Annotated in this window: 57 protein-coding genes, 2 tRNA genes and 1 CRISPR repeat array (2 of these 60 running past the window's edge); of the genes, 13 read left to right on the top strand and 46 right to left on the bottom strand. The window is 53.2% G+C overall.

Annotated features, from left to right (window positions below):
- The 11 genes from truD to hxlAB form a co-directional block, all read right to left on the bottom strand.
- A protein-coding gene (gene truD / locus ACZ5ER_RS06050) for a tRNA pseudouridine(13) synthase TruD (protein WP_050003042.1) crosses the window boundary here: on the bottom strand, nt 1–888 show its 5' portion. Its footprint begins 363 nt before the window's first position; only the first 888 of its 1,251 coding nucleotides appear in the window; it begins with the start codon at nt 886–888; its stop codon lies beyond the left edge, outside the window.
- Nucleotides 889–891: 3 nt separating this feature from the next.
- Nucleotides 892–1,254, bottom strand: a complete 363-nt coding sequence (pth2, locus tag ACZ5ER_RS06045) for a peptidyl-tRNA hydrolase Pth2 (protein WP_050003041.1) — start codon at nt 1,252–1,254, stop codon at nt 892–894.
- A 35-nt stretch (nt 1,255–1,289) separates the two neighbouring features.
- Nucleotides 1,290–3,338 (bottom strand): BatD family protein, encoded by a 2,049-nt coding sequence (locus ACZ5ER_RS06040; RefSeq protein WP_464934016.1) that lies wholly within the window; start codon nt 3,336–3,338, stop codon nt 1,290–1,292.
- A 67-nt stretch (nt 3,339–3,405) separates the two neighbouring features.
- Nucleotides 3,406–4,722 carry an aspartate--tRNA(Asn) ligase gene (aspS, locus tag ACZ5ER_RS06035; RefSeq protein ID WP_464935125.1) on the bottom strand — a complete coding sequence of 439 codons (1,317 nt, stop codon included), beginning with the start codon at nt 4,720–4,722 and terminating at the stop codon, nt 3,406–3,408.
- Nucleotides 4,723–4,802: 80 nt separating this feature from the next.
- Nucleotides 4,803–5,315 (bottom strand): KH domain-containing protein, encoded by a 513-nt coding sequence (locus tag ACZ5ER_RS06030; protein ID WP_050003038.1) that lies wholly within the window; start codon nt 5,313–5,315, stop codon nt 4,803–4,805.
- Nucleotides 5,316–5,407: 92 nt separating this feature from the next.
- Nucleotides 5,408–6,028 (bottom strand): HD domain-containing protein, encoded by a 621-nt coding sequence (locus ACZ5ER_RS06025; RefSeq protein ID WP_464934015.1) that lies wholly within the window; start codon nt 6,026–6,028, stop codon nt 5,408–5,410.
- Between the two features lie 39 nt (nt 6,029–6,067).
- Nucleotides 6,068–6,889, bottom strand: coding sequence for a glutamate cyclase domain-containing protein (locus ACZ5ER_RS06020; protein ID WP_050003036.1), 822 nt, complete (start codon nt 6,887–6,889; stop codon nt 6,068–6,070).
- A complete protein-coding gene (locus ACZ5ER_RS06015; protein ID WP_050003035.1) occupies nt 6,886–7,065 on the bottom strand; it encodes a hypothetical protein in 180 nt (59 codons plus the stop codon). The genes ACZ5ER_RS06020 and ACZ5ER_RS06015 overlap by 4 nt, the downstream gene beginning before the upstream one ends.
- A gap of 5 nt (nt 7,066–7,070) precedes the next feature.
- Nucleotides 7,071–7,706: a TIGR02253 family HAD-type hydrolase gene (locus ACZ5ER_RS06010; protein ID WP_050003034.1), complete on the bottom strand. Its 636-nt coding sequence runs from the start codon at nt 7,704–7,706 to the stop codon at nt 7,071–7,073.
- Entirely contained in the window at nt 7,687–8,451 is a 765-nt protein-coding gene (locus ACZ5ER_RS06005) for a hypothetical protein (RefSeq protein WP_464935124.1), read from the bottom strand. Before ACZ5ER_RS06005 ends, ACZ5ER_RS06010 begins: the two co-directional genes overlap by 20 nt.
- A gap of 8 nt (nt 8,452–8,459) precedes the next feature.
- Nucleotides 8,460–9,680, bottom strand: coding sequence for a bifunctional 3-hexulose-6-phosphate synthase/6-phospho-3-hexuloisomerase (gene hxlAB, locus ACZ5ER_RS06000; protein ID WP_050003032.1), 1,221 nt, complete (start codon nt 9,678–9,680; stop codon nt 8,460–8,462).
- Between the two features lie 138 nt (nt 9,681–9,818).
- Between hxlAB and ACZ5ER_RS05995 the strand changes: the two genes are divergently transcribed.
- Genes ACZ5ER_RS05995 through ACZ5ER_RS05985 form a run of 3 tightly spaced genes read left to right on the top strand, consistent with a single transcriptional unit; the run spans nt 9,819 to nt 11,081 of the window.
- A complete protein-coding gene (locus tag ACZ5ER_RS05995; protein ID WP_464934014.1) occupies nt 9,819–10,544 on the top strand; it encodes an arginase family protein in 726 nt (241 codons plus the stop codon).
- Between the two features lie 4 nt (nt 10,545–10,548).
- Nucleotides 10,549–10,872, top strand: coding sequence for an Sjogren's syndrome/scleroderma autoantigen 1 family protein (locus ACZ5ER_RS05990; protein ID WP_464934013.1), 324 nt, complete (start codon nt 10,549–10,551; stop codon nt 10,870–10,872).
- The gene (locus ACZ5ER_RS05985) at nt 10,869–11,081 is read left to right on the top strand and encodes an ArsR family transcriptional regulator (RefSeq protein ID WP_464934012.1); all 213 of its coding nucleotides are present in this window, start codon (nt 10,869–10,871) and stop codon (nt 11,079–11,081) included. The genes ACZ5ER_RS05990 and ACZ5ER_RS05985 overlap by 4 nt, the downstream gene beginning before the upstream one ends.
- A 140-nt stretch (nt 11,082–11,221) precedes the next feature.
- Here the strand turns inward: ACZ5ER_RS05985 and trmBL2 are convergent, their stop codons facing one another.
- The 3 genes from trmBL2 to ACZ5ER_RS05970 form a co-directional block, all read right to left on the bottom strand.
- Nucleotides 11,222–12,019, bottom strand: coding sequence for an HTH-type transcriptional regulator TrmBL2 (gene trmBL2, locus ACZ5ER_RS05980; RefSeq protein WP_050003024.1), 798 nt, complete (start codon nt 12,017–12,019; stop codon nt 11,222–11,224).
- A 289-nt stretch (nt 12,020–12,308) separates the two neighbouring features.
- The gene (gene rgy / locus ACZ5ER_RS05975) at nt 12,309–15,983 is read right to left on the bottom strand and encodes a reverse gyrase (RefSeq protein ID WP_464935123.1); all 3,675 of its coding nucleotides are present in this window, start codon (nt 15,981–15,983) and stop codon (nt 12,309–12,311) included.
- Nucleotides 15,984–16,023: 40 nt separating this feature from the next.
- Nucleotides 16,024–16,524, bottom strand: a complete 501-nt coding sequence (locus ACZ5ER_RS05970) for a hypothetical protein (protein WP_050003022.1) — start codon at nt 16,522–16,524, stop codon at nt 16,024–16,026.
- 94 nt (nt 16,525–16,618) lie between these two features.
- On the opposite strand from ACZ5ER_RS05970, the gene ACZ5ER_RS05965 reads away from it, so the two are divergent.
- Nucleotides 16,619–16,852 carry a hypothetical protein gene (locus ACZ5ER_RS05965; RefSeq protein WP_464935122.1) on the top strand — a complete coding sequence of 78 codons (234 nt, stop codon included), beginning with the start codon at nt 16,619–16,621 and terminating at the stop codon, nt 16,850–16,852.
- On the opposite strand, the gene ACZ5ER_RS05960 is transcribed toward ACZ5ER_RS05965, so the two are convergent.
- On the bottom strand, nt 16,849–18,114 hold the full coding sequence (locus ACZ5ER_RS05960; RefSeq protein ID WP_464934011.1) for a DUF4139 domain-containing protein: 1,266 nt from the start codon (nt 18,112–18,114) through the stop codon (nt 16,849–16,851). The genes ACZ5ER_RS05965 and ACZ5ER_RS05960 overlap by 4 nt on opposite strands.
- A 142-nt stretch (nt 18,115–18,256) precedes the next feature.
- Between ACZ5ER_RS05960 and ACZ5ER_RS05955 the strand changes: the two genes are divergently transcribed.
- Together ACZ5ER_RS05955 and cas2 are read left to right on the top strand one after the other, a co-directional pair.
- Nucleotides 18,257–18,955, top strand: a complete 699-nt coding sequence (locus ACZ5ER_RS05955) for an acetate--CoA ligase family protein (RefSeq protein WP_050003019.1) — start codon at nt 18,257–18,259, stop codon at nt 18,953–18,955.
- 58 nt (nt 18,956–19,013) lie between these two features.
- Nucleotides 19,014–20,524: direct repeats of the CRISPR family, unit length 30 nt; unit sequence CTTTCAATTCTCCTAGAGTCTTATTGCAAC.
- A gap of 514 nt (nt 20,525–21,038) precedes the next feature.
- Nucleotides 21,039–21,296: a CRISPR-associated endonuclease Cas2 gene (gene cas2 / locus ACZ5ER_RS05950; RefSeq protein ID WP_050003018.1), complete on the top strand. Its 258-nt coding sequence runs from the start codon at nt 21,039–21,041 to the stop codon at nt 21,294–21,296.
- Here the strand turns inward: cas2 and ACZ5ER_RS05945 are convergent.
- From ACZ5ER_RS05945 to aor, 22 genes are all read right to left on the bottom strand, one after another.
- Nucleotides 21,289–21,978 carry a CRISPR-associated protein Cas4 gene (locus ACZ5ER_RS05945; RefSeq protein WP_464934010.1) on the bottom strand — a complete coding sequence of 230 codons (690 nt, stop codon included), beginning with the start codon at nt 21,976–21,978 and terminating at the stop codon, nt 21,289–21,291. The genes cas2 and ACZ5ER_RS05945 overlap by 8 nt on opposite strands.
- Nucleotides 21,979–22,053, bottom strand: a complete 75-nt coding sequence (locus tag ACZ5ER_RS05940) for a CRISPR-associated endoribonuclease Cas6 (protein ID WP_265100838.1) — start codon at nt 22,051–22,053, stop codon at nt 21,979–21,981.
- A gap of 159 nt (nt 22,054–22,212) precedes the next feature.
- Nucleotides 22,213–22,890, bottom strand: coding sequence for a CRISPR-associated CARF protein Csa3 (gene csa3 / locus ACZ5ER_RS05935; RefSeq protein WP_050003016.1), 678 nt, complete (start codon nt 22,888–22,890; stop codon nt 22,213–22,215).
- Entirely contained in the window at nt 22,862–23,524 is a 663-nt protein-coding gene (locus ACZ5ER_RS05930; RefSeq protein WP_050003015.1) for a CRISPR-associated endonuclease Cas3'', read from the bottom strand. The genes csa3 and ACZ5ER_RS05930 overlap by 29 nt, the downstream gene beginning before the upstream one ends.
- Nucleotides 23,521–25,086 (bottom strand): CRISPR-associated helicase Cas3', encoded by a 1,566-nt coding sequence (gene cas3 / locus ACZ5ER_RS05925; protein ID WP_050003014.1) that lies wholly within the window; start codon nt 25,084–25,086, stop codon nt 23,521–23,523. Before cas3 (ACZ5ER_RS05925) ends, ACZ5ER_RS05930 begins: the two co-directional genes overlap by 4 nt.
- A complete protein-coding gene (gene cas8a2, locus ACZ5ER_RS05920) occupies nt 25,083–26,330 on the bottom strand; it encodes a type I-A CRISPR-associated protein Cas8a2/Csx9 (protein WP_464934009.1) in 1,248 nt (415 codons plus the stop codon). The genes cas3 (ACZ5ER_RS05925) and cas8a2 overlap by 4 nt, the downstream gene beginning before the upstream one ends.
- Nucleotides 26,314–27,057 (bottom strand): type I-A CRISPR-associated protein Cas5a, encoded by a 744-nt coding sequence (gene cas5a / locus ACZ5ER_RS05915; RefSeq protein ID WP_464934008.1) that lies wholly within the window; start codon nt 27,055–27,057, stop codon nt 26,314–26,316. Before cas5a ends, cas8a2 begins: the two co-directional genes overlap by 17 nt.
- 1 nt (nt 27,058) lies before the next feature.
- Nucleotides 27,059–28,006: a type I-A CRISPR-associated protein Cas7/Csa2 gene (gene cas7a, locus ACZ5ER_RS05910; RefSeq protein ID WP_050003011.1), complete on the bottom strand. Its 948-nt coding sequence runs from the start codon at nt 28,004–28,006 to the stop codon at nt 27,059–27,061.
- Nucleotides 28,006–28,353, bottom strand: a complete 348-nt coding sequence (gene csa5 / locus ACZ5ER_RS05905) for a type I-A CRISPR-associated protein Csa5 (RefSeq protein ID WP_050003010.1) — start codon at nt 28,351–28,353, stop codon at nt 28,006–28,008. The genes cas7a and csa5 overlap by 1 nt, the downstream gene beginning before the upstream one ends.
- 198 nt (nt 28,354–28,551) lie before the next feature.
- Complete coding sequence (gene cas1b / locus ACZ5ER_RS05900) at nt 28,552–29,532, bottom strand: type I-B CRISPR-associated endonuclease Cas1b (RefSeq protein WP_464934007.1); 981 nt, start codon at nt 29,530–29,532, stop codon at nt 28,552–28,554.
- A gap of 9 nt (nt 29,533–29,541) precedes the next feature.
- Complete coding sequence (cas4, locus tag ACZ5ER_RS05895) at nt 29,542–30,054, bottom strand: CRISPR-associated protein Cas4 (RefSeq protein WP_464934006.1); 513 nt, start codon at nt 30,052–30,054, stop codon at nt 29,542–29,544.
- 24 nt (nt 30,055–30,078) lie between these two features.
- A complete protein-coding gene (gene cas5, locus ACZ5ER_RS05890; RefSeq protein ID WP_464934005.1) occupies nt 30,079–30,750 on the bottom strand; it encodes a CRISPR-associated protein Cas5 in 672 nt (223 codons plus the stop codon).
- Complete coding sequence (locus ACZ5ER_RS05885; protein WP_464934004.1) at nt 30,751–31,707, bottom strand: DevR family CRISPR-associated autoregulator; 957 nt, start codon at nt 31,705–31,707, stop codon at nt 30,751–30,753.
- Complete coding sequence (locus ACZ5ER_RS05880; RefSeq protein ID WP_464934003.1) at nt 31,700–32,050, bottom strand: hypothetical protein; 351 nt, start codon at nt 32,048–32,050, stop codon at nt 31,700–31,702. The genes ACZ5ER_RS05885 and ACZ5ER_RS05880 overlap by 8 nt, the downstream gene beginning before the upstream one ends.
- On the bottom strand, nt 32,034–33,137 hold the full coding sequence (locus ACZ5ER_RS05875; RefSeq protein ID WP_464934002.1) for a hypothetical protein: 1,104 nt from the start codon (nt 33,135–33,137) through the stop codon (nt 32,034–32,036). Before ACZ5ER_RS05875 ends, ACZ5ER_RS05880 begins: the two co-directional genes overlap by 17 nt.
- Nucleotides 33,103–35,415: a CRISPR-associated helicase Cas3' gene (cas3, locus tag ACZ5ER_RS05870; RefSeq protein ID WP_464934001.1), complete on the bottom strand. Its 2,313-nt coding sequence runs from the start codon at nt 35,413–35,415 to the stop codon at nt 33,103–33,105. Before cas3 (ACZ5ER_RS05870) ends, ACZ5ER_RS05875 begins: the two co-directional genes overlap by 35 nt.
- Complete coding sequence (gene cas6, locus ACZ5ER_RS05865; RefSeq protein WP_464934000.1) at nt 35,375–36,172, bottom strand: CRISPR-associated endoribonuclease Cas6; 798 nt, start codon at nt 36,170–36,172, stop codon at nt 35,375–35,377. The genes cas3 (ACZ5ER_RS05870) and cas6 overlap by 41 nt, the downstream gene beginning before the upstream one ends.
- Before the next feature lie 91 nt (nt 36,173–36,263).
- Nucleotides 36,264–36,338: transfer RNA gene (locus tag ACZ5ER_RS05860), tRNA-Cys, on the bottom strand.
- A 20-nt stretch (nt 36,339–36,358) separates the two neighbouring features.
- Nucleotides 36,359–36,444 (bottom strand) — tRNA-Ser (locus tag ACZ5ER_RS05855).
- 49 nt (nt 36,445–36,493) lie between these two features.
- Nucleotides 36,494–37,639, bottom strand: a complete 1,146-nt coding sequence (locus tag ACZ5ER_RS05850; RefSeq protein ID WP_464935121.1) for a tungsten cofactor oxidoreductase radical SAM maturase — start codon at nt 37,637–37,639, stop codon at nt 36,494–36,496.
- A 1-nt stretch (nt 37,640) separates the two neighbouring features.
- Nucleotides 37,641–37,892, bottom strand: coding sequence for a MoaD/ThiS family protein (locus ACZ5ER_RS05845; RefSeq protein WP_050003000.1), 252 nt, complete (start codon nt 37,890–37,892; stop codon nt 37,641–37,643).
- 72 nt (nt 37,893–37,964) lie between these two features.
- Nucleotides 37,965–39,782, bottom strand: coding sequence for an aldehyde ferredoxin oxidoreductase (gene aor / locus ACZ5ER_RS05840; protein WP_050002999.1), 1,818 nt, complete (start codon nt 39,780–39,782; stop codon nt 37,965–37,967).
- A gap of 189 nt (nt 39,783–39,971) precedes the next feature.
- Between aor and ACZ5ER_RS05835 the strand changes: the two genes are divergently transcribed.
- The 4 genes from ACZ5ER_RS05835 (at nt 39,972) to ACZ5ER_RS05820 (ending at nt 42,950) form a co-directional block, all read left to right on the top strand.
- Nucleotides 39,972–41,237, top strand: a complete 1,266-nt coding sequence (locus ACZ5ER_RS05835) for an Nre family DNA repair protein (protein WP_464933999.1) — start codon at nt 39,972–39,974, stop codon at nt 41,235–41,237.
- A gap of 65 nt (nt 41,238–41,302) precedes the next feature.
- Nucleotides 41,303–41,500 (top strand): hypothetical protein, encoded by a 198-nt coding sequence (locus tag ACZ5ER_RS05830; protein ID WP_050002997.1) that lies wholly within the window; start codon nt 41,303–41,305, stop codon nt 41,498–41,500.
- Nucleotides 41,497–41,832, top strand: a complete 336-nt coding sequence (locus tag ACZ5ER_RS05825) for a type II toxin-antitoxin system PemK/MazF family toxin (RefSeq protein ID WP_050002996.1) — start codon at nt 41,497–41,499, stop codon at nt 41,830–41,832. Before ACZ5ER_RS05830 ends, ACZ5ER_RS05825 begins: the two co-directional genes overlap by 4 nt.
- Complete coding sequence (locus ACZ5ER_RS05820; protein WP_464933998.1) at nt 41,829–42,950, top strand: alkaline phosphatase family protein; 1,122 nt, start codon at nt 41,829–41,831, stop codon at nt 42,948–42,950. The genes ACZ5ER_RS05825 and ACZ5ER_RS05820 overlap by 4 nt, the downstream gene beginning before the upstream one ends.
- Nucleotides 42,951–43,066: 116 nt before the next feature.
- Here ACZ5ER_RS05820 and rpsG read toward each other — a convergent pair whose 3' ends face one another.
- From rpsG to pdo, 9 genes are all read right to left on the bottom strand, one after another.
- On the bottom strand, nt 43,067–43,714 hold the full coding sequence (rpsG, locus tag ACZ5ER_RS05815; RefSeq protein ID WP_050002994.1) for a 30S ribosomal protein S7: 648 nt from the start codon (nt 43,712–43,714) through the stop codon (nt 43,067–43,069).
- A gap of 5 nt (nt 43,715–43,719) precedes the next feature.
- Complete coding sequence (locus ACZ5ER_RS05810) at nt 43,720–44,163, bottom strand: 30S ribosomal protein S12 (RefSeq protein ID WP_011250029.1); 444 nt, start codon at nt 44,161–44,163, stop codon at nt 43,720–43,722.
- A gap of 10 nt (nt 44,164–44,173) precedes the next feature.
- Nucleotides 44,174–44,611, bottom strand: coding sequence for a NusA-like transcription termination signal-binding factor (locus ACZ5ER_RS05805; RefSeq protein ID WP_050002993.1), 438 nt, complete (start codon nt 44,609–44,611; stop codon nt 44,174–44,176).
- On the bottom strand, nt 44,611–44,919 hold the full coding sequence (locus ACZ5ER_RS05800) for a 50S ribosomal protein L30e (protein WP_050002992.1): 309 nt from the start codon (nt 44,917–44,919) through the stop codon (nt 44,611–44,613). Before ACZ5ER_RS05800 ends, ACZ5ER_RS05805 begins: the two co-directional genes overlap by 1 nt.
- A gap of 13 nt (nt 44,920–44,932) precedes the next feature.
- A complete protein-coding gene (gene rpoA2, locus ACZ5ER_RS05795; RefSeq protein ID WP_050002991.1) occupies nt 44,933–46,108 on the bottom strand; it encodes a DNA-directed RNA polymerase subunit A'' in 1,176 nt (391 codons plus the stop codon).
- Nucleotides 46,109–46,113: 5 nt separating this feature from the next.
- On the bottom strand, nt 46,114–48,831 hold the full coding sequence (locus ACZ5ER_RS05790) for a DNA-directed RNA polymerase subunit A' (RefSeq protein ID WP_050002990.1): 2,718 nt from the start codon (nt 48,829–48,831) through the stop codon (nt 46,114–46,116).
- Nucleotides 48,832–48,836: 5 nt separating this feature from the next.
- Nucleotides 48,837–52,208 carry a DNA-directed RNA polymerase subunit B gene (locus tag ACZ5ER_RS05785; protein ID WP_464935032.1) on the bottom strand — a complete coding sequence of 1,124 codons (3,372 nt, stop codon included), beginning with the start codon at nt 52,206–52,208 and terminating at the stop codon, nt 48,837–48,839.
- 19 nt (nt 52,209–52,227) lie between these two features.
- Complete coding sequence (locus ACZ5ER_RS05780) at nt 52,228–52,476, bottom strand: DNA-directed RNA polymerase subunit H (RefSeq protein WP_050002988.1); 249 nt, start codon at nt 52,474–52,476, stop codon at nt 52,228–52,230.
- Between the two features lie 242 nt (nt 52,477–52,718).
- Nucleotides 52,719–53,399: a protein disulfide oxidoreductase gene (pdo, locus tag ACZ5ER_RS05775; RefSeq protein WP_050002987.1), complete on the bottom strand. Its 681-nt coding sequence runs from the start codon at nt 53,397–53,399 to the stop codon at nt 52,719–52,721.
- Between the two features lie 138 nt (nt 53,400–53,537).
- On the opposite strand from pdo, the gene surR reads away from it, so the two are divergent.
- The 3 genes in view from surR to ACZ5ER_RS05760 are tightly spaced (each overlapping or abutting the next) and all read left to right on the top strand, a layout consistent with a single transcriptional unit that may run on beyond the window.
- Nucleotides 53,538–54,239, top strand: coding sequence for a sulfur metabolism transcriptional regulator SurR (surR, locus tag ACZ5ER_RS05770; RefSeq protein ID WP_050002986.1), 702 nt, complete (start codon nt 53,538–53,540; stop codon nt 54,237–54,239).
- Nucleotides 54,232–54,435, top strand: a complete 204-nt coding sequence (locus ACZ5ER_RS05765; RefSeq protein ID WP_050002985.1) for a DUF362 domain-containing protein — start codon at nt 54,232–54,234, stop codon at nt 54,433–54,435. The genes surR and ACZ5ER_RS05765 overlap by 8 nt, the downstream gene beginning before the upstream one ends.
- A protein-coding gene (locus ACZ5ER_RS05760; protein ID WP_050002984.1) for a geranylgeranyl reductase family protein crosses the window boundary here: on the top strand, nt 54,432–55,335 show its 5' portion. 284 nt of this gene lie beyond the right edge of the window; 904 of the gene's 1,188 nt are visible here — the first part of the coding sequence; the start codon lies at nt 54,432–54,434; its stop codon lies off the right edge, out of view. The genes ACZ5ER_RS05765 and ACZ5ER_RS05760 overlap by 4 nt, the downstream gene beginning before the upstream one ends.

Genomic DNA, 55,335 nt, shown 5'->3' with positions numbered 1-55,335 from the left:
CCCCTTAACCTGGACGACGATATCGCCGACGAGGGGTTCATTTAGTGGGAGCCCCTCTTCAATCCTCCTCGAGAGGTAGAGGTTGAAGAGGTAGCTCTGGTAGGCGTGAATGAAGATGCGCATTATTGGAAGGGGCAGGGAAAGGAAGGCCCTCTTCCAGCTCCCTGTCTTCTTGTAGGTGTAGAGAAGCGTCCTCTCATAGCGGAGAAAACCTGGGAACTCCTCAAGGGCCCTTTCGACGTCGCCCGTCTCCCAGAAGGCCCTGCGCGCCTCGTCGCCCTCCATGCTCCCATCCGCGTAGCCCAAAAAGAGCCTCGCGGCTTCATCGAACTTCCCCTGGAGGAGGAGCTTCCCTATCAGGTGGTTCACGACGCGCCTCTCCCCAAAGCGCTGGTAGCCGAAGTAGTTGGGGAAGCCACCCTTCTCTCGGAGCTCCCTCACAATAGCCTTTGTCTTTTCAAACGCATCTTCCCCAACGTCCCTGACGATTATCCTAAACCGGTTGCCAAGCAGGTGGCCGAGTTTGATGAAGCGCCCGTATGAGACGAACTTGAGCTCGATGTCGCGGATCTGGACTGCTTCGACTTTCTCCTTCGCATCGGCGGGGACGCTTATGTACTGGTAGGTGACTGCGTGCCTGTCCTTAGTCCCTGCGAAGCCTATATCTCTGTGTCTTATCCCCGCCCGCTTGGCTATCTCCTTGACGGCCGCCATCGTGTCCCAGTTGCGCTTCTTGAGGAGGAAGATTGCGTGCTTTCTCCCCTCGAAGATTTGTGGGAGGGGCTCCTCGATGACAACGAAGTCCTCGGGAAAGACCTTGATTCTGCCCCCTATCCCGGGCTTCTCGCTGAGGTAGGGGAACTGGGAAAAGAACTCGCGGTAGTCCATGCTTCACACCAGCTTTAGGTGCCCTGTGACCTTGTCAACGAGCTCCTCCGGCCCGGGCCCTACGGCGAGGACTGTAACAGTTCCAGGAGGAATCTCAGTCAGTCCAGCGTCCCGGATCAGGGCCGTCGGCAGTCCGAGCTTCTCGGCTTTCTCCTTGAGCTGGAACAGTTCCTCAAGGTTCTCGGCCTTGACAACGACCTTCTTCTGGCCCTCGTGGAACCAGGCCTTGAACCACTCCGGCTTCTCCTTCTGGGCTTTTATTGCCGCCGTCACTGCCCCGTGTGCGACCTGGACTGCGAACTTGCCCTTGCTGAGCTTTAAGTCCTTCCTGGAGACTATAACCTGCTTGTACTTAAAGGCGCTCATGGGAGAAAAGAGAGGGAAGGAATTTAAAAACTTGACTAAAGCTGCTCTTCCTCTTTTTCTTCCTCCTCGTCCTTCTTCGGAAGTCCTCCTGGGCGCCTCTGCTTCTTCTTTTCAAGCTTCTCCCTGAGCTTCTCCGCCTCGTCCCAGTACTTGTAGGCAACTCCTCCGAGCACCGCCGCCGCCAGGAGGAACACTATTGCAAGGGGCTTCCAGGGGTTGCTCTCCGGCGGGAGGTAGCCAGCGGTGATGTTGGCGAGCTCTTCTGCCAGCGGCGTCGGGTCGTCCAGCTCAGAGAGGGTCTTGTTGACGTAAGTCGGAAGCTCCTCCGGAGCCGGCCACACCTTAACCTCCTTGGTGATTACCCTCGGCGGGATGCTGTTTATAGTGACGAGGTTGCCGAGCTCAATCCTGTGCTTCCCTCCGAGCGGGTCGAGGTACACCAGGGTTGCCCTTACGTTGGACAGGCTCTCTTTAAGCACGTTGAGTTTCACCTGGAGGGTCTTGGTCTCGCCGGCCTTTACTGTCCCGACCGGAACCACGGCTTCGCCGCTGATGCTATCGGGCATGTCGAGTATCAGGGTAGCGTTCCTGACGAACTCGTAGTCGGGGTTGCCCTCGGAGGCGCGGAGGGTGAACTTGACGCTAACGGCTTCTCCGGCTTTGGCGGTTACATACTCGCCCCAGACGGTGCCGTTGTAAGCCTGAGCCGCAACCTTTATTGAGGGAATGTTGTAGACTTTAATTCCGGTGAGCGACTTGGAGTATACAGTCTTCTTCTGGCCGGTTTCCAGGCTCTTGTCGTCGTAGAACGTTACCGTCACCTTTCCGATGTCAAATTCACCGACCTTAGTGGGCTTAAGGACGTAGATTAAGGCGGGCATCTTGGTGAAAGCCGGGAAAGTCTTGAAAGTCCACGACTTGGTCAGGCTCACCAGTTCGAAGTTATCGGGCACGGGCGCCGCTACGGCAACGTCGTAGGCGTCTCCCTTACCCTGGTTCTCAACGGAGACGACGACAACAAGGCTGTCTCCCAGCATTATCTCCTTGGGCATTGCGTCAATTTCTGCCACTATGTCCGCCGGACGGAGTATTGGGGTAACCTGCGTGCCGTCCGGCGCGTACACGAGCATTGTGGCGCGGCTGTACTGGGGCTCGGTCTTCTGGATTGAGACCTTCAGCGGGGTGTCCGGTATCGGCTTAACCTCTCCCACATTGACGAAGTACGTACCGACTTTCGCTGAACCTTTATAGACTTCAACGCTGGCTTTGGTGGAGACAACCGAGATTAGCTTCACGTAATAAGTGGTGTTCTCTACCTTGAGAGGTAGCCTCTCCCCGGCGTACATGAGGCCGTTGTACACGAGGAGAACCTCGCTCTGGGTAGTAGTTTCATCACTCTCTTCATTCTGGCCGGACCTTATAATCTTGAGATTCACTGAGGCCACTGTAGGAACGTATACATCAAATGTCACTCCATCTTCCGAGATTTTACTCACGTTGAGATATATGTAGTTGCTGTATACAAAGTCTCCAGGAAGTCTATAGTTGGAACCCTTCCCGCTACCCTCGTATATGGTTACGTAGTCTGTACTTCCGTAGGGATAGACTATCTTGAACGTTGCTTTTTTTGTATCTTTCGAGAACGACGAAAGATATATTTTGACTTGGGGGAAGTCATCGGGAAGTTTCACATATTCGTCCTTTTTTAGCACTTGGTCTGAGAGCAGTTTCTTGAGTGGGGACTTTAAAGTAACAAGCACTGATCCAGTATCTTTCTTAATCCAGACCAGAGAGACCACTAAATACGGGTTGCTTTCTGAGGGATAGTAGAACTCATCTCCAGAGCTACCCACGAAAATTTTTGAGCCGCTAGGACCATTAACCTCGAGACTAACCCTACTCCAGTCGGGGAGTACATCAGAAAACTCCACTGAAAAACTTCCAAGCGTCACTTTATCTTTGAGCCCCAGGGATATTCCAGATATCGCCGCGTACTTCCCAGTGTCCGCTCCAAGAACATGCCCTGCTGGAACTAAAGAAACAACAAAGAGAAATACCACCATTATAGCCAGCTGCTTTTCCATACCTCCGGCCTCCGTTGTTTTCTCCTTCTTGCTCTTTTAGTATCAAAGAGAAAAAGGTATAAAGGCCTTACGGTATCAGCCTCTTCCTGTCCCTCGGGAACAAGATAACCTCTCTGATGTTCGGCAGGTCGAGCATCTGCTTTATAAGCCTCTCTGCGCCAAGGCCAAAGCCTCCGTGGGGCGGCATACCGTAGCGGAAGGCCTTGAGGTAGAACTCGAAGCTCTCCGGGTTGAGGCCCTTCTCCTTTATCTGCTCAACGAGGACGTCGTAGCGGTGCTCCCTCTGGCCGCCGGAGGTTATCTCCACGCCCCTGTACTCGAGGTCGAAGGCCCTGCAGATTTCAGGCTTATCATCGTATTTCATTATGTAGAAGGGCTTCGCCTCGCTCGGATACTTGTATATGAAGTAAAGCGGGGCGTTTTCGTTCTCCATCATGTACTTTCCAAGGAGCCTTTCACCCTCGGTGTCTATGTCCTCGCCCCACGGGATTTCCTTTCCGAGGTCGGTGAGAATTTCAAGGGCCCTGTCATAGCTGAGCCTCGGGAACGGCAGCTTCGGCTCCTCCAGCTCGAAGTTGAGGGTCTCAAGCTCCTTTGCGTTGTGCTCGCGGACGTAGTTTATTGCGTAGGCGACGAGCCTCTCAAGGAGCCCCATGACTTCCTCCTCGTTCTCGATGAAGGCCATCTCTGCATCAACGCTCCACGCCTCGTTGAGGTGTCTGGTCGTGTTGTGCTCCTCGGCGCGGAATATCGGGGCAATCTCATAGACCCTGTCGAGGCCGCTCGCCATCATTATCTGCTTGTAGAGCTGGGGGCTCTGGGCGAGGAATGCATCTTTCTCGAAGTACTTCATCGGGAAGAGCTCTGTTCCGCCTTCGGTCGCGGTGGCGATGATCTTTGGGGTGTGTATCTCTATGAAGCCGTTCTCGTGGAAGAAGTCGCGTATTGCCTTGAAGACGCTTGAGCGTATCTTGAATATGGCCATTACCTCGGGCCTTCTAACGTCCATGAAGCGGTTGTCGAGGCGCGTGTCGAGCTCTGCCTTCACCTTTCCGGTCGGGTCAAGTGGGAGCGGGCTCTCTGCCCTGCTGAGTATTTCAAGCTTCTCTGGAAGAATTTCGAAGCCGAGTTTTGCCTTCGGGGTGAAGTTTACTATTCCCTCAACAGCCACAACGTCCTCCGCGTTGAGCTTCGGAATGAGCTTGAACAGCTCGGGGTCAACCTTCTTCTTCGGGGCGGTGACCTGGACTATCCCCTCTCTGTCTCTAATCCACAGAAACTTTATTCCTCCGAGGTCTTTGACCTCCCACACCCAGCCGGCAACCCTGACACGCTGGCCGTTCAGCTCCTCAGTTATCTCGCTTGAGTAATGCGTCCTGTACATGGGCATCCCCAGAAGGAGTAGTGGTGGGCTTTTAAAGGTATTCGATTCGCACGGGAGGTAGAAATAGAGAACCAGAGACGTCAGACGAACGAAATCTTAACGTCCTTTCCGACTATCTGGCTCAGGACGCTCTCAAGTATCTCCGGCTTCTCTGGGAGCTTCTTCCTGTCCCTGCCGAAGACGAGAACCTTGTAGTAGGTGTCCCCCCCAGGCCTGTAGACGACGTTGACGCCGAAGACCCCCGCCGGGTAGAGGAGGTCAGATGCAAGCTTCTTGAGCTCGTCAGCAGTCTCGGCCTTCATGCCCTCTATAACCCTGACGCGCTTTCCGAGCTCCCTTATGAGGGTCTTTATGTTCTTTCCGCCCTTGCCGATGGTAATCGGGACGTCACCTTCACCAACAACTATGACAATGAGGTCTCCCGCCTCGACGGCCTTCTTGAACTCGATATCAACGTCACCGAGAAGCTTGTAGAGTAGACGCGCAACCTTGACGTCCAGCTCGGAGATCACACCGTCCTGAAGCTTTTTCTCGTCAGCGGGGCACAGAATGTCGTCGGTCTTGAGACAAACCTCACAGATTGGCGCCTTCACGTTCTCACCTCCTTAGAATGACCTTGATGGCTAACCCTTAATTCAGGAAGCCCTTTAAAAAGGTTATTATGGGCGCCAGAAAAGGGAAGAACTCACAGTTCCCCCTCGATTTCCCGGCGTATCCTCTCGATGAACTCGACCGTAAAGCGGTGCCTCTCCTCCGCCATGCGCTTTGCGGTCTCGGTGTACATCAAGTCCTTGAGCTTGAGAATCTTCTCCTCGAAGTGCTTAAGCGAGGCCTCTATGTCCCTGCCGTGCTCGCCAGAGTACATGAAGACGCGCGCAACCCCTATGGCTCCTATAGCGTCCAGCTTGTCGGCGTCGCTCAGGATTTTTGCCTCCAGTGTTTGGGGCTCCGGACCGCGGGAGAAGCGGTGCGCCTCTATTGCATGGGCAACGGCCTCGGCCTTCTCAGGCGGGTAGCCAAGGCCCAGCAGGAAGCGTTTGGCAATCCTTGCCCCCTCTGCGGCGTGATCCTCAACTTTGCCCACGTCTTCAAGGGGCCTCGCTATGTCGTGGAGGAGTGCGGCCAGAGCGAGAATTTCGAGGTCAGCTCCCTCCTCCCTCCCTATGTGCAGGCAGAGGTTGAAGACCCTCTCCACGTGGCTGAAGCCGTGCGTCCCTTCCCTCTCAAAGAAGTGCATGGCAAAGTCTCTCGTCTTCTCTATGAGCGCCCGGGTTTTAGGATCCGGTATGAACTCCTCAAGGTTCATGACCTCACCGCTTGGAGAAACAGGAAGAGGTTTAAAAGGTTAGTCCAGCCGGTTATCAACGATTTTCTTCAGGAGCTCCACCAGGGCAACGTGCACATCAACGGGAATGCCGTCCACGCTGGCTTCCCGCCTCTTGCTCACACCGTCTATGAGGCCGTTTTCTGCGAGAAGCCCAACGACAAGGGCCTCGTCCCAGCCCGAAAGGAGGTTTTTTCCAAACTCAACCGAGGCCTGGGCCACGAGCCCGTAGGCTCCCCAGTTGGAGACCGCGGAGAGAACGAGCTCGTCGGTCTCAACGGTGCTGGCTATCTTCTCCCCGTGCGGAATGTGCCTGACGACAAGATCAAGAATCTTCCCCATTCCAATCTCGTTGCCACCGTCGCCAATCCCAATCGTGGGGACTCCATAGTCCTTAGCATTCTCGGCGACCCAGTCAAAGGTCTCTCCCTCTATCTTCAGGCCGGACATGGAATAGTGGTTCCCATCTCTGGCCCTTCCGGGAGTCTCAACGAAGACCACCAGCTCGTAGTTGGACACATCGGGCCTTTCGGTGAAACTCAGAGAAAAGGTTCTCCCGAGGGGAGCCATTGCCCTGACAACTTCTTTTTGCGTGAGGATTTCAGCGCTCCCTCCGAGCTCTGTAACCGCCCTGGATATTGCTAGAGCACCGGGCGGGCCGTCCGTTTCGGGGACGTTTGCCGGGGGAATCGGAAACCCAGTGATTACCAACACTTTTCCATAATTGTCTAAAAACAGCTTTGCAGAATTATGTAAAAAATTAAAGTTTTTCCGCCTAAAGTCTAAGTATAACTTACCACTCCCCCTGTTGCCCGCGTCCGTGTTTATCAGGTGGGCGATCATTCTTCCACCTCGTAGACTACCACCCGAACTTTCTTGCCCTTGACTGCTTCCTTGAGCTTCCACCAGAGCTCCGTTGGCGTTTCGCTCCTGTGGACAAGCTTGTCGCCGGGCCTTATCTCTACCTCCTTCTCGGAGTACTCGATAAAAACTCCCTCCGCACTAAAGAGCTCCTTCATTTTCATCACCCCAGTATTTTTCTGAGCTCGTGGAGGGTTCTAATCTCGTAGTCGGCCATATGGTAGCCGTCTAAACCGTCGCGGTTAATCCACACGGCCTTCATTCCCACGTGCTTTGCCCCGTAAACGTCCTGGGTGAGGGAGTCACCGACGTAGAGCGCATCGGAAGGCTCAACGCCGAGCTCCTTGAGGGCGTACAGAAAAATCTTTGGCTCCGGCTTTATCGCCTTCACGTCTTCCCTCGTAACTATTGCCTCGAAGTACTTGCTGAGCCCCGTAAGGTCGAGCTTAAGCCTCTGGTACTCGGGCCCGCTCGTGACGACACCGAGGAGATAGCCTTCCTCCTCCAGCCATTCCAGCGTCGGTATGACGTCGGGATAAACGTGGAGCTTGTGGGGGTACTTCCTCAGGAGTTCCTCGTAGTTGAGGTCGAGGTTAAAGAGCCTGAAGAAGAAGTTCCAGTCGTGCCAGTCGTAGGTGTCCCTTCTAACCATAATCTCATGCAGGAACCTGTTTCGCGCCTCTTCCTTCGTGATGCCGAGCCTCTTTGACAGCTCATCGTAGACCCAGGGGAGAAAGAGCTGGATTAGAGGCATCTCAGTTAACAGAGTCCCGTCGATGTCAAAGAGCACCGCCTTCATTCTCCCACCCCTTCACGAGCAGGGCGAGTATTTCAACGCCCCTGATGTCCTCATCGGTCACAATGCCCCAGATTATATCCTTTTTGGCCAGCAGCTCCTGGAAGCGCGAAAGTATCTCGTGGGCGTCCTTTAGAGGGAAGTCGTTGCCAACGAGGATTCCTATGAGGCCGCGCTCCCAAATCCCCCAGTGCCAGCTGAAGTCCACCCTGTCCAGGAGGCGCATTATGCCCACGTTCCCCCCGCGCACCATGTTGAAGAAGTCAGCGTAGTCTATGTTCACGAGCATCTGGTTTTCCAGGTAGTAGTAGAGCCTTGAGAACAGCTCGGCTATCGAGACTGAAGCCCTCTCAAAGGCTATTCCCAGGGGGATGTCGTCCTTCAGGAAGTCCCACAGGGAGTCGTAGAAGACGGTCTCAAAGTTATCGGCCCAGGGGGGCTTTTCGTGAATCAGCTCCCTCTGGGGAGTGAGGGTATAGGCTATCCTTATTGCACCGGAGGGGCTGTATTCGAGGATTAAGTCCACGAGCTCAAGGTTCACGGGCTTGTCCTCGAACACAAGCCACAGGAATGTGTCCTTCGGAAGCCTTGAGAAGAACTCCCTTATCCTTTCCTCATAGTGTCCTCTGCGGAGTAAGTAGTGGCCGGGATTGATTGTTACCCTAACCACGCCGTCAGCGCTTATCCTGTCTACGATTCTAGCACCTGCGTTGCCAATCCCGACAAAAAGATGGGTGAAAGAGCGCATCGCAACCCTCACTCAAGGGTCGCGTGCTTCTTCTTCATATCCTTTTCGGTCTTCTGGAAGGTCGCCATGAGGAGCGCTATTATGCCATCGAGGAATATCATGGTCGAGTCCTCGAAGAGGGTGCCCATCGGGGCTATCCACTTGTACTTGGTGAGCATCTGCCTCGCTATGTAGTCCGTTGGGATGTCCGTCTTAGTTCTTCCCGGTATCTCGACCACGACGTCGGCGAGCTTTCCGAGCGTCGAGTTTGCGTAGGAGGTTATGGCGGCGACCTTTCCGCCCTGGTCTTTGGCTATCTTGGCGGCCTCGACTATGCTCTGGGTCTCGCCCGAACCGCTTATTGCTATCAGGAGGTCTCCCTGTTCAAAGGCCGGCGTTATGGTCTCGCCGACGACGTAGACGTTGAAGTCGAGGTGCATGAGCCTCATGGCGAAGGCCTTTCCGACGAGGCCGCTCCTTCCGGCGCCGTAGATGAATATCTTGTTGGCGCCTATCATCGCATCGACGAAGCCCCTGACCTGCTCCAGCTTGAGGCTGTCGGCGACGTTGTGGATGTGGTCGAGTATGTCGTTCATAGCCTTCCTTATCGTCATCATGTACTCGCCCCAGAAGAGGTCTATTATCTGTCTCGTCACTTTCTCCGGATCCTTTGCCTTTGTTATGGCACCGCCTACGATGATAATCGTTGCACCAAGCTCAATGACCTTTGGAATGGTCTCAAGGTTCAGTCCACCGGCAACGGCCACCGGGACGTTGACGGCCTTGACTACCTTTTCAAGGTCTTCGAGGGGGTTCTTGCCCTGGGCCTGCTCGTCAATGCCCGTGTGGACGAGGATGTAGTGCACGCCCATCTTTTCGAGTTCCTTGGCGCGCTTGACCTTGTCCTTGACACCGATGAGGTCTACCATCACCCTGATTCCGTAGCGCCTTGCGACCTCAACTGCGTCCTTTATGGTCTTGTCGTCTGCGACACCGAGGATAGAAACGACGTCTGCCCCGTGGCGGGCCGCCATCTCGACTTCTAGTGCACCGGTGTCCATGGTCTTGAGGTCAGCGACGATCTTCCTGTCAGGGAAGCGCCTCTTGAGGATTTCAACAGCGCGCATGCCCTCCTTCTTGATTAAAGGAGTTCCAACCTCAAGCCAGTGAGCACCCCCGCGGGCGGCCTTCTCCGCGATAGAAATGGCCTGCTCAATGTCAGTTAAGTCAAGGGCAACCTGGAGTATCATGGCGAGACCTCCGGAAAGTTTTCGGTTTATACTTTCGGGTCGACTTTTTAAAGTTTGGCTTTAAAAATTTACACGGAAGTGCCAAAGGTTTTCACCAAGATTTAAAAAAGGAGCACATAACCCCATCTGGTGGGCTGAATGGTAACGTTCATTCCCTTCGGTGAGAGGCCAAACAGGGACGGTGTAATCTACGCGCTCCAGCTTTTGAAGCGGAACAAGCTGATCGATGACTACATTATCGTTGAAGCCAGTAGGGTCGAACTCCTTCCCGAAAGAGTACCCAGAGATAGGGCATACATCATAGGTGAACACCTCGCCACTTACGGCATAGTCGAGAAGCTCAGACCGCCAGCGCTAATAAGCGTCGATGCCCACACAGACCTGATGCACGACTACCTCGACCACGGCTCATGGCTCGCCTATGCCCTTGAAAAGAGGCTCGTGGAGAGGGCCGCCGTGATGGCACCGGTTCTCATGATTCCCACTACGGAGAGAACCCAGCTCTGGACGAGGCGTGTCAAGGTCTTCCCGGCCACGCTAAGGAGCAGGAAAGTAAGGGGGAAGTGGAGGGCCTACAAGAACTTTCAGACCAACTCAATTGAGGAGATAATGGGTGAGGCGAAGAGGTACCTCGGCAAAGACGTTTACCTTACCGTGGACATGGACGTCTTAAGGCCAGAGTACAAGATAGCCCGCTTCCAGCACGGCGAGCTGACGCTTGAGGAGCTCCTTCAAATCCTCGAGGCGATAAAGGAGAACTTCAACATCGTCGCATTCGACATTGCAGAGGTCTCGGACAGGCTGAGGCGCTCCCGGCTCGGAAAGAAGGCGTTTTTCGAGGTCTTCCAGCTCCTGATGGGGTGATTCGATGCCGACGATCAGCGACGAGGAGATAAGGAAGATAATCATGCCGCTCATGCTGTCCGGGGCGAAGATGCTCGACAAACACTGCCCCAAGTGTGGCTCCCCCCTCTTCGAGAAGGACGGGAGGGTCTTCTGCCCCGTGTGCGAGCACAGGAGGAAGCAGATAGCGGGCGAGATGAAAGGAGTTGAGGAGAGGCTGATGGAAAAGCTGACACAGCTTGCCAACTCAATGCCCGACGACCTCGACGAGCTTGAGAAACACTTAAGGGTGATGGGGCTGATAATTGACCTGTTGGAAAGATACAGGTCTCTGGAGGGGGGAGAATGAAGAACGTGAGAGTCCTCAAGGCACTTGAGAGCGGCCCAAAAACCGTTGAGGAGATAGCCAAAGAAACCGGTCTCAAGCAGATGGAAGTGAGGCGCTACCTTCTCCGCTTCGCCGAGAACGGAAAGGTCGAGGCCTTTGAAAAGGAAGGCAAGCTCTACTGGAAGCTGAAGGAGAGGGACGAGCTCGAAGAGGAGTTCAAGTACGTTTGATTTCTGTTTTTTAACTCTTTGATTTTGGGAACTAGGGATAAGGAGGTTCTGATTCTGCGGACAACATCAGCACCGACAGGAGGAGCTGTAAAACTGCGGAAGCAATAGACAACAAGGGGTAAGCAAAAGAGAAAGGGGAATCAGACCTTCTTGGCATTTTCCCAGTACTCGTTGAACTTGGCCTCGAAGAGGGCCTTGATCCTGAAGTCCTTGATCCAGACCTGGGTCTCGTAGTTGAAGTAGCGAGCGGCCATGTCCTCGAGGGCGAAGAAGACCTCGTCGTCGCAGATGAGCATCGGAAGCTCGAACTTGTCGAGAACCCTGAGCTCGAGCTTGCCCTTCTTGGCGTAGTCGAGTATCTTCGAGGAGGCCTCAAGCCTCTTGAGGACGGGCTCGGTAACGATTATCTTGGCCTTGGCACCGTTGTCGATGGCCTTGAGAAGGTCGCTCTCAAGGTTGATTGCTATGTAGCCATCGTCGGCGAGGAGTATCTGCTCCTTGACTTCCTCAAACATCTCCTTGGTCTTGAGGGTAGCGTTCCTTATTCCCCTGACAACCCAGACGCGCTCGACGCCGTACTTCGGAATCTCGGTCTCGATGAGAGGCCTCATGAGCTCAAGGAGCTCCTCTTTGGCCTTCTTCTTGGCCTCAAGCTCCTCCTTGACGCGCTCCTGCCACTCCTCGATGAACTTCTCGAGGATGTTCTCCGGGTGAACGGGCCTGTACTTGTTGACCTTGCCCGGCTGGCTAATGGCAAAGCCCTTCTTCTCAAGGCTTCTGAGGACGTCGTAGGTTCTCGGCGCGGGAACCTCCGAGACGCTGGCGAGCTCGGCAGGGGTGAGAACGCCGAAGCCAACGAGGGCAACGTACGCCCTTGCCTCGTAGAGGTTCAACTCGAAGTGCTCCTGGAGGAGTTCCACCATCCTGTCCTTAACCATCCTTACCACCACCTAATTTTCTACATACTATTTCTGACGTAACCCATTATAAACTTTTTCCACACATTGGGAATGGTCGGGGTAAATACCCCGTGATTGCAACAGGTGACTAACATGGATAAAATTCAATTTGCATGGGCACGCAAGGGGATTACTCCAAGAAGGGTTTTAAGGTTTTTGGTTTTACCTCCAAATAAAACAACAACCGTAAACTAAGGTTCTAATATCTGGTTATCAATGGGTGAAAATTGCCAAAAAAGTGTCACATAAAGTAAAGGAAAACACGCCCTTAACCTTCCCCATACACGTAACGTCTCAGTTCAGAATAGAGGTCGTTTAGCACCTCAATGTAGTCAGCCTTTCCTTCTTCAATCTGGTCCATGAGCTTTTCAAGCTCCCTCGTGCGCTCCTCACTGACGAGGTCGCGGTACTTGCTGACGAGGTAGTGGTAGACCTTTATGCCCTTCTCAGTCGGAACGAGCTTCTTCCTGCCCCTCGTCTCGACAACGTAGCCACGCCGTATGAGAGTCTCAACGATTTTCGCGTACGTTGAAGGCCTTCCAATACCGCGCTCCTTCATCAGGGCTATTATGTCGCCCTGCGTGTAGAGTGAAACCTTCGGGGCCTTCCACTTCTTGGACTCGACGACCTTGAGTTTTGCTCCCTGCTCAAGCTTCGGCAGCTGCCTCATCGGCGGTGAGCGAAGCCTTGTCCAGCCGTCCTTGAGGATTTCGACGTAGCCCTCGAGCTCAACCTTCCCGACACCCGCGTTTATAACGGCCCTTTCGTAGAGAACCTTCGCTGGAACCATCTGGCTCGTCATGAAGCGCCTGAATATCATGTCGTAGAGCCTGTAGTGGTTGCGCGTAAGGTTCCTCGGGAGCTGGATTACGCCGTCGCGGATGAGCTGCATCAACCTGCCGGTGTCGATGGGCCTCGTGGGCCTTATGGCCTCGTGCGTGCCCTCTTCACCCCAGGGCCTCGGCTTGAAGTACTCCTCGCCGAGCTCGCTCGTTATGTACTCCCTGGCGATTTCTATTCCCGCGTTGCTCACGTGGGTTGAGTCAGTGCGGTGATAAGAGATTAGGCCCATCTCGAAGAGGTCCTGCGCCAAGCGCATCGTTTCCGGCGCGGACAGCTTGAGAAAGGTCGAGGCGTCCTTGAGCATTGCGTCAGTCGTGTAGGGCGGTGCGGGGTTGAGCTCCCTCTCCTCAAGCTGGACTTCCTCAACGGTTACGTACTCGGGTGGCTCGACGTCCTTACCGCCCTTCCCGAGCTCAACCGTGACCTGGAGGCCGTTCTCAAGGGTCAGGCCGAGGAAGTAGACCTCGCTTTCGCTGAACTCCTTATACCTTTCAATAATCCAGCCGAGAACAGGGGTCTGAACCCTTCCGGCGGAGAGGTTCCTGTTCTCGAAGACCCTCTGAAGCTCACCGCTCAGCTCGAAGCCTATCCACCTGTCCTCTATGCGCCTAACAATCTGGGCCCCGACGCGGTTCTCGTTCACGTCCCTTGCCTCTTCAATGGCCTTCAGTATGGCCGGTCTCGTGACCTCGTGGAATTCTGTCCTCTTGATGTTCGGCGTGTAGGGGCTCAGAATGTTCCTTATGTCCCAGGCTATCTTCTCACCCTCAGTATCAGGGTCGGTCGCGATGAGTATCTCGTCGACCTCTTGAGCAATCTCGCGCATCGCGATGACGTTCTCAAGGGCGTCGCGAACGTTCGTTGAGCCACAGCGCGGACAAACTCCTTTCTTCTCCCAGTCAACGAACTGGTAGCCACAGTCACGGCACCGCTTTATGGTGTCATAGACGGGAATAAACCTGAGCATATCTTCATTGCGCTCGATTAGGACGCCGTGGTAGCCCTCATCGGTGACGAGGTCGAACATGTGTCCCCCGCTCGCGAGAATCGTCAGCTGTCTGTTGCCTATGCTCACCTCGTAGGCGACCAAATCACCGATGCGCCTCTTGCTCGGCCTGCCGAAGAAGTTGGCTATCGTCCTGGCCTTGTTGGGGCTCTCGACGATCATAAGAGCTGATTTAACGAGGTCCTTGACCTTCGAGCTTATCTTGCCCTCCATCACGAGGCGGACTTTCTCCCTGTCCTCGTCTATCTCCCTCAGGAGTTCCTCAAGGTCGAGCTCCTCGAAGGGCACCATCTTGAACTCCGTGAAGCGCCAGCGCATCTGCCTGACCAAACCGTTGAAGACCTTCTCGTTGTCCACTATGAGGACGCTGAGACCCTTGGTGATTCCGCCCGCGAACAGCCTGCTCGTCCTTCCGGTTGCCTGGATGTAAGTCCTGACGTCGGGAATTTCGATGAACCACTTGCCCTCTTCCTTCACGAGGCTGACGAACGGGTCTTCAGCGAGCCTCTGGAGAACGTCTTCCTTCTTCAAAACCCTGCGCAGGAACTCCACCAGCTCCCTGAAAACGTTGAGGACGGTCTTGTGGAAGTCGTTCTCGAGGGGGAGCCCTTCAGCCAGGGCCTCCTCTATCTTCATCAGTTCGAACTGGGGGATGTTCCGTATCAGCCTTCTAAGTCTTGCGTGAAGCTTCTCGGCCTGCTTTCTGTCCTCCTCGTCCAGGAAGTCCATTATCTCGCTCAGCAGACCGAGGGCGCGGTAGATTGTGGGCCTCTCAAGGTCAATCGAGAAGCGGAACTTCGGAACGCCGGTGAAGACCGCGTAGCGGATGAGGTGCGGCAGGTCAAGACCCCTAACGATTGAGCCGTAGTAGGTCGCAACGCCGACGAGGTAGTCTGCTTCGCCGTTCTCGAACTTCTCAACGGCCTTCTTGTTCTTCGAGCTCGCGAGCTCTACCGCGAAGCCCTTCTCCTTGAGATAGTTGACAAGCTCCTCCGCGTAGCTCAGCCCCTGGTCAATGGGGACGAAGACGAGACCGCCCTTTCCAAGTCTCCTGAGGAGCTCCCCCACGTGCTCCTTAACGTCTTTGGTCGGCTTTAGGTAGCTGTCCACGACGTTCCTCAGCGCGCTCCTTCCCGAGCCAACTTCAAAGCCGAGGAGCTCGCGGTAGAGCTTTATCCTGTCGCCCCTCGCGCTCCCAGTGGCGGAAGCGATAATCATTACTCCGACCTTGTTCTTCCTCTTGAACTCCTCAATCTCGCGCTGGAGCTTCCCTATGTCTCCGTTGAGCTCGTTGAGCTTTTCTTCCCTATCCTCGGCGTTGCCGTTGAGGTACTTGCTCATCTGCTTCTTGAGCCTTATAATCTCCCACGCCTTGTCTATAATCCCCTCGGTGAAGCCGAGCAGGAGGAGGGAGCGGTCTATGTTCTTGCTCGCCTTGAGGAACGCATCGACGTCGTCAACGAATATGAAGTCGAAGCGCTTGCCCCTCAGCTTCTCGTCAAAGTTCCTCGCAAGCCACTGGGCGCTCGTTATGAGGATGTCAAAGTCCCCAGACTCGATTTTAGCGAGCATCTCTTCCTTCTCTTTCTTCTTGAGGTTGCCGTGGTAGTAGGCCAGCTTGACGTCCAGTCCCGTTCTCTCGATTATCGCCTGAACTTTTTTGACCGTTTGAACGACGAGGGGCGTCGTGGGGACGACAATGTAGCTCTTCTTGCCCTGCACGGCGTAGTAGACAGACATGAAGGCCCCAAAGGTGCTCTTGCCCATTCCCGTTGGGGCTATGATGGAGAAGCTCCTGCCCTTGAGTAGCCTCTTGACCCAGGTTCTCTGGGCGCTCCAGAATGTGAAGCCCGTGGCCTTCTCAAAGAACTCTTCAATCTCCCGGAGGCCCTTTTCAAGGGAGTAAATGTCCTCCCAGGCCTTGAGCTTCCCTCTCGACTTCAGGGCCTCTCTAACGGCATTTACGAGCTCGAAATAGCTTTCAGCGGTGACGGGGTTATCGATACAGTCATCGCACGGGTTCTTCATTACTAGCCTTTCGTCAGAAATTCTACCTGAGCAGTTTGGGCACATCTCCCTGTACAGGGCCTTCATTATTCCCACCCTCTAAGTTGGTGTTTCGGGATTTAAGCTCTTATAAGGGTTCCTTTTCGAGGGCCCTTCGGGTGTGCTCGTACCCCTCGCGCAGTTTTTCAACAAGGGGGTAGTCATGAAAAACAGCAGACAGCTCGTCGAGGGCCTCACCGAGCACGTGGAGGTATTCCTCCGCTCCCGTTTCGCGGACGAGCCTTAAGGCGCGGAGAAAGAGCATAGCACTCTCGCTCCCGCTTTCGTCCCTCTTGAGGGAGTTGAAGAGCTCGGCCACAGCAACGTCCAGCGCCAGCCTCGGGACTTCCGAGAGGTACGACCACGCAAGTGCCTCGGGGTTCAGAGGTTCCGAGCCCCCGGCGTCGAAGTAGATGCCCTTCTCGTAAGCCTCTTTCACTGCCGAAACGTGGGGGCAGTCGCCTCCCCTAGGGCAGGTGCAGATGTGTTCTCCCGTTGAGACGTTCAGCTCGACGTAGTAGGGGTACTCGTCCAGAACCTTGGAGTAGAGCCTGTCTCCCGCCTTGAGAACCCAGAGAACCCTTGCCATTTTTACCACTAACGTGGGTTAGACTCGGTGGATTTAAGCCTTTCGGCGAAAGGGTTTTTAAGGCCGGAGAATACTATTGTTGGTGGTCATTATGGTGGACGTTTTTGAGCTGGCACGGAGGTATCACGACGAGCTTGGAATAAAGGAGCCGAGCCTGGCCACAATGGCGGCGGAGCTCTTCGACGACCTCGGACTTAAGATGGCGAACTTCCTGAAGGACGAGGGTTACAGCCTCGTGAGCACGAAGTTCATAGACTACGACAAGAGCCTTGTCATAGAAGTAAGAAAAGGAGACAAGAGCTTCGAGGTTACCCTGCGGAAGAGCTAACTCCCGTACTCGAAGGTTATTTCCTTCTTTTCGCCGGGCCCCACGGTCACGAGGAACTCAACGTAGTCCGCCGTTTCCGCCGTGGGCTGGACGCTGGCGAGGGACACCTCTCCCCTCTTGTAGTGCCTTACAACCACGGTTTTTGCCTCGTCGCCGAAGTTCTGCAGGGTTATCCTAATCTTGTAGTGCCTGCCTTCGCTGTCCCTTTCGAGGACCGTTGTGGTGCCCTTGACGTCGTAGTCCCTGCCTATGCCTATCCTAACCGTGTCGCCCTTTGGCGTGTGCTCGATTCTCGACTCGCCTATGAAGAGCCTCCCGTCATCAGTGTCCTTGAAAATCTCAACAACTCCCGCGGGGAGAACCATATCGGTCTTGAATGAAACGGACTCGTAGACGGGCCTCTCACCGTTGTATGGCCAGCTCTCGTAGAGATACTCCCTTGTGAATGGGGTGTTCAGCTCAACGTAGGGGTAGACCATCGTGCTCCCTGAGGTTATGTCGGCCACTCCGAGACGGTAGACGTAAAAGGCCTCGGCCCGCTCCGGAGAGCTCACGACAACTCCGCTAGCCTCTTCCACCCGTTCGTAGAGCGTCTTCGGCCGGGGCTGGGAGTAGAAGCTCACGTCCCCCGCAACAAGCAGGACTTCCGCGTCCCTAAAATCCTTATCTGTAGGGTTCTTGATGACGACGTAACCCCTCAGTTCGGCCTCATCACCCAGGTAAAGCCTGTACCTGCTCTCCCAGTTTATCCCCTGAACCCGGTAGGTAACGCTCACCCTGAACTTTCCCGCTTCCTCCGACCTGAGCGAGACGTAGGGTTTGGACTCGTCAAGGTCTTTCACCTTGAAATACACGACCTCTTCTGGGTTTATCAGGTAGTAGCCGTCGCTCTCTACGGCAATCTTGCCATCGCGGGTTCCGAGGTACGTTCCGGCTATCACGTTACCACCTTTAAGGCCTATCTCAACTTCGCTCCCGGTTCTGCTCTCATCTCTCCCAAAGATGCCCAGCACGGAGACGCCGTCGTCAAGCGGCCTGACGCTGACCTCCGCCAGGTCAAAGCCCGAAAGCCCCTCAAGGGACACCTCATTGATGCCCTCCTCAAGCTCGACCTCAAAGGTCTCCTCAACAACGCCAACGCTGGCGGAGTTGTAAAGGGCGATGGTAACATCACTGGTAGAGGCCTTCTCAGTCTGGAAAGACACCGCGACGAGAAGAACTACAAAAAACGAGACCAACAATGGAAAGAACTTTTTATTCATGTTGCTCACCACTTGTTATTGTTATTTGGTCTATTTATAACTTCCTACCGCTTCAACTGGATTTGAACCAAAACTTTGCAAATGGAAACCCTTTTAACTGCCCGGTCGGATTGAACACTGTCAAGCTGATGAGGTGATTGGTATGGACAGGATTGCTAAGGCTAGGGAAATAATCGAGAAGGCCAAGGCCGAGAACAGGCCGCTCGTCGAGCCTGAGGCGAAGGAGATACTCAAGCTTTACGGCGTCCCGGTTCCGGACTTCAAGGTCGCCACAAACGAGGAAGAGGCCGTTCAGTTCGCCAGGGAGATTGGCTACCCGGTCGTTATGAAGATTGTTTCTCCGCAGATCATCCACAAGAGCGACGCCGGCGGCGTTAAGGTCAACATCAAGAACGATGAGGAGGCCAGGCAGGCCTTCAGGACCATCATGGAGAACGCCAAGAACTACAAGCCGGACGCCGACCTCTGGGGTGTCATAATCTACAAGATGCTCCCGCTCGGCAAGGAGGTCATCGTCGGTATGATCCGCGACCCGCAGTTCGGCCCTGCCATCATGTTCGGTCTCGGTGGTATCTTCGTTGAAATCCTCAAGGACGTCAGCTTCCGCGTTGCCCCGATAACCAAGGACGAGGCCCTCGACATGATCAAGGAGATCAAGGCCTACCCGATTTTAGCAGGAGCCCGCGGTGAGAAGCCGGTAGACATAGACGCCTTAGCGGACATCATAGTCAAGGTCGGCGAGCTCGCCCTCGAGCTTCCGGAGATTAAGGAGCTCGACATCAACCCGATCTTCGCCTACGAAGACGGCGCTGTCGCCGTCGACGCGAGGATGCTTCTCTGAGGGCTTTTGCCCTTTTCTCTCTGCCCAGATTTTAGAACTTAGCTCAAAGGGCACGGAGCTTTTGATTCTCTTCAAGTCTTATTGCAACACCGAGTGAATTCGCCGAGGTTCTGGAAAACCTCAATCCTTTCAATTCTCCTAGAGTCTTATTGCAACGTTCTGATCGAGTACGGCTTGATTGACGACGACGAGGCTTTCAATTCTCCTAGAGTCTTATTGCAACTTCCCGCTTGCCCCTCACACGTAACATTTATTTTTGCTTTCAATTCTCCTAGAGTCTTATTGCAACATATCCGGACGCCAACCTATACGTTGACTACGTAACGCTTTCAATTCTCCTAGAGCCTTATTGCAACTTCCTGGCTCCGCAGATAGAGCGCTCGACGCAGTTCCCTTTCAATTCTCCTAGAGTCTTATTGCAACCCGGGGTTGTGGGGCTGTAAGCGGTGCCCTGTCTGGTCCTTTCAATTCTCCTAGAGTCTTATTGCAACCCGCCGAGATACATAACGTCGCCAGCCCAGAAGAGAACTTTCAATTCTCCTAGAGTCTTATTGCAACTGTAGGCGATGGTGTTGTCTGTGTCGGCCTTGGTAATCTCTTTCAATTCTCCTAGAGTCTTATTGCAACGCCTGTTTCTGACCTCGACGCGCTGGCTATGAAGTACTTTCAATTCTCCTAGAGTCTTATTGCAACTGGCCGTTGAACTCCGACTCGACCCGGACTTCGAGCCTTTCAATTCTCCTAGAGTCTTATTGCAACGGCTCGGGCTATGGTTACTCTACGAAAGTGGCGATCTCCTTTCAATTCTCCTAGAGTCTTATTGCAACGCAGTCGTGGTCATGAGCCACGTCCCCACTGTTCAGGCTTTCAATTCTCCTAGAGTCTTATTGCAACCCTTATAATCATGCTGAACCCAACAGCCAGGATTATTTCACTTTCAATTCTCCTAGAGTCTTATTGCAACGGCATCTTAGCCCTTATGTCACTGTCTATATGAGTCAAGCTTTCAATTCTCCTAGAGTCTTATTGCAACCTCCTGAGGGCCTTAAACATCATTGCCACATCTGCCGCTTTCAATTCTCCTAGAGTCTTATTGCAACGCGAGCAGAATGAAAAGGTTCTGCTCGTGGTGGCCTGCTTTCAATTCTCCTAGAGTCTTATTGCAACAAAACACACACCTTGATGAGACTAATTATGCACCTAATGCTTTCAATTCTCCTAGAGTCTTATTGCAACTTCAACACGCTCTATAGAAACTTTTAGTTCTGAAATCTTTCAATTCTCCTAGAGTCTTATTGCAACGAAGGGAAAGGTTAAGCGCCTCTACGCTCTCCTTTTCTTTCAATTCTCCTAGAGTCTTATTGCAACGGCACACATAGACAAGCGTCTGAAGTACTGCAATGCGCTTTCAATTCTCCTAGAGTCTTATTGCAACTCATCAAAGAACAACTGGAGAAACTTCTATATAATAACTTTCAATTCTCCTAGAGTCTTATTGCAACAATTATCAACTTCTTGATCCATTATCAAAAACAGTTACTTTCAATTCTCCTAGAGTCTTATTGCAACAGGGCGGATTTTCTGTCCGTTCGCCCAACAGGGAGTTGTACGTTCTTATATATTTAAGCTTTTCTGGAAACCCCTCAAGAAAGAATGCACAGACCCCCTCCAATCGGGATTATTATATGTCTTCAAATCTCCCAAAATGAAGGCTAAGAGGCTGTCTCTACAGTACCGGTGAAACGGTTTGAGAAATGCAAATCCGTTTGATGCCGTTAAACTCCAAAATCGAAGGTTAAAGAGGTTGAATCTAAAATAACATCATTTTCCACAGGCTATGGCGTTATTCAGGGGATTGACGAGCTCTGTTTTAATTCCCAAAGAAAATTCGTTACAGTTCAAGCGAGAGCATATAACAATAAGTAATAATTTTGAAACAACAAAAATTGATTTCCTGCCGCATTCGAGAAGAGATTTTTACTTTTCCTCCTCTCAAACAGCCCTTTTTGGAAATTGAGGCACTTTTAGCGTGATAGGCCAGAAAAGGTTAAATTCAGGACTTCCTAACCCTTACGGTGGTTCCATGTACATCATCGTGGTCTATGATGTGAACGTGAAGCGCGTCAACCACGTCAAGAAGTTCCTCCGCCAGCACCTCCACTGGGTCCAGAACAGCGTCTTCGAGGGAGAAGTCACGGGGGCAGAGTACGAGCGCATCAAGGCAGGGCTGAAGGAGATAATAGACGAAAGCGAAGATTCGGTGGTAATCTACCGCCTTCGCTCACAGCCCCTCCGCGACGTCCTTGGAACGGAAAAGAACCCGATGGAGAACATCATTTGACCTTTAGCTCCTCCCTGTCAATCTCGGCGCAAATCGGCTTATAGGGACAGCGGTTGCATACCCAGCCTTTCCGCCCAACCGTCGATATCCAGCGTGGGAACTTCCCGCTTTCCAGCTCCTCTACGGCCTCAATAACCCTTTTGGCCCTCCCCAGGAACCTCCTGAAGAGGGTCTCATCAAACTCGACAGGAAACACCCGGAAGTCGAGCCCGTTCCTGTCGAAGATGTAGATGTATCCCTTCTCCTTTCCGAGCATCCCCATGTAGGCGTTAATCTGCTCGACCCACTCCCGCGACGGCTCCGCGTGCTCAAGGTCGTGATTTTTTCGCGGAATTCCTTCCCCGTTGCCTTCAAACCCCTTGAACTTGAACTCAAGAACGTAGGGGCCCTTAACGGCATCGGCCTTTCCGACGAGCTTCCACCCGTCTCTTATCGGATACTCCACCGGAACCTCGAACTCTGCGCTCCCAACGACCTCCGCCAGCCAGCCGTGCAGGGCGGAGCCTATCCTGGCTTCCCAGCTACGCGAGGGACTGTACGCGTTGAGGTATATGTCAAGGGCGGTCTTCCTGAGGCAGTAGCTTAGAGAGGTTACCCATATCCTTCTCTCGGGCCTGTGGTTGCCGTTTATGGCGTTCTTAATTCTCTCGTTGAAGGATTTGATTTCTTCCGGGAGGTTCATTCAGACCACCCCAATCATCCCAAAACCGTGAGCATTCCTCATTCCGAGTCCAGTGTCCCAAGCAACGCGGAGCAACTCCTCATCGCCCCCCGTTCTAAAGTGGAACTCCCAAGCGCGGACCTGTTTGTATCCCGGTTTTGCCGTCGTGCTTTATTCTAAACATCTTGCTCCCTGCGCTTTCCTTTCAATTTTCCTTAGGTCTCATTGCAACAAACCTTAAAGTGGAGCAGGAGTTCAAGTCTCATTGCAACTGACCCCCATCAGCTTAATGTACGTCTTACCCGCCCGCGTGATTTGATACCTCGGGGCCCGACCATCGGGACGTTCGCTCCTAACTAAATAATAATCCGCCATCTTCTTCAACTCGTTGCTTATCGTCGCTGGAGAGACGCCAAGCTCCTCCGCTATTGCTCTAACGCTCTTTCCCTTCATCAAACCGCACAAAATCATAGCCCACCTCCTGCTGTAGGGAGCCAGAAACGAACCAAGCTCAAGGGAGATGTGGCCTGAGAGGTTCTCGAAGTCGCTCTCAACGATGACCCGCGTGCTCTTTAGGCTCATGAGTGCCAGTAAAGTCCCAACAACGAGGGGCCTCATTCCCCCCGAGAGAACTGCAAGGACAACCCTGTCTCTGGTCATGTTGTCTTCCACACTTCGCTTTATTGTGACTACCATCTCATCGCCATTTGAAGGAACCTCCAAGTGAATGATGTTCTCCTCCCCTACTATCGGCCCAACTATGCTTTCTATTGCCTTCAGGGCATTCACCGTCCTTTGTTCCTCTCTGTAGCCCTTTGGTAAAACGGCAATGAGTTTGTCTCCCCTGCCGAGACCGTCTATCTCTTCTCTCTTTCTCATCAACGCCCTGAGTATGAACTTCTCATCAAAGCCCACCGGGAAGACAACCAGCAAGGTCCCACCCCCTCACCTTCAGGGTCTCCAGGATTTCCTTCCCAAGAGTGCTCCCCTTCCCTCCCCTGTTACACGCCGCGGCGTAGTTGTCCGCCACCACAATCGGCAGAAGGAGGGTATAAACTGCCCGAAGGCTTCTCTTGAGAGTTTTCTCGACGCAGGAGTATTCCTCAACGGGTTCACTCCAGGGTATTTTATCAGGAACTTCGAGGCCTGAAAGTGCCTGTATTAGTCCGGGGCACTCTTCAGCCAGTCTTAAACTTGGAGGTCTTTTGACGATTGTTTTCCGTATCCAGTCGTGGTGATGGAGTAGAATTGCGACGGAAGCAATATCTCCGGCTTCTCCAAAGCCTGCCAAGACTTTTCGCGCTACAAGGTATGAGTAGAACTCGTGGTAGCCGAAACCCCCTCTCCTGTTCTGAAACATCTCAAGGCACTTCCCAACGTCGTGTAGAACGTACGCCTTTCTCAACAGGTCCCCTGCGGCAGTGGGGTTAAGTTCAAGGAGCCTTCCGAGAAAGGCCCCGTAGTTCCTCGCGAGATAAAGGCAATCAATCAGCTCGAGACCTCTCCGTATGTGGGCTTCCATCGTTTCGATGCACTTTCCGTTGCTGAAGTAAGCGCAAGGCCTCATGGTATACCACGCTCCCGGTCGTAATCCCCAACGTAGATAACCTCAACATCTTCACCAAGCGCTAAACTCTTTGCAACGCGGTAGGCATCGCTGATTCCGCGTAGCTCAAATTTAATATCTTTCAGCTCGACGAGGCCCTTTGAGTAAAGGTCAAGGAGCTTCCTCGGGCTTATGAGCACGACCTCACCTTCAACGGAAAGCGGAATAAGAAAACCTCTCATAATCGGGATTCCCTGCTGGATAAGCCTCTCGATTTCTCCAAGAACTTGGGGTGCTCTTTTGGAGGGTTCAGCCATGAACTTGACGAGTTTTCCGCTCAACGACTTGTTGATTAGCTTTGTAACGGACACAAGACTTGAGCCATGAACTTCGTTCACTATCCGCTCATAGGTCTGGGGAACCCTGGGGTGAATCCCCTCCTCCTTCAGAAGGTTAACGGTGAGTTCAACCTTTTCGGAAGGATACGGTCCGGTAGGTGCGTCTTCCATGATAACCACCTGGCCCTCACTGTCCCGGGCATGCCTGGCGAGCCTTCCAAGGCGCTGGAGGAGGGAGTTGATGGGTGCCCTGTCGGTAACCATTACATCGCTCGAAAAATCAACGCCGGCCTCAACCGCTTGAGTTCCAATCAGGAGAAACTCTTCATTTTTGAGCCTTCTGAGGCGGTCAATGAGGGCCTGTTTGTGGCTTGGCTTCATTCTGCCATGAATCAGGACTATTCGGTCCTTCCCGAACCCAGTATCCTCATCTAAGGCCCGATTGTACAGCTCAACCGCCCTTTCAACGGTGTTAACTATGACGGCGTTCCTCTTCCCGGGTTCAACGAACTCAAGCGGGTTGCCATTACCAAACGTCATCGAGATGTCCTTCTGGAGTTCCCTCCTTATGAAGGGGTCGTTTTCATCGGGTTTGAGCACTTCAAACTCGTAGCCGTTTTTTCTCGCATGCTTTTCAAAGAACTCAACGTGGCCACTGGAAAGAGTGGCGGTCATCACGACGATTGGAACTCCCTGAGAGGTCAGAAACTCAACAACCGAGCTGAATGCCGTCGCCATGGATTCATCTTCCAGCAGAAAGTGGGCCTCATCAAAGACAACGAGAGACGTTAAAATCGAAGCCTGGGTGAGGTAGTCGTAGCCGAACTCCCTTCCCGCCTTCACGAGGTGCCTTCTCTTTGTGTTGAGCTTCAGTAAGTCCCACGTGAACGTGTCGGCGGTTGTGATGTTCAGGGGAAAGAGGTGCATGAACTCGCCGCTCGACCCCATCATCTTCGTCCTTGAAAAACCGAAGGCCTCCTCGGCCGTTCTCTGAACGTCCTCAATAATTGACCTCATGGGGAGGACGTGGATGACCCTGTCAAAGAGAGAGGCATCATTTAGGGAGTGAAGCGCGAGGGCGTAGCTGAGGAGGGTTTTGCCGTAACCCGTGGGAGCGTTCAGAATGAGAAACGGCTTTGGGGAGGAGGTCAAAAAGCTAAACGCCTCCTCAAGGAGGGGCCTCCTCTCGGGCATAAAGCCCTTGACATCTGCGAGCCTTTTGAGGGCTTCTTCATAGGGCCTCACAGGAGCACCTCCATGTGGGGTTTCCACATGAACGCCCTCAGAACTTTCCTTAGCTCGCCGCTTGCCCTCGCATTTCCTTCAAGCAAAGCCCTGCCCTGGCGGAATAGTCTGAACAGGGAGTCCTCAATGAGCCTTTTGTTCCCGCTGTTGATGGCACGATAAAGGTCTTTGACGAAGATGTAAGCGAGCATCTCCCCGTCACCAGTTACCCGCCTGCTCAACTCCTTCTCGGCAACGTCAACGAGGGCCCACAGGGGATATTTGTGAACCGTGGCCTTTCCTTCCTTCAGCTCCACGGTTAGGGGAACTCCCCCCGTGCTAAGGGCCTTGATGCGCCCCACGTAGGAATTCAGGTATCTACTAAGGCCCAAGAGGTCAAGCTGAACCGTTTTGAGTTCTGTGTACACCTGCCCCTCAAGGCTAATCACGTGGAGGACAACGGGGTAAGCCTCCTCGGGAACGTCCCTGTTTTCCTCGGCAAGCTTCATTGCAAGCTTCATCTCGTAGAGCTCCTCCGTGCTCAGCGAAAGCCTCCCGCGGATTCCTGCCTCCGTTATCGGTAACAATCCCTGAACAACTATGTCCTCAACCTCATACGGCCAGAACCCTTCTATCCCTGGCTTTGTTATCAGGTAATACCTGCCGCCGACAAAGCCGGCAAAACCCGTAAAGAACCCCAAGGCAACGAAAGAGAACCACAGCGGGTCAAGGCGTATCTGGGCCTTCTGACCTGTAGTTGGGACGAGAAAACCGCTCTGACGCTCGTAGTATTCTGGTTGCTTGATTATTGCAGGCAGTATCGCGTAATATTCAGCTTTTGGTTTCTTTCCGGGCTGTTTCCATGTTTGGCCATCAAACTCAACGCCAAGATATGTCCCGTTCTTATCAACTCTAACGGACGTTAGAGAGGCTCTGGGGTCGAGGAGTCCCTTCCTGAGGAGTTTAACTGTTTCAGTGACGACCAGCTCGAAAAGCTCCCCATAGGTTTCGGGAGCGCTCCTGTTGAACCAGACCTTGAGAACCTTATCGAAGGAGCTCCCGTCGTTCCGGCCCATCTTGGAAGTGTGCGCCTTAGCCCTATCGCCGAGTGAACGGAGGGCGCCTTCAAGGGAATCCGCCAGCTCGTTCGCGTCCGGTTCAAGGGTTCCGGTATTTATAACTACCCATGACATCCCGAGGGAAAGGAGTTCCCTTGTCAGGCCCTCGTAGGGGTAATTTGCAATTGCCTCAAGGAGCGAGGACAAGGGTCTCACCCCCCACGGTAGCGGTTCTCAGCTCTCCTCTTACCTTGACAGTATCCTCAGGGTAGAACATTACGATGCGCTTCGTGCTGGAATAGTCACCAATCCCTGAGCGCCAGTCCACTACAGACTGCAGTGTGCCCCTGCCCTGCACTTCGAATCCCTTGAAGGGGAACGCGTATGATGTCTCAGCACTGGAAGCTTCGGATATCTCGGCTTTACCCGTCTCAACGTTCTCAACGCTGACCACTGACTCCCTTGAACCAAGCCTTGTTATTCCCCACGCCGCCCTTTCGAGGTCTTTCATCGTATAAGGCCCTTTGGAGAGCTCCTCCCCGTTCACGAGGTAGACCGCGGTTATTGTGGAGTCCCCTGAACCGTACATCACCGCGAAGGGAAATGATGTGACGGCCGTTTGGAGCTCGCCCCTGTGTGTTTTGTTAATCTTCAGCAGTGCTCCGTATAGTCTTGGCTTCCCAATGGTTTTAATGGTCACCCACTCGAACAGGTTCCTAATCCCGTCTGCGGTGCTTTTGACCGTTTTCCTGTCATATACAGTCTCGGCCCTGTTTCCTGAGAGGTGGTGGAGTGGATAGGATATCGCCCCAATAAGCGTCGTCGGGGGAACGTAGCGAAGTGCCGTTCTCATCTTGCTCTGCGGCAGGGCGCGGAGGGCCACTATTCCCGTTGGTCTCATCATGACCTTTAAAAAGAAAGTCAAGGGAACCACCTCAGAACGCTCCCTGCTCCCTGAGGTAGTCCATCGCCTCCTTCAGGGCTTCCTCCGGAACCTTCTCTCCAGTCGCGACGGCGAAGAGGTAATTCTCTCCAAGGCCCTCAAGAACTTTTAGCCTTCTCTCCGTTCTGGCAATGTAATCGTCGTAAATCGGGGATGTGACGACAAACGGGTGTTCTGTGACGGCTACTGCCACCTCGGTTATGCCTCCCACCGGGAAAAAGCGGGAGAGCTTTGCTCCGAACTGCGCGGAGGAGAGCATCCTGAAGAGAGCCCTCAAGGCGGCCTCACGCCTGGTCTTTATCTCGTCCTCGTCGAGAATCGGCTCCGAGGTTATGGCGCTCACACCTATGGCATCGAGGTCGAGGTTAAACGTGAAGCCGTAGAGAGCAGTGCCGGTCTCCACGTAGTATATCATCTGCTCAGAGGCGTTGCCCTTCTTGCTTGAGGAGTCCATCTGGGCGTGCCTCGCGTGGAGCTGGGGTTCTGAAGTCGCGAAGAGGGCAACAGACTTGACGGGCAGGGCGTAGCTGACCTGAAAGGCTGAGCTCCTTCTGACCGGTGGCTTCTCCGCGTAGAGGAAACCGCCAACGTCTTCAACAACACAGGACCTTACTATGGCAATTTCAATATCCCTCGGGTCGTCGGGAATCGGGTTGACCTTCTTCTTGAGGTGAACCTTGTTCATGGACTTGTAGAACTCGTCCCTCCTGCAGTCGTCGCAGACTGGCAGGCCCAGGCCGAGAGCTTCCCTAACGAGGTGCTCCTGGTAGGCATGGGCGAGGCTCTCACCGCTCAGCGCCGGAACGTAGACTGTCTTGAGCCTGCCGTCCTCCTCAACGAGGTAGGGAACGCGCCTGTGCTTGCTGTAGTTTCCGGCCGTTTCAACCATGTTCAAAGCCTCGACGTTCGCCTCAAACCTAACACCAACGCTCAAAAACATCACTCATCCCCTCCAGACTCATTTTTTGAGGGATACGCAAGGGCAAGGGTTGCAACACGCTTTGCAACGCCAATATCGGAGCGTACATCGTCGAGAAAAGCCTTAATCTCTTCCTCAGTGGGTATGCCTGGAACCGGAATCTTCTTCCCGTCCTTCTCCACGTACCTTCTTCCACTTTCGTCAACGGGGGCGCTTTCGCGTACTGACCTGAAGGCCCTCAGGGCCTCGTGGAGCGTTACTTCCACAGGTTCAGGATTTAGGGCGTTTCCAATCCTGTCCACATAGCCGAAGTTCTTCATTTGTACGAAGAACCTCAGCATTTTTACTATTCCTTCGTATTCGGACATTGGATCACCTCGATAATAGTAGCACACATCTACATATAAGTTTTACGATTAGAATCGTTTAGCAGGAACAACAAATTGTTTAGAAAAAGCTAAACATAAAATGGAACCAGGGGTAGAATACGTGGACGTTTCCGCTTGGAGGTGTTTTTGTATAGTCTCCAAACAGGTCCCGAGCGTGTTTAGCCATAGCTGAACACCTCAGAACCAAGCCACCAGCGGTTCGTACTCCTTCACCCCAACGAGGTGCTTGATGAGCTTGTAGGCCTCAAGGCGAATGAGCCTCTTCTTTGTCACGTTCTTCTTTAATTCCGGATGCCTTACGCTTTTGGACAGCTCCTTCTCGTACTCGGAAAGGACCTTCTTCATTCCCTCCTTCGTCAGGAGGACACCTTTGAGCTCCTCTCTGAAGTGCCCCTTTGAGAGCATTCTCTTGGTTACGAGCCTCGTCGCGAGCCTGTCCGCTACAATCGGCTTGAAAATCTCGCTCAGGTCGAGGGCAAGGGAGAATCTCCTTTCCCCGGGCTCGTGAAGGTAGCTGACGGTAGGAACAAGCTGGGTGTTGTAGAGCTCGCTCACAATGGTTGCGTAGAGCCTTGAGTTGAGGAAACTTATTAGCGCGTTCATCTCGTTCTCCGGCGGCCTACGCGTTCTTTTCACTATCTTAAAGCCTTCTGGAAGGTGCCCGTCCCACCTCGAGTAATAGGCCTCTCTAATCCTTGCCTCGACGTTCATTACCTCGGTTATCTTCCGCGCCCCCTCAAGTTCCTCCAGGAGTTCCCCCAACTCCTCAGAGAAGCCATCATTAACTTTCCAGCGCTTTAAGTTACGCTCCATGTTGAGCGCGCTCCCCCTGACGAAGAGCCTCGCTAGCCTAAGGCGCTTTTCCCCGTCAAGGTAGTGCTCCGCCTGTCTGATGATCAAATCTCCCGAATTAAGGCTCTCCCTCGGGTAAAAACTGCCGTCGTAGTGGCCGTAGTGGTTGAAGAAGTGAACCGCTATCCCCTTCTGAGCCAAAAAGTGGAGCGCCTGGGAGGTTATCGTCACGTGACCATAGACGTAGATGTCGTAAATTCCCTCAACAGCCAGTGGCCTCCTCCCAAGTTCGTTCTCGAAGTAGAGCGTGTTCTCCCTCCTGAAAAGCGTTCCGTCAGAGAGCAGGGTCAGGGAGCGCTTCCTCATGTGACCACCTCAAACCCAGCAGAGTTCGTAGTAGGCACATTTGAGGCACTTCTTTGATTTAACGGGCTTCGGTGGAGCCGGGAGAGATTTAATTCGCTCAACCTCTTTTATCGCCTTCTCGATTTCACCCTCCCTTCCGTCGAGAGTTACCTCCTTTGTTTCGTTGAGCTTCGGGTAGTGGAGAACCGCTTTGGCCTTAATGCCTAGCTTTTTGAGGTAGTAGAGATAGTACAGCGCCTGCATCTCGTGGGCCTTCTCCATACTTTTGCTCAGCTTGACCTCGTGGACCTCTATGATGTCGCCCCGCCGAATGAAGTCAATCTTTATGCTTCCGACGAGGACTTCCTTCTCCTCGTTGGCGTAGCGCTGCTCGTGGAGAAACCTGCCGAGGTCAACCCACTCGTTTTCCTGCTCCATCGTGATGCCCTTGGCGAAGTACCAGAGCTTAGTCGGGCAGATGAAGAGGTAGTTGATTTCGGTGCCGGTGATGAGGAGGTTGGTGAGGGGGTATTCAGGGGGCATTAATAACCCTCCAACCAGAACAAATTAAGAAATGGAAAGAATTTTCCAATTGCTACCCTCTACTGGTCTCCTGGAAAGTTTTAGTGGATAGTATTTGGTTTCATAGGGTTTTCCACGATTCTTCGAGGAATATGGATTTATCTGCTCAAAAGTGGCCTTTGAAGAAAAGTCTTTTACTGGATAGATGTGTGAACCCGGTGGGACTTCAGAGATTGCAACCGGAAATATCACCCCTTGAGGAAGCTCTTTAGTGAGTTCAACACTTTTTATGTATGCTAATGAATCGCTTGTACCAATGTATCTTATGTGCTTTGCATAGTGCTTTACTTTTTCCATTGCTTCATCGGGTATTCCCAAGTAAACTTCTATATCCCCAGAGAAGTGTATGTACTCTCTGACTCCAAAGCTCTCCTGGAAACCTCCTTGGTCTTTCTTTTTCTTAAGTCTCTTCACGAAGACGCTATTTACTGTTATCCTCTCTGGGGGCTTTATTCCAACCTCTGCGTCCCGGATATAACCAAATATCTTTTTTCCCTCACTAACTTTCCCGCTTATCCGTATAGCTGTTGAGATTATTGCTAGCTTTATAGTAGATGGGGCTATCAGCGGTAGTGCCAGTGCGTATTGGGATGAATATTCTGGGATCCTATAGGAGTAGAAGGAAGGAAAGTGAACGACTAGCTTAAGCCACTTCATTCACTCTCCCCCGAATGTCATTTGGTACGGCTCTGCATTCACCAATATCCTGAGCTTCTCCACGAAGTCCGCTACACCCTTGAACTTCACAACCTGAATACTATCCAAAGCGTTCGCGATCTTCTCAATCTCGCTGACGTAGTTATCCTTCAGCGGTGAGATTACAGGTACCGGCATTGGCTCGGTTGAGTAAACTATCACACCTTCGAAATCAACAACGTGAGGCAACCTTGTAGTTGTCATGGCTCCCTCAGGCCTTGTGAACATGAGCTGATATGCCTTAAGTGCAAGCTGGTAGCGTTCTTTTCTGCGCTTTCCATCGTAGGTATACACGTCCTGCTTTGCCTCGTTAAGGCCTATACGCCAAGGCTGGAAGACGGTAACTATTGCATACCTGCCAGTTCTTGTTGGCCTGTGGTATATCATCTGGGTTCCACCTTCTCTGCCTTCTTCACTCTCCTGTCTCTTGCCTTTCTCGCCCAAAGCGTGTCTCGCATGGAGGTGTATATCCCTGTAAACCTCTGGGATTCCCAGAGCCCATCCGAACTCAACGGTGGACTTCCTTGAAACCGTTGGCTTTTCAACCATAAACCCGTGAACATCACAGATATCACAAGTTTTCAATGCATCTTCAATGACTTTTGGCTCGTCCCCCTTAGAGTATTTCCCAGTCTTACTAACAACGTAGTTGAATCTCTCTGGATGGAGCGTTCTACAAGCTGCACATAGATGGTTTTTGTCATCAAGAAGCCACATCATCTCAGCGTGTATGTGCTTAAGCATTTCTCCTGAGATGCCGTCGGTAGTTACTGCCTTTCCAGTGTTTGGGTCTATTATCTTGACGCTCCTTGGCTCAACGACGTTTCCGACATTCCCCTCGTTGTTGAGGCTGTGAAGCTCCCAAAGGGCCCTACCAAGTATGGCAATCTCAAAAACCTTTACCTTTCCTTCACTCATTCTCCTCACCTCCTTTAACAAGGGCATAGCTTATGAGTGCAGAACGAACGAGCTTGACCCCATATTCGTCAACAATTTTCACCAGCTCTTCCAAGTCTTTTTCACTTACTCTCCTTAAGTTATGTTTCCTTGCTATGGTCTCATATCTTCTGAGGAGTCTCTTTATGACGTCAACAAAATCCTCACTTTTTTCGACGTACTCTAGCTCAACTAAAGAGGAATAGTCTGGAGACCACTTTTCTTTTTTTGTTTTGTTGTCAATTGGTGGTCTAATCATGTTTCTTAGTACTCTCCCAAAGTTCCTAACTGCTTCGTTCTCAAACAGCTCAGCTAACTTCGACATTCTTCAACACCTCCAAAAGGGAATCCGCGTCATAAGAACCAAATTTTATTGAGTTTGGCCTCAACTCGTTTCTTAAGTGAAGCCGGATGTAGGAGTAGTAATTCTCCAAAGTTGGTTCAGCCATGAACTTAGATAACGCCATGGCAATGTCTTCGTAGCCTTTTCTGTCACTACGTCTGAGTATGTTTCTCCAAAAAGATAAGACTTCAGAGGGAACTTTGCTTACTAACTCTAACGGGAATCTTCCTGTGGAATAGGGCTTATCTTTTGCTTGAGGGGACTTTGCCATGACCCCGTAGATTAGTGAGGGAACAAGTGTCGGTTCTTCTAAGAAGGAGCTCCGTTTTGCCATCTCCATCTCGACCGCTATATACGCTAATGTCGGGAACAGGCCTGCCTTGTGGGAGTTTGCTAACGCTTTTCTTAATTCATTGGTTATAGCCCTTGTTGTAATGAACTCAACATCAACTTTACCAGGGAGGGGATAAACAATGTATGTATATGTAGTGCTACCCGAATGATGAAAAGAATATACCGACGCATTTAAGGCACCTAGAATGGCTAAGTACAGCTGATCCTTATGTTCTGGGGGCAATTCAAGGCCTTTTTCTGTCAATGTTGAGGGTATGGTAGCTCTTATCCCTTTCCCTGCCCCCAATTCCAAAGACTGTGGTAGACTTAGTGCTTTTTCTTTCTTTTTTGGCTTCTTTTTTCCTTTTGTTGATGAGTTAAATACCCATGCTATATTCTCAATGTTTGAGTGTTTTTCAAGAATTCCCTTAATGTTTTTTGGGTCTTTAAAAAAGTTCTTAACTTCTTGCTTTAGCTTATTCTTTATATTAGATGTCTTAAGGACGTACTCCCAGTATTGGCCACTAGGAGAATCTTGAGAGGGCAGATACCTTTGTATTTCCTCGGTGTTTCCTATGTTAAGTTCTTCCCCGACTGTTATTTTGTATGCGAATCCACTATCCTCCACTGTAACATCTGACTCATCAGATAGGGCATATGCAACAATACCTAACCCATATGCCCTAGCAATATCAAAAAAATTAAACCCAGTTTTTGGAATAAAGTATTCTCTCATATTCACCCCCTCCTGTCGCAATCCAATCTGATATACGCAAAAGTTTTGAGACTAAACCGTAAAATCTATATTGAGCGTTTTTCTTTTGAATATCTGGAATTTGAGAATAAGCAATGGGTAATTTTCCACCATCAGATTTTTCTTGAACTCTTGTAATGTCCACATCAAGGTCAATACTACCAATAACTTTGAGAATCTGAGATGTCCATGAGTCAACCAACTTGAATTTAGAAAACTCTCGTGCTCCTGGAGAGTGATGATGAGCTATTGATAGATAGAGTGCTCTTGCAATCTTTTTCTCAATACTTGAAAATAGTAATTTCTCAAGCGCCTTAGCCGAGACGGTTGCATGCGGCGGCAACTTGCCTTTTTTCTCAAATCCGTGAGCTATTGGCTCTTCTCCAAGTCTCCAGCCCGCTTTTTTCTGCCAGTAGATATTCAACTTTCCAAGGTCGTGCAAAGCGACGCTCAGCTCTATCCAACTAATCAGCTCTTTCTTAGAAACACCAAAATACTTGGCAAATGCCCTAATTGGATAGTCATAGCGTGGGAGCATGTACACTCTTAGGACATCGAGGGCTTTTCTCGAATGTTCTACCCAGCTTTCCTTTCTCATTCTGCCTTCTCCAACCACATTGATTACGTTGTCTCTTTCCTCGAACTCAAACCTCTTGATGCCCCCCTCACAATCAAAGAGCAGTCCCAGCTCCGGCGAATAGCTAATGCCCGTTATTATATAGAACTCAAACGGCATTATCTCGTTCTTATCTGAGACAGGAACAAAGGTGTATCTACTTTCGTATTCATCAATGATAAAGTTCTCTTCCACCCTGTAGATTCCCCCTCCAACTTCCATAATCTGGTCGAATTTACCTTTAAGAACTCTGAAATCAACCCGAAGGCGCTTGAGCTTCCAGGCATCGTCAGGATTCAGATTACTTACGTCGTTGTAGATTGCAACATCAACTGAATACGCCTCTCTAACGTTCTCTTCAACATAGGGCCTCTTACCCTCATAAACTGCCCTTGCGAGGCCTCCCAGTCGCTCATAAAATTTGTATGGATCCAGATAGCCCTCAAACGGTTTTGAGAGAACTCTCTCAACAAGTTCTATCTCTGTCTGCCAATCAAGTAGTTCAACACCCTTTAGAGCATCGATAGTGGATTCAACGAGTTCCTTAGAGTAAGGGGCATGGGGATTTCCCGCTTTTTTCTCGACGTTATATACTATAATCTCGCCTTTACCTCCCCATCTAGCAACTCTTCCAGCTCTCTGGATAAGAGAATCAACAGGTGAGACCTCAGTTAGGAGTTTCTCTGAAGATATGTCCATTCCTACTTCAATAACCTGTGTTGATATCAGTATAGCCTCATTAGCAGAGCTTCCCTTCCCAAAGATCTCCCTGACTTTTGCCTCTTTCAGGGATCTATCTTCCTCTAGGAAGCGAGAGTGGATTAAAATTACCGGCCTGTCAGCGTTGGCCTTCAATTCCCGATAAAGCTGCTGGGCCTTCCCAACCGTATTGACGACGACAATGAGATTATCAACGTCTTCCGCTTGTCTTTCTATTTCCTTTGCCGTGAGAGGGGTTTCATTAAACAGGGGCTCCGTATTGAGTTCAACTTTCCTTCTTGCCCTTGCTTTTATTTCCTTTTCATCTTCTACATCTACTATCTCAACTTTCCCACCCTTTTTCTCGGCTAGAGCTTTCACTCGCTCCATAAAGTTTCTGGGTAGGGTTGCTGACATCATAACAAATGGAATACCTAACTTCGCACTCTCAATGCTCATGGCGACTGAAGTTAGAAGTCCCTTCTCAGGGTGAAGGGTATGAACCTCATCAAAAACAAGCATCGCAGAACCTGCTGTCCCTAGAAATATGTTTCCCCATCTTTTCGGCATGCTCAGGGGAACGCTTAGGTAAGCTCCAGCTGTTTGATCAATGGTTGCGACAATGATATCCTCCTCAAAGAGCTGACTCTCGGGCTTTTTGCCGTGATGAACTGCCACCCGAAGCTTCTTGTAGGAAGCGTATCTCCTTGCCCTTTCCCCAATGCTCTCAACAAGTGTTCTGTTAGGGAGCGAGTAAATCATTTGGGAGGGCAAATTTTCATTAATCTCAAAGATAAACGGAATAAGAACCATTTCACTTTTTCCCGAGCCGGTTGGAGCACGAACTATGAGAGAGCTTCCTTCAATTAGACTCTCCATTGCCTTCAGTTGGAAGGTGTAAGGATTAAACCCTGTTGCCTTTCGAAAGTCCCCTCTTATATCCATCAACCTTCACCATCCCGAACCCTATCGAGTTCTTCTCGCCGAAGCCGACCTGATAGCCGACGCGGAGGAGCTCTTCACTTCCCCTCGCTCTGAAGACCAAGTGCCACGCCCTCTGGTAAATACCCGGCTTCACCTCAAGCCTCTTGGGCTTGGCGAGGATAACGTCCAGCCCGATATCTTTCTCCTCAGGCTCTTTCCCGTAAAGGGCCACATACTTCTCAAGCAGGTTTTCGCGGAGGTTGTCATAGAACTCGGGCTCAGTTGGGCCAAGGTCGTAGCGTTTTAGCTTTCCAAACTGCATTTTTAGAGTCGTAACCGCAACGGGGGAGAGGGTCACCAGCTTTCTGCCGCTCAAGGTCTTTGGCTCTGGAACCGCTTTCACTTCCTTGACGAAGAACCTCTCGCCCCACAGCTCGACCAGAGGTTCCTGGAGAAGCCCTCCAATGAACGCCTCCGCGATTTCAGGGACGGCCGTGGAGAAGTAGAAGTATGCCCCATTGTAGCCATGAAAATACGGCCTGCCGTCGAGAAATTCTCTCTTTTCGGCCATGAACAGGGAGAACGTGAAAAACTTTGGAATCTTAGGATTGTGGAGCTTGAGGCTGAGCTCCGGGTTGATACGCTGTATTCTCCTGTAAACCAACCCCTGGAGGTAGTGGAGATGATTGAACGGGACTTTAAACGGCTCACTTTGGGATGTTAGTCGTATTGAAAATCTCAAAGTATCACCCCTGCTACAACGGAGGATTGAAATCATGAGAATGTGCACAGTAGAACCTTATAAAGATTTCGAGAACCCAAGCAGAACACAGTGAACCACCCAGAAGGAACAGAATGCCAAAAAGGTTTGGAGCCGGGACCGGGATTTGAACCCGGGTGAAAGGGATCTGCAGTCCCTCGCCTCGCCTCTAGGCTATCCCGGCATTGACCCAAGAGAAGTTAATGGCGCCGCGGCGGGGATTTGAACCCCGGTGGGCACCGCCCACCGGCTTAGCAGGCCGGCGCCCTACCAGGCTAGGCTACCGCGGCACTCCAACGCCCGACTTATATGAGCCTGGGAGGGTTTTTAAGCTTTTTGCTAATAGAACTTCCCAAAGTTGTGCTGTGGGATGGGACACTGGACGATTCTCCTGGCCCAGAGGCAGTCGGCACAGCTCGGCTCGTTGCCCCAGCAGTCTACGTCGCTCGTTTTAACGAAGTCGCAGGCATCAACAAGAGGGCAGTCTGTACAGGACGGGTACATGTAGTTCTTCATCGTAAAGCGGAACCAGGTGTACTTTTCACTCGTCCAGATTTCCGCAAGGCTCTTTTCCCTGACGTTTCCGAAGGAGTAGGCGTTCACCTTCTTCCTTCTTCCAAAGATGTACTCGTAGTAGCTGTGAAGGAAGCGGTAGCAGGGGGCAACCTCACCGTCCCATCTGACCACTGCAACGTTGTTTTCATCGAACTCGCACTGCCTCTCCGTCTTCAGTTCAAAGTAGGGGAGCTTTATGTAAAGCCCGTTGTGGGCTACCTTATAAAGCTCCTCAAGTATGGGCTTCATGTCAACGCTCCCGTCGTAGACTATGTCCTTTGTCTGTTCCTCTGTTAGTGGCAGAAGGTTTGATACAAGCATGGAATCAACGCCGAGGTCGAGGAGATAACGGGCGAGCTCAGGAAGCTCCCTGTAGTTCTCTTTCGTGACAACGACTTCGACTCCAATGCTCGGCCTGTGCGTCCCGTATTCTTCCCTGTACTTTACAAGCTTCCTGATTTTATCCGCTGTGACCGCCGCGGCGATGTGGCCGAGGGTTATGGCGTTCTGTGCCGTCGGAACAGTGTCCATGGAAAAATATACGAGGTCAACCCCAAGCTTCGCAAACTCCCCCAGCATATCGTCCGTGAGGAGCGTCCCGTTGGTGCTCATTCCCAGCGCAAAGCCGCGCCTCTTGACTTCTCTGACCATGTCCATGAAGCGCGGGTGGACGGAGGGCTCTCCTATTCCACCGAAGTAAATCATCTTCAGGTTGGGGAACTCCTCTGCATCGTCGAGTATCTTAAGGAAGAGCTCCCAGTCCATGTCACCCTCTTCGTCCTCCCAGTACTGCTTGAAGCACATCTCGCACTTGAGGTTGCACCTGCTGGTTATTTCGATGTAGAGGTACTTCATATCAAGCTTCGGCCTGACTATGACTTTTCCGTCCCAGAGGCTAAATGTGTACTCCTTGCCGACTTCCTTGGCCACTTTAACCACCACCTGCCGGCGGGAAAATGCTGACCGTGTCGTCATCGCTTATTGGGGTCTCAAGACCCTGGAGGTGCTCTATATTTTTCCCGTTCACGAGGATAATGAAGCCTCGCTCAAGCTCCTTCTTGAAGCCGGGGAAGCGCTTATCGAGCTCGTCCAGAAGTTCTCGCACGGTTCTAACACCGGTGACTTCAAGCATGCGTTTTCCAACGATGTCGATGAGCGTCGCAAACACCTTGACCTTTACCATATGATCACCTTAAACAGGCTCATGGGCGAGATGCTATTAAAAAGTTGCTGGGCAAAAATGGGTAGAAAAGTGTCAAAGGAACTCGGCAATTCCGAGCTCTTCCGCCTTCTCCTTTGGAACCCTCCCGTCCTCGGTCCAGCCGCGGAGCTTGTAGTAGCGCGGGAGCATCTCCTTGAGCCTGACGACGTGGCCCTTGTTCGGGCCCTCTGGCATCGGCTCTTCGAGGAAGCGCTTGGGCAGGCTGTCGTCCCTCGCCGGGTCGAGGCCGGCCTTGAGGTTGAATATCCTCTCGGCGTTCCAGATGCGCTCGCCTATCTTCAGGTAGTCCTCGGTGGTGAAGTCCCAGCCAAGGGCCGCGTTGAGGAGGTCGCGGTAGTCGTCCGCACCGAGGCCGAAGGTCGTGAAGACACAGAGTCCCGCGGCGTCAATGATGGCAGTGAGGTCCTGGAAGACTATGAGCATCTTGATCTTGTCGTCGCCGATGTCGTGCGGGTCCATCTTGTACGGGTAGCCGAGGATTTCGGGGCTTATCATGTAGTTCTTAATGTGGCATCCACCGCGGTTGTTGGTGGCGTAACCGAGGCCGTGCCCCTCGGCACCCCTCGGGTCGTAGGCCGGAAGTTCAAGCTTCTTGACGCTCATTGAGAATTCTGGGTGGCCGTACATCTCGGCGAAGCGGTAGCTTCCTTCAGCGAGCTTGTCTCCAAGGCCTTCCCTCTTGGCTATCTTCTCGATGTAGTAGTGGAGAACCTCTGTGTTGCCCCACCTGAAGGGCGGAGCGTCGCCGAGCTCGTCATCAGTGAGGTAGCCCTTCTCGTAGAGCTCCATTGCAGCGGCCAGGGTTCCACCGGTCGAGATTGTGTCGAGACCGAACTCGTCACACTGGTGGTTGGCCTCGATGATACTCGCAAGGTCGTTTATGCCGAGGTTGGCACCAAGCGCCCAGATGCTCTCGTACTCAGGCCCCTCAGTGACGCCAACGGTCGGGAGCCTGTTGACCCTCCCACAGCCTATCGGACAGGCGTAGCACGGCTGGTTCCTTATGAGGTACTTCTTAGCCATCGCCTCACCGCTCTGCTCGTAGGCGTGCTCAAAGACGCCGGTCTGGAAGTTCCTGGTCGGGTAGAGGCCGTTTTCATTGATGATATTGACGAGGACAGCTGTTCCGTACTTCGGAAGGCCTCCTCCGGCGGTGGGGTCGTTCTTGAGCTTGTTTATCTTCTCCCTGATGGTGAGCATGAACTTCTGCCTGTCGGCTATCGGGACGCTCTTGCTTCCCTCGACGACTATAGCCTTGAGGTTCTTGCTTCCCATGACTGCACCGACGCCACCTCTACCGGCCGCCCTGTGGCCGTCGTTCATTATAGCCGCGAACTTGACGAGGTTCTCACCGGCCGGGCCTATGCTCAGAATTCTGACCTTCTTACTGCCTACCTCCTCTCTGAGGGTCTTCTCGGTCTCGCTCACTACTTTGCCCCATAGGTGGGAGGCGTCCCTAATCTCAACGTTGTCGTCCTTGATGTAGATGTAAACCGGGTTGTCGGCCTTTCCTTCGACTATTATGCCGTCCCATCCGGCGAACTTGAGCTCCGCTCCAAAGTAACCGCCGGAGTTGGCCATGGTTATGAAGCCGGTCTGGGGGCTCTTGGTGACGACGTTGTACCTGCCACCGGTGGGCGCGCTGGTTCCGCTGAGCGGGCCGGGGGTTATTATGAGCTTGTTGTCAGGGCTGAGCGGGTCAACTTTCGGGTCCATGTCACGCAGAAGGAAGTATATCGCCAGACCCCTGCTCCCGAGCCACTTCTTGGCGAGCTCTTCGTTGTACTCCTCAACCTTGACCTCTCCCGTGGAGAGGTTCACTCGCAGAAACCTGCCCCAGTTTCCGTACATAAAACCACCTCACGACAAATAAGTACATTGTCGTATATAAGAGTTGGGGAAAACACCATTATGTTCACCGGAGTAGAAGTTAAACAGAATAACTTAACTAAAACAACAACCAATTGGGGCCTCTCAAGGACTGCTCCGGAAGAAAATGGGACAGAAAAGAATAAAACAGAGCAAGCTGAGCTACCAGCGATGGTCGAACTCTTCAACTCAAAACTCTGTGCGGTCTGCAAGGGCAGGAAGCTCCTCTGCGGAAGGCCGACCTGCCCGATTCTTGAGCGGTTTAGGGTAGTCAGAAGTGTGGAGCAGAAGCTCAACAAGCGCCACCTCTTCGGCTCCTCCCCACCGAGCATCTTCGTCGGCGAGTACGGCTACCCAAAGGTCAGGGTAGGCCCCCTTGTGCCTCCGATTGAAGGTAACACCAGCCACCTCGACAATCCTCTTAAGTGGGAGAACAAGACGATAAAGGACATCCTCTACTACCGCTCCCTTCTCGTTATGGGCGAGACAAAGGCAGACGTCAGCGTGAGGAAAAGCGGTAGGATTCTGGGCGAGGTTCAGGAGCTGGCGATGTCAATAAAACCCGTGGACAGCGAGATAATACTAAAGAGAAAACCCGTCCTCAAGGTTCTGCCGAGCGAGTTCGCCCCGCCCATCGGGCCTAAAGCGGAGCTCCTCGACTTCGAGCTGACAGAGAACCCAAGGATACCGAAGAGAACCGACTACGTTGTGAGCGATGAACTGAAGGCGGAGCAGGCCATAATGCGCCTCTATAACTGGGGCTTTGACGAGTACTACATCATAAGGCTCCTCTCGGCAGGTCTCCTTGGAATTGAGAGAAAGCTCGTCCCGACGAGGTGGAGTATAACGGCCGTCCAGGACACGATTGGGAAGAACCTGCGGCGCGAGATTCTGCACTATCCGAAGATAAATGACTACGAGGTCTACTTCTACCGCTTCCTTGGAAACCGCTACGCCGTCCTGCTGATGCCTGAGAGCTACTCCTTTGAGCTCCTTGAGGTCTGGCTCAAGGGCTCTCTCTTCGGCAGTGAGAGGCCGAGCGTCATACACGACTACGAGGACTTCAGGGGGAGAAAAGAGTACGTCAAGGAAACGGCCGGCGCATACCACGCCGCCCGCTTAAGCGTCCTCGAAGCTCTCAGAGCGAGAAGGAGGCAGGCACGGGCTGTCGTCTTTAGGGAAGTCACGCCCGAGTACTACGCCCCCGTCGGCGTCTGGCAGATTCGCCTAGGCATAAAGAAAGCGTTGAACAATCCAATCGGACACTTCGAGACGCTCAACGAGGCCCTCGATGCCATAAAAAGACGCCTTGAGCACCCGTTCGAGGAGTACCTCAAGAGGAGCTACATCTTAGGAAGTCTCGCGAGGCAGAAAACCTTAGACGAGTGGCTCGGAAAGAATTTATACCGCCTCAACAGAGAGAAAGCAGGTGGATGATGACCACTCCATCCCACTGAAGATGATGAGTGCACGTCAGGCTGACACCACCTGGGGGTGATTGTGTGGAGGGGGTTGATGTCGTTAGGGAACTCATGCGGATTGAGAAGAAGCTTGAGCATATAGAGCGGCTCCTGAACGAGTTGCTTGAGGTGGAGGAGGGCTATGCCATAATGAAGCTCTCTGAGGAATCCCTAAGGGACTTCCTTGAAGACGAACCGGACATTTATTCTGAAGAAGACCTTAAGGTGAGATACAGATGAAGGGAAAGGTAGTCCTCGTGCCGTTTCCGTTTACAAGCCTAAAGGGCACTAAACTTCGTCCCGCCCTTGTGCTGTTTGAGGACAGAAACGACGTTACATTAGCCTTTATCTCCTCAAGAGTTGAGCATTATAATCCCAAAACGGACGTTCTAATTGAGCAGTCCCATCCCGAGTTTCACTTAACTGGCCTTAAAGTTTCATCTTTTGTTCGGCTCACAAAGATAGCGACAGTTCAGAAGGATATCCTTATCGGTGAGCTTGGAGAAATTGGGCCGCTTCTCAAGAGGGAGATAAATCAAAAGATATGTTCACTTTTGGGGTTTGAACCATGAGAAAAAAGCTCGCCCTCATAAGCCTCGACGGCAACGGTGTTTACAACCTGGAGCATATGCCGTTTCTCAGCGAGTTAGCTGAGACTGGAAGCTTCGCGGTAGTGGATTCAATCTTCCCGACGCTGACTGACTTAGTCCACACGAGCGTTATGACGGGGGTCTGGCCAAAAGACCACGGCGTCGTCGAGAACGGCTACTACGACAGGCTAACCGACAGGAAGGTGAACTTCTACGACTATGAGGTCGCCTTCAACCCCCACAGGGTCATTAAGGCCCCTACCATAGTTGACATACTCCGGGGGCGAGGCGTCAGGACGGCGAGTGTTTCAGGTTACACCATGCCCCCCTTCAGCGGGACGGACGTCAGGATATTCCCGCCCTTCTTCGCGAGCGACGAGATGTACCGACAGCACGGCCGTGACTGGAGAAAAGACCTGTGGGTTCTCAACTCGGCAATCTACCTCTACGAGGAGTGCAGACCCGACTTGCTACTCGTCCACTTCGCCTCGATTGACGGAATGAGCCATGACCACGGGCCCCTGAGCGAGGGCGCGCTCAAGGCCGTTGAGACAGTTGATACCGCTGTTAGAACCCTCTGGGAGCGCCTTAAAGACGAGTACGCCTTCATTATCTTCGCCGACCATGGGCAGGAAGAAGTCCACACGTGGGTGAACCTGAAGGCCTACCTAAGAAAACACGGCATAGAGACGCTCCGCGTTTCCTCGGGGGGTGGGGTTCACGTCTATCTGAGAAACCCGAACGAGGCAGAGGAAGCCTTTGAAGTCCTCAGAAAGGCACCAGGCGTTGGGGCGGTCTTCTTCCGCGAGGATTTAGAGCACCTAAACAGCCCGAACAGCGGCGAGCTGATAGTCTCTGCCAGGCCGGGCTACTGGTTCTGCTCCCACAGGATGTGCAGGGGTGTAAAGGGCGTGAGCCACTGGGTCAAGGGGATGCACGGCTCGATGAACGAGCCCGTAGTGAAGGTTCCGCTAATCCTCTGGGGCTTTGAGAACGTGGAACTCGAAGAACCGAGCCTGATGGACATAGCCCCGACAGTGCTGATGTTCTTTGGCGTGGAGAAGCCGGCCAACATGGTGGGGAAAAGCCTGATAAGTTGAAAACTTGAATCGGCCTCTGTTCTGTAAGAGAACACAATACTGCCGGACACTTCTTTTTATTCTCCAGAACGCAGATGCAGAGAGGAAATTGAGAAGAGGGTAGAAGAAACCAGCCCTCAGCGGGAGGACTGGGCAATCCTCTCAATCTCTTCCTTCTTGCTGTAGGCGAAGCTCTTCGGGTCCCTGTTGGCGGCAGCGATGATTTCCTCGGCGAGGGCCTGGGCAAAGGTGGTCTTGTTGCGGTAGCACTTTATGCTAGCACCGAGGGCGATGTTCTTCAAAGCGATGTCGAGCCTCCTGAGCGGGGAGACGTCAACGGCCATGTGGTAGCGGATTCCACCGAAGGCGATGGTGGTGGTGTCCTCCCTCGGGGCGGAGTTCTCGATGGCCCTGACGAGAACCTGGATCGGGTTCTCCTTCGTCCTCTTCTCGATTATCATGAAGGCCTCCTTGACGACCTCGTAGGCCTTCATCTTCTTGCTCATTATCGAGCGGTGCTCCCTCCTCATGAAGTGGCCGCCGGCCTTGTAGTGACTGGCACCGCTCCTCATGACCTTGTTGATGAGCCTCTCAACGATATGAACCTGGGCCTTGCCGAAGGGCTTCTTGGCGTGCCTTCCGTGGCTGTGCGGGAGGATTCTCGCGTCGAGGTTTATGTAGGGTCTGAGGGACGGGTCGTTGATGGTAACGTCCTCAACGCTCCACCTGCCCATGACCTTAAGCTCCTTCGGGATGAAAAAGCGCTCTGTAAGCGGCTTGGCCATTCACTTCACCTCCTCGGCTTCTCCTTCCTTCCCTTGACGAGCTCCTTGAGGCTAACGCGGTTCACCTTGACGACCTTGTACCTGATTCCTGGGATATCACCCATCGAACCGCCCTTTGGACCACCGATTCCCTCGATGATGACCTCGTCGTGCTCGTCGATGTGGTTGATAGCACCGTCACCAGGGGTGAAGGCGGTAACGACCTTACCGTTCTTGATGAGCTGAACTCTAACTGCCTTACGCATAGCCGAGTTCGGCTGCTTAGCCTCGACAGCAATCTTCTCAAGGACGATTCCCCTTGCCTGCGGAGCGCCCTCAAGCGGGTCGCTCTTCTCCTTGAGGCGGAGGACTCTCCTCTTGTACCTGATGTCACTCCAGCGGAACTTCTTTCTCTTGAGCTTGAGCTTCCTTCCGGCAAACTCTCCATACGGGGCCTTCTTTCCAGCCATGAACATCACCTCAAATTATAATCACATCATGGATGCCGTGGTGTCTCTCCATCAACTCTTTCACGAGGTTTATGTTCTGGCCGCCCCTTCCGATGGCGCGAGGCTTATCGCGCGGGCCAATATCGAGGAGGGCGACCTTCTTACCGTCCTTTTTCTCCGTGATGTGAACCTTTTTAACCTTAACTCCAAGGCTCTTATAAATATTCCTCAGGAACTCCTCTGGGTTCTCTGAGTGCTCGATGAGCTCAATGTCTTTTCCGACCATGTTCTGGACGCGCTTGACGTTCGCGCCCTTCTTTCCAAGGGCGAGTCCCATTTCACCCTTCTTGATGACATAGATGAGCCTGTTCCTGTTGGTGTCTATGAGGCAATCCATCACTGTCGCTCCGGTCATGCTCTCGAAGAGCGCTATGAACTTGATCTGGTCAGTGTTGAGCTTGAGCGGCATTACTCCTTACCCCCGGCAAGGGCGAGTATCTTGCTCTCGCCCGGATCGATTATCGCGAGGGCTGAGACGGTGTGGGGCCTTCCGAGGAGGGTTCCGAGCTCAACGCTCGTCCCCTCGAACTCATAAACCGGTATCCCGCTAAGCTTAGCGTAGTAGTAGATGTCCTCCTTGATGTCGGGCCTGGCGTTCCTTGCCACGATAATCATCTTGGCACCGCCGACCTTGGCGTACTGGATGCTCTTCTTGGCTCCCATAACTATCTTACCAGTGTCTTGGGCCTTCCTAAGCTCAAAGGCGAAGTCAACCATTAACTACACCTCCCTACTCCCTTTTCGGTCTCAGGGGGAGATTCATTGCCAGCTTGACGATTCCCGTACCGACAGGGACGGGCTGGCCTATGAGGACGTTCTCAACGACACCGTTGAGCGGGTCTTCTTCTCCCCTCTCGGCGGCCTCGAACAGGTGCTGCGTTGTAATCTCGAAGGCCGCCCTGGCGAGTACACTAGCCTTTTCCCCGACGATACCATGCCTGCCTATCGGCAGGATGACACCGTCGAGGGTCATCATATCAGCGACGAGCATGATGTGTCTGACATCAACTTCAAGACCTTGCTCCTGCATGGTGCTGACGATTTCCTCGATGATGGCGTTCCTCGCGGCCTCGATTCCGAGCACTGCGGCGATTTCGTGGATGTTGTTCGTCCTCGTCCTGGTCGGGTCAACGCCAGGAACCTTGAGCACCTGCTTGAAGTTTGAGCCCTCGGTGTATATCACGTACTCGTCGCCTTCCTTCCTTATGATGGTCTTCCCGACGCCCGAGAGACCCTTAAGGCGGTGCTTTTTAACCTTTTCGGCAAGCTTTCTGAGGTCTGAGAGCTTCGTTACCTTCTTCGGCCTTACTATGAGCGTGTATCCTTCAGCCTCAAACTCGGCGCTCTTGAACGAGCTCTCAAGCTTCCTCTTAACTTTCTCCATGTCAAGTCCAGCCTTCTCAAGCCTCTCGGGGTCAATTTCGACGACGTACTCGAAGTTAAGTATATCTATCGTCTCCTCCCTCGCGAGGTTCTCAAGGGTGGTACCCTCAATGCGCCTCGCAACCTCGAGGGCCTTCTCCCTGTCGTAGCGGTGATTCTCGTCGAGGTAGACGGTCATGATTGGGGTTGACGGGTTCTTTCTGGCATCAACGATCTCGATGATTCTTGGCAGACCGAGGGTGACGTTAATCTCTGCGACACCCGCGTAGTGGAAGGTGTTGAGGGTCATCTGCGTTGAAGGCTCACCGATGGACTGCGCCGCAACGGTACCCACCGCCTCTCCGGGCTCAACGAGGGCCCTCTGGTACTCCTTCACGGTCTCCTCGATTATCGCTTCAACCTCTGACTTCTTGAGCTTGTATTTCTCGTTGTATTTCACGAGCTTCTGGTAGAGCTCTTCCTTAACGCTCGCTGGAAGGTCAGCACGCTCAACAAGGCTCCTTATGGTCTTGTCGGATACCATGAGCATCACCCCTTGGCGCGGGTCTTCAACAGGGTTCTTATTATAACCCTGTCGAGGTCAACCGTCTTGCCTCCCCAGCTCCTCATCGGGTCAACTCCGTCCTCACCATAACGGAACTGGACGATGATTCCGGTCGGGTCTCTGACCGTTCCGTCGTAGTCCACCTTGAGGTCCTGGAGTGCGTTGATGAGCCTCCTCTGCATGTAACCGCTCTGGGCAGTTCTAACTGCGGTGTCAACGAGACCCTCACGTCCACCCATTGCGTGGAAGAAGTACTCCTGTGGCGTAAGACCGCTCTTGTAGGAGTTGATGACGAATCCCTTCGCCCTCGCTCCCAAATCACCCGGTCTGAAGTGCGTGAGAACCCTTCCGCGGTAGCCACGGTAGAGACGCTTACCACGGATGGACTGCTGACCGAGCATCGCCGCCATCTGGGTGATGTTGAGTATCTTACCCCTCGCTCCGGTCTTGGCCATGATGACCGCGTGGTTGCTCATACCGAGGTACCTCTCGGCGACCTTACCGGCACTGTCACGCGCCTCGGCCAGGACTGCCATAATCTTGCTCTCAAGGGTCTCCTCAAGGGTCTTACCCGGGAGCGGTTCAAGCTCGCCGCGCTTGTATGCCTCAATGAGCCTGTTAACCCTCTCCTCAGCCTCGCGAATGATTTCCCTAATCCTGTCGAGGGCCTCCTGTGGGAGGTCTTCGTCGTCTATGGCAGTAGTGAAGCCCTTATGGGTGATGACCCAGATAGCCAGCTTGGTGACCTGGTCAAGGAACTGCCTGCCCCTCTCGACGCCGTACTCCCTGACGATGATGTCGAGGAGCTTTCCGTCTTCTCTACCGTAGGCCTTCTTGTCTATGGCACCGCTGAGGAGCTTTCCGTTCTGTATATAAACAAAGCCGTCGTACGCTAAAGCCCTAACCTCCTCCTCGCTTGGAATGAGTTTCTCCTCGATGAGCTTCTCGAGGGCCTCACAGCGCTCCGGCTCGTCGCAGAGCTTGTTGCGGAACCAGATAGTCAGGTCTTCAGGAAGCAGAAGTGAGAATATCGTCTTCCCGCTCCAGAGCTCAACGCCGTTTTCAACCTTGTCCGGCTTGGGGAGCTCCTTGACATCAATGCCGGCGAACATGAGCATCTGCTCGACCTCTAGGCGGGTAAAGTAGGCGCCCTCACGGGTGAGCAGGTAGCCACCGGAGATGTGATCCTGGATTCCAGCGATGAGCGGGCCACCGTACCTCGGAGAGATGATGTGGTTCTGAACCTCCATGAGTATCTTGGCCTCAGCCTGGGCCTCCTCGGTCTGGGGCACGTGGAGGTTCATTTCGTCACCGTCGAAATCGGCGTTGTAGGGCGGACAGACGGCGAGGTTGAGGCGGAAGGTTCTGTACGGCATTACTCTAACGCGGTGGGCCATGATGGACATCCTGTGGAGGGACGGCTGTCTGTTGAATAGGACTATGTCTCCGTCGAGGAGGTGCCTCTCGACAGTCCAGCCGATGTCGAGCTTCTCGGCTATTAACTCAAGGTTGTTCTCCATGAGGCGGATTCTCCTCCCCTCTGGGTCGATGACGTAGTTGGCTCCAGGATACTTCTCGGGACCGTTGAGCACCATTTTCTTGAGCTTCTCGTAGTTGAACTCGGTGACCTTCTCCGGAACGGTGAGCTCCATAGCTACGGCGAGCGGGACACCGACCTCGTTTATGCTTATCATCGGGTCGGGGCTGATGACAGTACGGGCCGAGAAGTTAACACGCTTACCGCTGAGGTTTCCACGGAAGCGGCCCTCCTTACCCTTAAGCCTCTGGGCAAGGGTCTTGAGGGGCCTTCCGCTCTTGTGCTTTGCCGGCGGAATTCCGGAGGTCTCGTTGTTGATATAGGTGGTGACGTGGTACTGGAGGAGGTCCCAAAGATCCTCGATGATGAGCTGCGGCGCACCGGCCTCGATGTTGCTCTTGAGCCTGTTGTTGATACGGATGATGTCAACGAGCTTGTGGGTGAGGTCGTCCTCGGCTCTGATACCGCTCTCAAGCGTGATGGACGGCCTCATTGTGACCGGCGGAACCGGGAGGACTGTGAGAACCATCCATTCCGGCCTGGACTTCTCCGGGTGGAGGCCGAGGAGCGGCAGGTCCTTGTCGGGTATCTTCTCAAGCCTGTCGCGCACCTCGCTCGGCATCATTCTGTGCTTGTACTCGTTGCCCTCCTCGTCCTTCCTGAGCTCCCAGTAGATGGTCGGCCTCTCGAACTTAATCGGGAACTGCGGCGCTCCACAGTGCGGGCAGACCATTCTCTCCTTGGCCTTCTTGTGGATTTCCTTGATCAGCTTGTCCTTGGCCTTCTTGCGGTCGCCCATTACCTCAAACTTCTTCATGTACTCCTCTATTTCCTCGTCGGTGAGCTTTATCCTGCCGCACTCCCTACAGGTGCTCTCAAGGACGCGGTGAATGGTCTTGGCGAAGCCGACGTGAATGACCGGTCTCGCGAGCTCGACGTGGCCAAAGTGGCCCGGACACTCGCCGGCCCTTGCTCCACAGGTCTCACACCTGAGACCGGGGTCAATGACACCGAGCCTCTTGTCCATAAGGCCGCCTTCTATTGGGTAACCGTCATCGTCGTAGGTATCTGGAACTGTGATCTCGGCGGCGCTCATCTTTCTGATTTCCTGGGGTGAGAGTATTCCAAACTCGATACTCCCGATGACCTTTTTCATCGACTGCATGGCTCTCACACCCTATCCTTCAACCTGAGGGACGGCCTAATCACCATAGCCTTCAACTCGTCGAGGAGCAACTTAAACGCGTAGCTCATCTCGACCTTGCTTATTCTCTCCTCTTCGCCACAGACCGGGCAGTAGACCCTTCCTCTGCGCTTGTCCTCAAGTGCAAGGTGTCCGCAGTTCTCACAGACCAGCACCTCTGTCTTGTCGCTCTCCTCGAGGAGACGCTCGATTAGGAGCATTGCCGCTCCGTGTCCGATGAGGACGTCACGCTCCATCTCACCGAACCTGAGACCACCTTCCCTCGCTCTACCCTCGGTCGGCTGCTTGGTGAGAACCTGAACCGGACCTCTTGAGCGCGCGTGCATCTTGTCGGCGACCATGTGGTGGAGCCTCTGGTAGTAGATGACGCCGACGAATATATCAGCCTCAAGGCGCCTTCCGGTTATGCCGTCGTACATGACCTCCCTGCCGCTGTGCTTGAAGCCGAGCTCCTCAAGCTCCTTCCTGAGCCTCTCCTCCGGCTCACCGATGAACGCGGTACCGTCAACTCTCCTTCCTGTGAGGGACGCGACCTTTCCGCCTATTGCCTCGATGAGCTGCCCGACGGTCATACGGCTCGGGATACCGTGCGGGTTGACTATCAAATCTGGAACGATACCGCTCTCGGTCCAGGGCATGTCCTCCTGCGGGACGATGAGACCGATGACACCCTTCTGACCGTGCCTTGAAGCGAACTTGTCACCGAGCTCTGGGATACGGAGGTCCCTGACGGTAACCTTGACGAGCTTGGTTCCGTCTCCGGTCTCAGTCACGATGACCTTATCAACTATACCGCTCTCGCTCGGCCTGACGGTGACGCTGGTCTCTCTTCTCCCCTGGAGGGCCATTCCGCCGAGACCGCTCTGCTCCTCAAGGAACCTCGGCGGTGAAGTCCTTCCGACAAGGACGTCCTTGCCCTCAACCTTGGACTCAGGGAAGATGAGACCGTCCTCGTCAAGGTGGCGGTAGTATTTCTCACCGAGGTAGCCCTGGATGGTCGGGTCTGGAACCTCGAAGGTGTCCTTCTGACCACCCAGATATCTCTTCTCCTCGGCCTCGTAGGTTCTGAAGAAAGTCGAACGAGCGAGACCGCGCTCGATGGAGGCCTTGTTCATGATGACTGCATCTTCCATGTTGTAACCGCCGTAGCTGAGGACGGCAACGACGAAGTTCTGACCGGCTGGCCTCTCCTCGAAACCAACGGCCTTCATTATCCTTGAGTTGACGAGCGGAACCTGCGGGTAGTGCATGAGGTGACCGCGAGTGTCAACTCTAATCCTAAAGTTGGCCCATCCGAGACCGAGGCTCTGCTTGGCCATACCGGCACCGTAGGTGTTACGCGGAGCGGCGTTGTGCTCCGGATACGGGACGATCGAAGCAGGTATACCGAGTATCGCGGCCGGCATCAGCTCGAGGTGTGTGTGCTCTTCGGTGACCTCCCACGGCCAGGTGGCAACGTAGGCGTTCTCCTCTTCCTCAGCGTCAAGGTACTCAATGACTCCCATCTTTACGAGGTCGCTCCAGGTAAGCTGGCCGTTCTTTATGCCCTCGATGTGCTCGCGGGTGAGCCTGGGCTTGCCGTTCTCGACTATGATGAGGGGCCTCCTAACCCTACCGTCGTCGCTGTTGACGTAAATTTCCTTAACCTCTTCGTCCTCGTAGAGGGCAACGTTGATGACGTCGCTTATCTTACCGCTTCTCCTGTCGTCCCTAATCCTCTCAACGAGGGACTTACCGTCCTCAATCGTTCCGATGAGGACACCGTTAAGGTACACACGGTAGAGACCTGGAGCCGGCCTCTTCTCCTCGATTGAAACAACACCGAGCTTCATGAGGTACTCGCGGACGTCTTTCTCGGGGATTCCGGTGGTAATCTGGGACATGAGGGCGAGGTTCTTGACGAGACCACAGTTCGGACCTTCAGGAGTCTCGGTCGGACAGATTCTTCCCCAGTGGGTTCCGTGCAGGTCACGGGCCTCGAAGTGCGGCTGGTCCCTGCTGAGCGGTGAGGTCACACGCCTCAGGTGGGAGAGCGTTGAGATGTAGTTGGTTCTGTCAAGGAGCTGGCTCACACCGGTCCTTCCGCCGGGCCAGGCACCGGTCGCAAGCGCGTGCTCAATCCTCTCGCTGAGGACGTCCGGCCTTATCGAGTTCCTCACAAAGCGCTGAACGTTCTCAAAGGTGTAGCGCTCGCCCTTCCTCTGGTATGTCTTGGTCATCTGGTACTGCATGTCCTTGACGAGCTGGCCGAAGGCGACGCGGAAGAGGTCCTTGAGGAGGTCTCCAGCGAGCTTGAGCCTCTTGTTGGCGTAGTGGTCCTTATCGTCCTCGTCACGGAGGCCGAGGGAAAGCTCCAGAACCTTGAGGGCCATCATACCGAGGTAGTAGGCCTTGGCCCTTCTGTTTTCGGGCTCGACGCCCATGTGGGGCAGAAGGTTGTTGTCTATAATGTGCTCGGCCCTCTTGAGCCTGTACTCCTTCGGCTGGCCCGGAAGGGAGAGCCTTCCTATGAGATCCAAAGCTTCCTCCTGAGTCCTGATGTCGCTGGCGTCCTCAAGGTTGTCGAAGAGAACCTGCTGGATCCTCGGGTCGTCGCTCACTGCCTCGACTATCTCCTTATCGCTGAGGAGACCGAGGGCTCTCATCACGTAGACGAACTTGACCGGCTTGGGGACGTTCGGGATAGAAACGTAAAGGATTCCATCTTTCTTTCTCTCAACGGTTATGAGGGCCCTGTAACCGTGCCTGTAGGAGAACACCTTGGCGACGACCTTGTTCTGTCTCTCGTCGCGCTCAACGAGGGTCTTGTTCGGGGCCAGATCCTCGATAGAGACGATAACCCTCTCAGAACCGTTGATAATGAAGTATCCTCCGGGGTCCTTCGGGTCCTCGCCGAGCTTTATGAGCTCCTCGTCACTGAGGCCGTAGAGCCTACAGGCCTTGGACTTGAGCATTATCGGCAATTCCCCAATGCGAACTTCGACTGGCTCCTGCTCGATGCCATTGACGACGGGGATAAGCTCAAGGTAAAGCGGTGCCGAATAGGTGAGGTTCCTGATACGGGCGTCCATGGGGTAAAGCGGCCTTCTCTGGCCCTGGGCCTCCTGGAACTCGGGCTTGCCGATCCTAATCTTTCCGAACTTGACCTCAAGGCCGGGGATGTCTGGCTTGACCCCGCCAAACTCGTTTACGACTTCCTGAAGGCCGTGGTCAATGAACGCGTTGTAAGAATCGAGGTGCTGTCTCACGAGACCCTTTTCCTTCCAGTAGGACTCCATAACGAGCCAGAGCTCGTCCGGAGTTAGAGTGGACTCGTTAACAGTAACTCCTCTACCCATAAACTCTCACCCCTAAAACTCAGTCCTCCACGACAAGACGGTAATAGTAGTAGTAACCCGCCGTGGGACTCTTCCTCCTTATCTCAATGACGTCGCCCGGCTTGGCCCCCAGGGCCACGACTGCCGGATCAGAAGCCTTGATCTGCGGGAGCTGGGAAATCCTAATCCTGTATTTCTTGAGGAGCTCCTCCTTCTCCTCCTCGCTCAGTATTCTGTGCTCGGGAACCAGCACGTGATCAAATATGTTAAATTCTTTTTTCGCCGCCACCGAGAATTGCCCCCTTAACGTTTTTTATTAGAACGATATCACTACCCCCACCTGAAGGTTCGGGTATATAAGCTTTTCGAGAATTATCTCTGTCAGGAGGCTTTATATTGGTTGCGTAAAGTTTAAGAACCGGTTTTTGGCCCGTTTCGGTTCCTTGATGTATTTGATTGTTCATTCGGAATCGCGAGTACGAAAAGACACCTTCCTCGGGCTTACTCTCGAGGAGAGGATAAAAAGAGGGCTCACTCCAGAGCCGCGAGGAGCTTCTCAAGGAACATCTTCTCGGGGTAGGCACCCTCGAACTGGACCTTGTCCTCTCCGTCCACCTGAATGACGACCTTCGGGACGGCCATGACACTGTACTGGTCGGCCCACTCCGGATACTCGATGGCCTCGACCATGTCACCGAGTATCTTGCCCTTGCCGGCGTTGGTGTTCTCGATGGCGAACTTGTGGGCCATCCTGACGGCGAGCGGGCAGTACGGGCAGGTAGGGGTGACGAAGACGAGTATCCTGACGTCCCTCTCAACGTTGGCGATGGCCTCTTTGGTCTCCTGCATGAGGTCTGTGGTGGCGTTGCTGACATCAACGATGTCCTCAAGCAGAGCACCGAACTCGTGGCCGGCCGGGAGACCGAAGTACCTGACGCCCATGTCCTTGCCGTCCTGGGTTATAGTAATCGCTGGAGCGCGGTCAATCCTGTACTGCTCGGCTACCTTCCTGCCCTCCTCACTGTCGAAGTCGTGGAACTCGTAGGTGAGCTTGTCGGTGAGCTCGCTGAGCTCCTGGACGACCTGCTTCAGCTGGTCGCAGTACTGGCAGTGGTCCTTGCCTATGAACCCGATAATCTTGACAGGGTTGGTCAGCTTGGAGAAGAACTCCTCCTTTATAACCTTCTTGTCAGCGTCGCTAATCAGTCCCATCTCCAAACACCTCCATAGCTAAAGGTTTATAACGTTTCGAGCACAATACCCGCCAGAGGGTTTAACCTCCAGGTTTGCAACCTAAGGTTAAATGTTCACTATATAAGCTTTACGTCACAAATTTGGGTGGTGTAGGTCATGACTGAACCAGACATATTTTACATATTAGGAAATAAGGTGAGGCGCGATTTGCTCAGTCACCTCACCTGCACCGAGTGCTACTTCAGCCTCCTCAGCAGTAAAGTTAGCGTGTCATCAACGGCTGTCGCCAAGCACCTTAAAATCATGGAGCGCGAGGGCATATTGAAGTCATACGAGAAGGAGGGCCCATTCATAGGCCCAGCGAGAAAGTACTACGACATTGCAATCTCAAAGACTTACGTTACCACCGTAACCCCAAACATCTTCTGGTACCGTGGGCTTGACCTCGGGGAGCCGTCCCTTGAAAAGGCGGAGATTGACCTGACACACATACCAACAGAGCACGAGAACATTCCGCAGATAATAGACTCGTTCCTTGAGCTGACAGGAGAGCTTGAAAAGATACTCCAGGTTCTCCAGGCTGTGGAAAGCAGGCGCGACAGGCTCATGAAGGAGCTTAAGGAGCACTACCTCAGGGAAATAGGAGACATGACCCAGCTCGCAATACTGCACTACATCCTCCTCTCCGGGGAGGCCACCGTTGAGGAGCTCAGCGACAGGCTCAACCTCAAGGAGAGGGAAGTCCTGGTCAAGGCCCAGGAGCTGGATAAGTTCGTGCCGTTAATAATAAAAGACAACACTATTAAAATCGACAGAGAAAGACTTAGACAAAAGCTCGGCGGTGAAAGCGATGGCTGAGAAAATTAAAATAATCGTGAACGAAGACAAGTGCTATCTCTGCGGGGGCTGTGCCGGTGTGTGCCCCGCCCTCGCGATTGAAGTCCACTCAAGCGGCTGGGAGTTCCTCCCGGACAAGTGCATAAGCTGCAGGATATGCATAGACGCCTGTCCGGTTGGGGCGCTCAGTGCCGAACCCTTGGAGGTGAGCGAATGAGCTGGAAATACGATGTCGTCGTTGTCGGTGCCGGAATCGCCGGCCCGATAGTGGCGAGGAACGTAGCCAGAGCCGGTTTTTCTGTCCTCCTTATCGACAAGAAGCCTGCGATAGGCACCCCCAAGCAGTGCGCCGAGGGCATAAGCATCAAGGTCTTTGAAAAGTATGACATCCCCTACGATAAGCGCTTCATCAACCGTGAAATCTACGGTGCAAAGCTCTACTCCCCGAGCGGATACGAGCTCGAGATGAGGTACAAGGAAGTTAGCGGCGTCATTCTGGAGAGGAAGGTCTTCGACAAGATGCTCGCCTACTACGCCGCCAAGGCTGGTGCCGACGTTCTCGCGAGAACTGAGGCGACGGACGTCATAAGGAAGGACGGAAAAATAGCTGGAATCAAAGCCAAGCACGAGGGCGAGCCCGTTGAGATTTACGCTGATGTTATTGTCGCGGCCGATGGTGTGGAGAGCACGATAGCGAGGAAAGCGGGCATAAACACCTACGCCCCGCCCCACGAGTTCGACTCAAGCTACGAGTACGAGATGCTCATCGAGGGGTTTGACCCAGACCTGATACACCTCTGGTTCGGCAACGAAATCGCTCCGAGGGGCTACGTCTGGGTCTTCCCGAAGGACGAAGACAGGGCAAACGTTGGCATAGGCATCAACTCCGACAACCCGAAGACTGCAAAGTACTACCTCGACAAATGGCTTAAGGAGAACAACATCCCGGCAAAGAAGCTCCTCGAGGTAAACGTCGGCATCGTCCCAGTCGGCGGTTTCGTTAAGGAGCTCGCAAAGGACAACGTGGTCGTTGTTGGCGACGCGGCAAGACAGGTCAATCCGATGCACGGCGGTGGAATGGGTGAAGCGATGAACGCCGCAACGATAGCGAGCAAGT

It is taken from the genome of Thermococcus marinus (assembly GCF_055389025.1).
Note: the sequence above shows the minus strand (reverse complement) of the source record. Positions and strands in the feature narration are given on the sequence as shown.

Coding starts and splice junctions, on each gene's coding strand:
- pth2 (WP_050003041.1), bottom strand. CDS start 1,254: ATGAGCGCCTTTAAGTACAAGCAGGTTATAGTCTCCAGGAAGGACTTA.
- ACZ5ER_RS06040 (WP_464934016.1), bottom strand. CDS start 3,338: ATGGAAAAGCAGCTGGCTATAATGGTGGTATTTCTCTTTGTTGTTTCT.
- aspS (WP_464935125.1), bottom strand. CDS start 4,722: ATGTACAGGACGCATTACTCAAGCGAGATAACTGAGGAGCTGAACGGC.
- ACZ5ER_RS06025 (WP_464934015.1), bottom strand. CDS start 6,028: ATGAACCTTGAGGAGTTCATACCGGATCCTAAAACCCGGGCGCTCATA.
- ACZ5ER_RS06020 (WP_050003036.1), bottom strand. CDS start 6,889: ATGATCGCCCACCTGATAAACACGGACGCGGGCAACAGGGGGAGTGGT.
- ACZ5ER_RS06015 (WP_050003035.1), bottom strand. CDS start 7,065: ATGAAGGAGCTCTTTAGTGCGGAGGGAGTTTTTATCGAGTACTCCGAG.
- ACZ5ER_RS06010 (WP_050003034.1), bottom strand. CDS start 7,706: ATGAAGGCGGTGCTCTTTGACATCGACGGGACTCTGTTAACTGAGATG.
- ACZ5ER_RS06005 (WP_464935124.1), bottom strand. CDS start 8,451: ATGCGCTCTTTCACCCATCTTTTTGTCGGGATTGGCAACGCAGGTGCT.
- hxlAB (WP_050003032.1), bottom strand. CDS start 9,680: ATGATACTCCAGGTTGCCCTTGACTTAACTGACATTGAGCAGGCCATT.
- ACZ5ER_RS05995 (WP_464934014.1), top strand. CDS start 9,819: ATGGTAACGTTCATTCCCTTCGGTGAGAGGCCAAACAGGGACGGTGTA.
- ACZ5ER_RS05990 (WP_464934013.1), top strand. CDS start 10,549: ATGCCGACGATCAGCGACGAGGAGATAAGGAAGATAATCATGCCGCTC.
- ACZ5ER_RS05985 (WP_464934012.1), top strand. CDS start 10,869: ATGAAGAACGTGAGAGTCCTCAAGGCACTTGAGAGCGGCCCAAAAACC.
- trmBL2 (WP_050003024.1), bottom strand. CDS start 12,019: ATGGTTAAGGACAGGATGGTGGAACTCCTCCAGGAGCACTTCGAGTTG.
- rgy (WP_464935123.1), bottom strand. CDS start 15,983: ATGAAGGCCCTGTACAGGGAGATGTGCCCAAACTGCTCAGGTAGAATT.
- ACZ5ER_RS05970 (WP_050003022.1), bottom strand. CDS start 16,524: ATGGCAAGGGTTCTCTGGGTTCTCAAGGCGGGAGACAGGCTCTACTCC.
- ACZ5ER_RS05960 (WP_464934011.1), bottom strand. CDS start 18,114: ATGAATAAAAAGTTCTTTCCATTGTTGGTCTCGTTTTTTGTAGTTCTT.
- ACZ5ER_RS05955 (WP_050003019.1), top strand. CDS start 18,257: ATGGACAGGATTGCTAAGGCTAGGGAAATAATCGAGAAGGCCAAGGCC.
- cas2 (WP_050003018.1), top strand. CDS start 21,039: ATGTACATCATCGTGGTCTATGATGTGAACGTGAAGCGCGTCAACCAC.
- ACZ5ER_RS05945 (WP_464934010.1), bottom strand. CDS start 21,978: ATGAACCTCCCGGAAGAAATCAAATCCTTCAACGAGAGAATTAAGAAC.
- ACZ5ER_RS05930 (WP_050003015.1), bottom strand. CDS start 23,524: ATGAGGCCTTGCGCTTACTTCAGCAACGGAAAGTGCATCGAAACGATG.
- cas7a (WP_050003011.1), bottom strand. CDS start 28,006: ATGTTTTTGAGCGTTGGTGTTAGGTTTGAGGCGAACGTCGAGGCTTTG.
- csa5 (WP_050003010.1), bottom strand. CDS start 28,353: ATGTCCGAATACGAAGGAATAGTAAAAATGCTGAGGTTCTTCGTACAA.
- cas1b (WP_464934007.1), bottom strand. CDS start 29,532: ATGAGGAAGCGCTCCCTGACCCTGCTCTCTGACGGAACGCTTTTCAGG.
- cas4 (WP_464934006.1), bottom strand. CDS start 30,054: ATGCCCCCTGAATACCCCCTCACCAACCTCCTCATCACCGGCACCGAA.
- cas5 (WP_464934005.1), bottom strand. CDS start 30,750: ATGAAGTGGCTTAAGCTAGTCGTTCACTTTCCTTCCTTCTACTCCTAT.
- ACZ5ER_RS05885 (WP_464934004.1), bottom strand. CDS start 31,707: ATGAGTGAAGGAAAGGTAAAGGTTTTTGAGATTGCCATACTTGGTAGG.
- ACZ5ER_RS05880 (WP_464934003.1), bottom strand. CDS start 32,050: ATGTCGAAGTTAGCTGAGCTGTTTGAGAACGAAGCAGTTAGGAACTTT.
- ACZ5ER_RS05875 (WP_464934002.1), bottom strand. CDS start 33,137: ATGAGAGAATACTTTATTCCAAAAACTGGGTTTAATTTTTTTGATATT.
- cas3 (WP_464934001.1), bottom strand. CDS start 35,415: ATGGATATAAGAGGGGACTTTCGAAAGGCAACAGGGTTTAATCCTTAC.
- cas6 (WP_464934000.1), bottom strand. CDS start 36,172: ATGATTTCAATCCTCCGTTGTAGCAGGGGTGATACTTTGAGATTTTCA.
- ACZ5ER_RS05845 (WP_050003000.1), bottom strand. CDS start 37,892: ATGGTAAAGGTCAAGGTGTTTGCGACGCTCATCGACATCGTTGGAAAA.
- aor (WP_050002999.1), bottom strand. CDS start 39,782: ATGTACGGAAACTGGGGCAGGTTTCTGCGAGTGAACCTCTCCACGGGA.
- ACZ5ER_RS05835 (WP_464933999.1), top strand. CDS start 39,972: ATGGTCGAACTCTTCAACTCAAAACTCTGTGCGGTCTGCAAGGGCAGG.
- ACZ5ER_RS05825 (WP_050002996.1), top strand. CDS start 41,497: ATGAAGGGAAAGGTAGTCCTCGTGCCGTTTCCGTTTACAAGCCTAAAG.
- ACZ5ER_RS05820 (WP_464933998.1), top strand. CDS start 41,829: ATGAGAAAAAAGCTCGCCCTCATAAGCCTCGACGGCAACGGTGTTTAC.
- rpsG (WP_050002994.1), bottom strand. CDS start 43,714: ATGGCCAAGCCGCTTACAGAGCGCTTTTTCATCCCGAAGGAGCTTAAG.
- ACZ5ER_RS05810 (WP_011250029.1), bottom strand. CDS start 44,163: ATGGCTGGAAAGAAGGCCCCGTATGGAGAGTTTGCCGGAAGGAAGCTC.
- ACZ5ER_RS05805 (WP_050002993.1), bottom strand. CDS start 44,611: ATGCCGCTCAAGCTCAACACTGACCAGATCAAGTTCATAGCGCTCTTC.
- ACZ5ER_RS05800 (WP_050002992.1), bottom strand. CDS start 44,919: ATGGTTGACTTCGCCTTTGAGCTTAGGAAGGCCCAAGACACTGGTAAG.
- rpoA2 (WP_050002991.1), bottom strand. CDS start 46,108: ATGGTATCCGACAAGACCATAAGGAGCCTTGTTGAGCGTGCTGACCTT.
- ACZ5ER_RS05790 (WP_050002990.1), bottom strand. CDS start 48,831: ATGCAGTCGATGAAAAAGGTCATCGGGAGTATCGAGTTTGGAATACTC.
- ACZ5ER_RS05785 (WP_464935032.1), bottom strand. CDS start 52,208: ATGGGTAGAGGAGTTACTGTTAACGAGTCCACTCTAACTCCGGACGAG.
- pdo (WP_050002987.1), bottom strand. CDS start 53,399: ATGGGACTGATTAGCGACGCTGACAAGAAGGTTATAAAGGAGGAGTTC.
- surR (WP_050002986.1), top strand. CDS start 53,538: ATGACTGAACCAGACATATTTTACATATTAGGAAATAAGGTGAGGCGC.
- ACZ5ER_RS05765 (WP_050002985.1), top strand. CDS start 54,232: ATGGCTGAGAAAATTAAAATAATCGTGAACGAAGACAAGTGCTATCTC.